This window comes from Antribacter soli, from assembly GCF_021568775.1.
In the GTDB taxonomy this organism is placed as follows: Bacteria; Actinomycetota; Actinomycetes; order Actinomycetales; family Cellulomonadaceae; genus Antribacter; species Antribacter soli.
On record NZ_JAKGSG010000007.1, the window covers coordinates 1 to 56,149 of the forward strand.

Here is a 56,149-nt window from a genome sequence, read left to right on the forward strand (position 1 = left end):
CATCCCCCCCCCCCCCCCCCCCCCCCCCCCCCCCCCCCCCCCCGCCCGGGGGGGGGGGGGGGCGGCGGGCGCCCCCCCCCGCCACAGCGTGCGCAGAACGCGACGGGTCAGTCGCGCGTGAGCTTGCGGTACGTCACGCGGTGCGGACGGGCAGCGTCGGCGCCCAGGCGCTCGACCTTGTTCTCCTCGTAGGACTCGAAGTTGCCCTCGAACCAGTACCAGTTCGCCGGGTTCTCCTCGTTGCCCTCGTAGGCGAGGATGTGCGTCGCGACACGGTCGAGGAACCACCGGTCGTGGGAGACCACGACGGCGCAGCCCGGGAACTCGAGCAGCGCGTTCTCCAGGGAGCCGAGGGTCTCGACGTCGAGGTCGTTGGTGGGCTCGTCGAGCAGGAGCAGGTTGCCGCCCTGCTTGAGGGTCAGCGCCAGGTTGAGGCGGTTGCGCTCACCACCGGACAGCACGCCCGCCGGCTTCTGCTGGTCCGGACCCTTGAAGCCGAACGAGGCGACGTACGCACGCGACGGGATCTCGACGTTGCCGACCTTGATGAAGTCGAGGCCGTCGGACACGACCTCCCACAGCGTCTTCTTCGGGTCGATGCCGCCGCGCGACTGGTCCACGTAGGAGATCGAGACCGTCTCGCCGACCTTCAGCACGCCGCCGTCGAGCGGCTCCATGCCGACGATCGTCTTGAACAGGGTCGTCTTGCCGACGCCGTTCGGGCCGATGACACCCACGATGCCGTTGCGCGGCAGCGTGAACGAGAGCCCGTCGATGAGCTGCCGCTCGCCGAAGCCCTTCTGCAGGTCGTCGGCCTCGAGCACCAGGCTGCCCAGGCGCGGACCGGCCGGGATCTGGATCTCCTCGAAGTCGAGCTTCCTCGTGCGCTCCGCCTCGGCGGCCATCTCCTCGTACCGCGCGAGGCGGGCCTTGGACTTGGTCTGACGGCCCTTGGCGTTGGACCGCACCCACTCCAGCTCGTCCTTGAGGCGCTTGGCGAGCTTGGCGTCCTTCTTGCCCTGGACCTGCAGGCGCTCGCCCTTCTTCTCCAGGTAGGTGGAGTAGTTGCCCTCGTACGGGTAGAGGCGGCCACGGTCGACCTCGCAGATCCACTCGGCGACGTGGTCGAGGAAGTACCGGTCGTGGGTGACGGCCAGGATGGCGCCGGGGTAGCTCGACAGGTGCTGCTCGAGCCACAGCACGGACTCGGCGTCCAGGTGGTTCGTGGGCTCGTCGAGCAGCAGCAGGTCGGGCTTCTCGAGGAGCAGCTTGCAGAGCGCGACGCGGCGGCGCTCACCACCGGACAGGTTCGTGACGTCCGCGTCCGGCGGCGGGCAGCGCAGGGCGTCCATCGCCTGCTCGAGCTGGGAGTCGAGGTCCCACGCGTCCGCCGCGTCGATGGCCTCCTGGAGGGTGCCCATCTCGGCGAGGAGGGTGTCGAAGTCGGCGTCCGGTTCCGCCATCAGCGCGGAGATCTCGTTGAACCGGTCGAGCTTGCCCTTGATCTCGGCGACGGCCTCCTCGACGTTGCCGAGGACCGTCTTCTCCTCGTTCAGCGGCGGCTCCTGCAGCAGGATGCCGACCGAGTAGCCCGGCGACAGGCGTGCCTCGCCGTTGGACGGCTGGTCCAGGCCCGCCATGATCTTCAGGATCGTCGACTTACCGGCGCCGTTGGGACCGACGACGCCGATCTTCGCGCCGGGCAGGAAGTTCAGCGACACGTCGTCGAGGATGACCTTGTCGCCGTGCGCCTTGCGCGCCTTGTACATGGAGTAGATGAACTCAGCCACTGCCTGTGATCCACCGTTCGCTGGGGAGAGATCGGATTCGCCCGCCGCGCCCCGGGAGGGGGCGCTGCCCCCGGCCGGGAACCGGCCCCGGGGTGCGCGCCGCCGCGGCGCGGCGGGCCTGCCCAAGCCTACGCGGTCACCAGAGCCCCTCGCCCGACGCCGGACGGGTCGCCCGCGTCGTCCTGGTCACCCGTGCCGTTCGCCCCGAGGCCGTCGGCGGGCATGCTCCACGGGTCCTCGCCGCCCTCGCTCGGGCCCGGGGCCGCGGCGAGGCCGTCGCCCGGGGCGCCGTCGGGCACCGCGGTCGTGGTGATCACGCGCGTGAAGCGCGCGACGCCGCGCGTGACGTCCGGACCGACCGACACCGCCGACACCACCAGAGACGTGTGCGTCTTGTGGTCGGTGCCTTCCCACTCCTCGACGCCGAGGCGGCCGTGCACCGACACCGGGTCCCCCTTGGCCAGCGACTCGACCACGTTCCGCGCCGCGGTGTTCCACGCCTTGACCGTGAACCACAGCGTGGGCCCGTCGGACCACTCTCCCATGGCGCGGTTCACCACGCGCCGCGTGCTGCCCACGCGGAACGAGGTCCACTCGGCCCCCGTCGCCTCCGACCGGTACAGCAGCGGCTTGGTCCCCACGTAGCCGTTCACGGTCACCATCACGTCGCTCATCGCGCCCCCTCCGGGTCCGGGGCCGGCCCTCGCGGCCGGTCGCCCGGACCCAGCATCAGGCCCGGACGGCGCGGGCGTCCGGCAGCCTGATCATGCCTGGGGACGGAGCCCCGATCTGGGACCCTGTGGTCGGGCTCGGAGCGAGCTCCAGCCGTACGGCGGGGCTGTCGTCGCGCGCGGCCTGTGCGAGCTCGCGCACCTCACGGTGCTCGTCGAGGAGCCGCTGCGTCGGCTCGCCGAGGGTTCTCACGAGCACCCGCTCGAGCGCCCCCCGCCCCGATGCGACGACCGCCTGCTCGCGCCGCCGGGCGAGCGTCCGGCGCACCTGGACCAGCGCCAGGAGCAGGATGATCCCGACGAGGGCCGCCAGCAGGGCGACCACGCCGAGCACCGTCGTCCACACCTGGTCGACCGCCAGCAGGCCGGTCGCCGCGAGGACCGTCGCCACGCCCATCACGACCGCCACGCCTGCTGCCGCGAAGGCCGTGCGCCGCATCGCCTTCGCCGAGGACGGACCGCTCGTGTCGAGCGTGATCCCCCGCAGCGCGGCCACGACGGACGCCCCGATCGTCTCCGCGCTCGCCACGGACTCCGCGAGCGACCGCTGCCAGCCGGGCCGCAGAGCGTCCCCCGCGCCGGTGAGCCAGCGCGCCCGGGACAGCGCGATCGCGTCCGGGTCCGGGGCGGGGAACTCCGGCCTGCCGTAGCCGTTGCGCACAGCCGCGGCCACCTGCCGCGCCACCGCCTCCAAGCCTGCCGCCTGAGCCAGCGCGTCGATCTCGCGGTCGAGCACGGCGTCCGTGTGCCACGGGACCTCGGCGGGCGTCTCGTCGAGCAGCAGGAGGGCCGCCGACTCGATCTCCCCCGCGGCCCGCCCGGCCGCGACCGACCGCCGGGCCACCACCTTCTCCAGCAACCCGCGGAGCTCGTCCAGGCCCGCACCGGTCCGGGCCGACACCGGCGCGACCGGAACCCCGTCGAGCCCGTCCTCGCGCAGCAGCCGCTTCACGTCGTTCACGAGGGTCTCGCGCTGGCCCACCGGCACCGTGTCCATCTGGTTCAGCGCCACCACCATCGACGCCTCCAGGCCCACCGACTCGCGCAGGTAGCCGGAGTGCAGGGCGTCGTCGGCGTACTTCTGCGGGTCCACCACCCAGACCAGGAGGTCGACCAGCGGCAGCACCTTGTTCACGATGTCTCGGTGGCCGGGCTCCACCGAGTCGTGGTCGGGCAGGTCGAGCAGCACCAGACCCGCCAGCCCGTCCTCGTCCGCGGCGTCCAGCTCGCCGGCCCGGGTGATGCGCCGCTCGCGCTCCACCCCGAGCCAGTCCAGCAGCGCGGCGGCGTCGTCGCTCCACGCGCAGGCGGTGACCTTCGCCGTCGTCGGCCGCTTGACGCCCACGTCCGCGAAGGTGAGGCGGGAGATCTTGTTGAACATGCTCGACTTGCCCGAGCCGGTGCCGCCCGCGAGCGCCACCACCGTGTGGTCGACGCCGAGCGCCAGGCGTTCGCGGACGCTCGCCACCGCGGTCGCGATCCTGCCGAAGACGTTGTCGTCGAGCCGGGACCCGGAGACCTCGAGCGCCCGGGCAAGGTCCTCCGTGCGAACGCGCAGGACGGCGTCCTGGCTCGTCATGTCAGCCTCCTGAGCTCAGCGAGCCGAACGCGCAGCGCTGCGGCCGCGTCGTCGGCAAGGGCGGGGACCACAAGGGCACTCTGGACAGAACGGGCTTCTTCCGCAACCGCAGCGGCGGCGCGGTCCGCAAGATCACCCCTGAGCTCGGCGACCGCGTCGGTCGCCACCTCGCCCAGGACCCTGTCGAGCAGGCGTTCGGCGTCGTCGTTGCCGACGGCCGCGGCCAGGACGAGCGCGACCAGGCCGCCGTCGCCGAACGCGCGGCGCGCGCCCTCCGCGCGCACCCTGGCCTCCCGGTCGGAGATCTCGAGATGCCCGGGCTGCCCGACACCGGACGGGTCGCCTCCCTCGTCCGCGTCGCCCGTTCCCGCCGGTGCCGGTTCACCGAGATGCGCGACGACGTCGTCCGCCGCCCGCGCCCAGGCGCCGACCGAACCCTTCGCCCACACCTCGCGCTGTGCGGCGCGGTCCTTGCCGGTAGGCGCGACGGACGTGCCCCCCGGCGGCGCGCCGGGCCCCGCGAGGACGGCCCGCAGCCGCTCCTCCGCCCGCGCGGCCGCGGCCACGAGCGAGCGGACGGCGGCCTCCTCCACCTCGGAGCGCAGGCCCTCCAGCGCCTTCTCCCGGGCGTGCCCGGCGCGCCGCGAGCTGCGCGCCACGCCGTCCCGGACGACGACGCGCTCCAGGCCGGCTGTACTGGCGAGCTCGAACCAGCGGGCCGCGACGGACGCCCCACCCGCGGTGCCGGCCAGGATCGTCCGGCGAGCCGCCGCGGCGGCGTCCGGCACGACGACGCCGACCGTGTGCCGCAGCTCGCGCGCGGCGTCGCCCTGCTCCTCGACCGCGTCCGCCAGGCCCGTGACCCACTCGGGCAGCGCGCCGAGCGCGCCCTTGAGCGTGCGCAGGATGACGGTGCGCGAGCGGTCCGGTCCGGCGAGCAAGGACAGCCAGCGCAGGACGGGCGTGATGACCGTCGCGTCGAGCAGGCCCTCGTGGGGGCCGACGTCCGGCACGACGAACAGCGGCGCGTCCGTCATGCCGTGCTCCCGCAGGCGCGCCAGCAGGTCCGCGCGGATCGTCGGCAGGTTCTCCTTCGGCACCCGGTTGAGGATCATCGCGACGCTCGCGCCGCGCTCCTTCGCGCGGCCCAGGGCCTCCCAGGGCGTGGCGTCGCCGTACCGGGCGGCCGTGGTGACGAAGAGCCACAGGTCCGCCGCCTCGAGGAGCTGGTGGGCCGTGCTGCGATTCTCCGACAGGAACGAGTCGAGGTCCGGGGCGTCCAGCAGCGCCGTGCCGCGCGGCACGCCCTGGTGGTGCACCACGCGCGCCAGGTCCGTGGCAGGCCCGGGCTTGAGCACCTCGACGTCGCGCGGGTGCACGGCCAGGACCGGTTCGCGCGTCGTCGGGCGCAGCACACCCGCCGGCGACAGCTCCTCGCCCAGCAACGAGTTGAACAGCGTGGACTTGCCGGCCCCCGTGGAGCCCGCGAGGACCACCATGGCAGGGCTCGACAGCTCGCCCAGCCGGGGCAGCAGGTGCTCGTCGAGCTGGGCGAGGAGGCGGCTTCGAGAGGCGTCCGCCTCGGTCGCTCCGTCGATCGGCAGGGGCAGGGTCGCGGCGGCGACGTCGCGCCTCAGGTCCCGCACGACGTCGTGGACGGTGAAGCCGAGCTGGTCGGCCACGTCCGGGTCCACGCCTCCGCGGCGGCCGAGGACGGCAGAACGTGTTCCCAGGGTCACGGGAGTCATCCTGATAGGTCGCAGTGCGTATGCCAACTGCGACGCACCAGATGTCGCGGATGTTCCGCGTGTCGAACACCACGCGAAGATGTCCGAACCGGCACGCCCTGTCGTTACGATGGGGGACGCGCCCCGATAGCTCAATGGATAGAGCAACGGCCTTCTAATCCGTAGGTTGCAGGTTCGAGTCCTGCTCGGGGCACCATCACCATGCTCTGACCTGCGCCCGGAGTCTCGTCGTCGGCGCACCTAGCCCAACGCCACGCCGCGCCCGCTCGGCTTCCGGAAGGCGACCTGGTCGTAGAACAGCCACGAACCGTAGACCCGTACGGGATACCCCGAGAGCTCCAGCTTCAGCGTTCCGTTGGTGTCCGACACGCTCCAGACGAGCGCCCCGTCGTGCGGCGCGGTGTCGATGTAGTGGGTGTCGTCGCCAGGCAGCACGATGCGCAGGACCTCAGCACCGTCCTCCACGAACTCGCTCACGTCGACCTCGACAAGCCGCACCGAGTTCCCCACCAGGTAGTGCTTGCTCGCCATCACCACTCCCTCGTCTACCGCTCGCCGGTGCGTGCGGGTGTCCATCGAACGTATCGGCGATCGACGACATCGACCCGTCGAGGAACATCCCCGCGGCGCCCCCTGCCGCCGGCGATGGTCTGGTCCGCTTCGAGAACGCCATCAGGTATCGCTCCGATCGCGGTGGCGATACCTGATGGCGTTCTCGAGGCGGACTCCGGGCGGCCCTGCCGGCGGCCCAGCCGGCGGACTCCGGGCGGCCCTGCAAACCGGCCCTGCAACCCGCCCCGCGAACCCCGCCGGGCGACCACGACGTCGTCGGGCACCTTTCCCCATACCTGTGCGTTGAGCAGCCGTGACGGTGCCGCGGGTGCCTCCTGGAGCGGGTGAAGACCCGGTCCTGAGAGGGGCTCCGCGGCTATACTCGCGGCACGATCGGCCGCATGACCGGAGGATCACCGATGACCGAGGCAGCACCCGCACCGCTCGAGCCGCCCGCACCGCCTCTGGTGCTCACCGCGCCCGAGCCCGCCAAGCCCGTCACGGCGACGCAGGCGCCGGCCATGGCCCCGAAGGTGGACGCGGCGGTCGCCCCGGCACTGGACAAGAAGGTCGCCACCTACCTGGACGGCCTCCTCGGGAGCGACACGCGGTCCCCGGAGTTCGCGGCACGCGCGGACGACGTGCGCACGATGGGCGACCAGGACATCCGCCAGGCGGCAGATTCGTCGAACCGCCTCCTGCAGACGCCGGTCAAGGCCCTCAAGGAGGGCGGCCTCGCGGACGGCTCCAAGGTCGGCAAGACGCTGCTCGAGCTGCGCCGCACCGTGGAGGACCTGGACCCGAGCGAGGCGAACGTCGGCAAGAAGCTGCTCGGCTTCATCCCGTTCGGCGACCAGATCCAGGACTACTTCCGCCGCTACGAGTCTGCCCAGTCGCAGCTCAACGCCATCATCCAGGCCCTCTACAACGGCCAGGACGAGCTGCGCAAGGACAACGCCGCGCTGAACCTGGAGAAGCAGAACCTCTGGGACACGATGGCCCGGCTCAACCAGTACATCTACGTGGCGGAGCGGCTCGACGCCCAGCTCGCCGCGAAGATCGCCGAGCTCCAGATCGCCGACCCGGACCGCGCGAAGGCCCTGTCCGAGGACGTCCTGTTCTACATCCGCCAGAAGCACCAGGACCTGCTCACGCAGCTCGCGGTGTCGATCCAGGGCTACCTCGCGATCGACATCATCATCAAGAACAACCTGGAGCTCGTGAAGGGCGTCGACCGCGCCACCACCACGACGGTCTCCGCGCTGCGCACGGCCGTGATCGTGGCGCAGGCGCTCGCGAACCAGAGGCTCGTGCTCGACCAGATCAGCGCGCTCAACACGACCACGTCGAACATGATCGCGGCGACGTCGAAGATGCTGGCCGACCAGTCGGCGCGCATCCAGGAGCAGGCCGCGAGCTCGACGGTGGGCCTGCCGCAGCTCCAGCAGGCGTTCGCCAACATCTACGCCACGATGGACTCCATCAGCGACTTCAAGACCCGCGCGCTCGACTCGATGGCCGAGACGATCGGGGTGCTGCAGACCGAGACCGCCAAGTCCCAGGAGTACCTGGACCGGGCGCGGCGGTCGAGCACCGACGGCGTCGCGAGCGGCTCGCTCGACCTGAACCAGCTCTGAGGGGGCTCGCTCACGCATGGGGTGGCTGGAAGACTTCTTCGGACGGCTGTCCGGCACCGAGCAGCCGGTTCGCACCACACCGGTCACGGGGGTCCCGCTGCCGCCGACGACGGACGACCTGCTGGCCGCCGTCGACGCCGTCGAGGCGCGCGTGGCTGCCGCGGTCCCGACCGTGATCGCCGCGCGCGTGCACCGCGTGGCAGCGGTGGTGCACGAGATGGCGCCGCGCCTCGACCGGCTCGGTGCCGGTTCGCAGCAGGCGCACACGGTCGTGGCGACGGCGACGAGCTACCTGCCGGAGGCCGTCAACAACTACGCGCGCCTGCCGCGGGAGTTCGCGAACACGCGCCCCGTCAACGGCGCCAAGCCGGCGCTCTACGTGCTGTGCGACCAGCTCGACCTGCTCACCCACGTCCTGGGGCAGATCTCGGACGCGGTCTCCCGGCAGGACGCCGTGGCGCTGGTGGCGCACGGCGTGTTCCTGCAGGAGAAGTTCGGCCAGTCGGGGCTCGCGCTGCCGGAGCTGCCGACGCCGCCACAGCCGGGGGCCGAGCCGGGGCCGGGGCCGGGGACCGGGGCCCTGGAGCCGCCGGAGCCGACGCCGTGAACGGGCCGCGCACCCAGGTTCGGCAGTCCGTCACCAGATCGGTCCCTCAAGGTGCCGCGGAGAGCCGAACGGGGGTGCTCCCATGAGCACGGCCGAGCTCGCCTCCGCGCTCGCCGCCCTCACCTCGACCGGCGGCTCGGCCGGCGTGGGAGCCGAGGCGGCGCGCGCCGAGGGCGAGCGGCTCGCCGCCGCGGTCGCGGAGTCGTCGCCCCGCGCACCGCAGGCGTGGCTCGAGGCGACCGGCCGGCCGTACGGCAACGACGTGGCGGCGACCCTGCAACCGTTCTTCGACGCGGCCCAGCAGGGCCGCCGCTGGCGTTCTTCGCCGACGGCGTTGCTCGCCGGGCTGGTGGCGGCCGGCTCGCCGCACGCCGGGGCGTACGCCGAGGCGCTGGCGCGCGTCGCGGACGCGGCGGCGGAGATCGGCGAGCCGAGCATCAGCGCGGTGGCCGCGGCGGCGGGTGCGGCGGCGGTCTACCGCGGCGCGGTCGCGGGCCGGGGCGCTGCGGCGTCGCGTCCTGCCGGCCCGACGGCGCCCCCGGCCCCCGCCGACCTCGACCTCGGCCGCCTCACCGGCACCCGGCTCCCGCCCGGGGTCCCCTCGGTGTCCGACATCCTCGACCAGCTCCGCACCGGCTCCGCCGGCACGGGCCCCACGACGCCCGGCGCCGCCACGGGCGACGGCGAGGCGACGGCGGGAGGCGCGCGACCGGCGTCGGGCAGCGGAGGCTCTGCCGTGCCCGGGGAAGCGCCGGAGCCGGCGCGGTCGCTCGAGGAGCTGCTCGCCGAGCTGGACGGGCTCGTGGGCCTGACGCGCGTCAAGGACGAGATCCGCCGGCAGACGGAGCTGCTGCGGATCGAGCGCCTGCGCACCGAGGCCGGGCTGACGAGGCCGACCCTGACCCGTCACCTCGTGTTCGTGGGCAACCCGGGCACGGGCAAGACGACGGTCGCGCGGCTCGTCGCGGGCATCTACCGCGCGCTCGGGCTGCTGGAGAAGGGCCACCTGGTCGAGGTGGACCGGTCCGAGCTGGTCGCGGGCTACCTGGGGCAGACGGCGACGAAGACCACGGAGGTGGTCGGCCGGGCGCTCGGCGGCGTGCTCTTCATCGACGAGGCCTACGCGCTCGCCGAGGACCAGTACGGCAAGGAAGCCGTGGACACCCTGGTCAAGGACATGGAGGACCACCGCGACGACCTCGTCGTGGTCGTCGCGGGCTACCCGCTGCCGATGGCGCGGTTCATCACGACGAACCCGGGCCTCGAGTCGCGCTTCGCGAAGACGATCGTGTTCGACGACTACTCGGACGGCGAGCTGCGGCAGATCTTCGAGGACCTGGCGCGCAGGGCGGACTTCGAGCCGCTGCCCGGGACGCTGGAGCGGTTCGAGCACCTCGTCGCCGAGCAGCCGCGCGGCGAGGGCTTCGGCAACGGGCGATGGGCGCGCAACATGCTCGACGCGGCCGTCGCGCGGCACGCGTGGCGCCTGCGCCACGTCGCCGCGCCGACGGTGGACCAGCTGAGGCAGCTGCTGCCCGAGGACCTGACGGACGTCGTGGACATCTCGTCCGACGCCGACCCCGTTCCCGGGCCGGTTCCCGAGCCGGTGCCGGGGCCCGTGTCGGTGGCCCCGGGTAGCGTTCCGGACCTCACGAACGAGCAGAGCACGAGCGTGACCACCAGCGAGAACAAGAGCGAGACGATGAGCGAGCGGAGCCCGAGCCGGCCGGCCGGCAGCCCGATGATCGAGGACGAGGAGTCCGCATGACAATCACGACGTCGTCGCCGGGGCAGGCAGCCCCGGCCTCGCCGTACGGGATCACGTCCGGGGCACGGGGCGTCCGGCGGCGACTGGGCGACTCTCCCGGGCGGCTGGCGCTCGCGTCCGTCGTCGCGGTGGTCGCAAGCCTCGGCCTCGGCACGCTGGGCTTCGTGGCCGGCCTCGGCCAGGCGGGCGCGCTCGACGACGTCCGGGCGGACGCCGCACAGCTCGTGGGCACGCAGGAGCTCCGCAACGATCTCGTCTCGGCGGACGCGACGGCGACGAACGCGTTCCTCGTGGGTGGCCTGGAGCCGGCCGAGGCGCGAGAGCGCTACGAGACGGACCTGACCGCCGCCGCGGGAGCGGTGCCACGGCTCGCGGCGAGCTCCACGGCCGAGACCGACGAGCTGGCGACGGTCTCCGACTCGATCCAGCAGTACGCGGGCCTGGTCGAGTCGGCCCGCGCCAACAACCGGCAGGGCTTCCCTGTCGGCGCGGCCTACCTGGACCAGGCGTCCACGACGCTGCGCTCCGACACGCTGCCCATGCTCGACACTGTCGCCGCCGCGTCGGCGCAGCGCGTGACCGACGGACAGTCCTCGGTGGCGTTCACGCAGGCGCTGCTCGCCCTCGTCTGGCTGGGCGTCATCGTGCTGGTCGGCGTGCAGGTGTGGCTGGCTCGCCGCACGCACCGCGTGCTCAACACCGGGCTCGCACTCGGCACCGTGGCCGCGCTGGTCGGCGCCGTGGTCGTCAGCGCAGCCGTGGTGGGCGGCAACGGCGTCGCCCGTGCCGTCAACGACGGCCCGTACGGCGCCGTCGTGACGTCCTCGCAGGCCCTCGCCCAGGCGACGGACGCCAAGTCCATGGAGAGCTTCACGCTCATCAAGCGCGGCTCCGGGCAGGCGTTCGAGAACCGGTTCGTGGCCTGCACGGACACGTCGGCCCTGACCGCGGAGCAGCTCGCGGACGAGGCGTTCGCGGAAGCGCTGACCGTGTGCCCGCTTCCCGCCGCCCAGATCCTGGGCGAGGCGGTCTCGGCAGGTCAGCTCGGCGATGGCTCGTCCTCGCTGCTCACCCAGTGGGTCGAGGCCCACCGCAGCATCCGCGCGCTCGACGACGCGGGCAGCTGGGAGGAGGCGGTCGCGGCAGCGACGGCCACCGGCGAGGGCACGGCCGCCGCGGCGTTCGACGCGTTCGCCCAGCAGGCCCGCGACGACATCACGGCGGCCGGGCAGGACGTCGACGACCGGCTCGGGTCGGCCTCCGGGACTTCGACCGCGGCGGCGTGGATCGCGCTCGTCACCGGGCTGCTCGCGGCGGTGCTCGCCGCTACCGGCGTCAACGTGCGACTGAAGGAGTACCGATGAGGGGCACCATCGCCACCCGCCGCGCGCTCGGACTGGCGCTCGCGGCGGCACTGCTCGCAGGCACGGCAGCGTGCGCCCCGTCCTCGCAGGTCCCGGCCGGGGTCGCCGCGATCCGGCTGCAGGCCGATACCGCTGCGCAGGCCGAGACGGCGGCCGGCACGGAGGTAGCGGCGGGGGGTAATGCCATCGGCGCGGTGGCCACGGCCACGGCCTGCGACGACGGGAGCGACCCGCTGGCCTCCTATGCGCCCGAGGGCGCGCTGCCGTCACCCGGCGCCCTGCCCGCCGGCAGCACCATGGCGGCGATCCGCGACAGCGGGGCGCTGAGGGTCGGAGTCTCCGCGGACACGCTGCTCATGGGCTCCCGCAACCCGCTCTCGGGCAGCATGGAGGGCTTCGACGTGGACGTCGCGCACGCGGTGTCGGCGGCGATCTTCGGTGACCCGAACCGCATCCAGTACCGCGTGATCACGTCCGGCCAGCGCCTGGACGTGCTGACCAACGGTGAGGTCGACATGGTGGTGCGCACGTTCACCATCAACTGCGACCGGTGGAAGGAGATCGCCTTCTCGGCCGAGTACTTCCACTCGGGCCAGAAGGTGCTCGTCCCGCTCGACTCCACGGCGACGGGCGTGGCGGACCTCGAGGGCAAGCGGGTCTGCGCCCCGGTGGGCACCACCACGTTCGACCGGCTGTCGCAGTGGGAGGGCATCGAGCCCGTCGCCGCGGCGACGCACACCGGCTGCCTCGTGCTGTTCCAGCAGGGCGAGGTCGACGCGATCACGGGCGACGACACCGTGCTGGCCGGCTTCGCCGCACAGGACCCGTACGCCAAGGTGGTCGGCGCGGCGATCAGCGACGAGCCGTACGGCGTCGGCATCCCCGCGGACAAGGTCGACATGGTGCGATTCGTCAACGGCGTCCTCGAGAACATGAAGGCGGACGGCACGTGGACAAGCAGCTACAACACGTGGCTCGGCGTCCTGGGCAGCGCGCCCGCCCCACCCACCCCCGTGTACGGACGCACACCATGACCGAGGCCGCCGCGGCACGGCCGGGCGGGCTGCCGGGAGGGCAGGCGGGCACGCTGGCGGCGCCGCACGCTCCAGGCAGCCTGGGCGTGGCGGCCGAGCCGCGCGCCCTGCTGACCTACCTCACCGACCTGGAGGCGTGGCTCGACGCGCGCCGGGCGGAGCTGGACCGGCTCGACGCGGCCGCACGCCAGGCCGCGGACCCCTCGGTGTTCACCGCCGACGTGGTGCTCGCGCTCACCCTCTGGCAGGCCGTGCGCACGCGCACGGACGACCTGGTGCGGACGTGGGACTCGGGCCGAGCAGGCACGGTCGAGCGGGAGCGGATGTCGCAGCTGATCTGGGGCCGCCTCGGCGGCGACCCGGCGACGTCGCTCCTCTCGCTGGTCGAGGCGGCGCGGCTGTGCGACGCCCTCGCCGGGCAGCTCGCCGCCCGCCTCTCCTACGACCCGCACGCCGCAGACGTCACCGCACGCCTCCGGACGGTCGCCGCAGGGCTCGTCCGGGCGGAGGACGCCGCCCGCGGCGACGACGTCGCGCGGGTCTCACGCCTGCGCGAGCGGTTCGGCCGCGTGCGTACGGACGCGGCGCGCGGCGCCGACGTCGGCGGCCCGCTCGGTGAGCTCGAGACGGAGGTCGCCCGCACGGAGCGCGACCTGATCGTCGCGAGTTCCCGACGACGGTCGCTGGCCCGGGACCGTGAGCGCGCCGTGAAGCTGCGCGAGACGCTGGCGCAGCGCGCCCCCGTGCTCGCCGGCGTGGCCGACCGGTGCCGCCGCGAGATCGCGGACCCGCCGCGCCGCGCCATCCCCGACGTCACACGCCTCGGCGAGGTCCCGGACGACCGCGACGCGCTCGTTGCCTACGTGGAGCGCCTGGGCGCCGTGGAGCGCGCCATGGAGGCCTGCGAGGACGCCTACACCGGCCCGCTGCGCGAGCGCGCCGAGCTGCGCTTCCGGCTCAAGGGCCTGCTCACCAAGGCGGCCGGCAACGGCCGCGACCGCTCCCCCACCGTCACGGCCGGCGAGGCCGAGGCGCGCGAGGCCCTGGAGACCGTCCCGTGCCACCTCGCGCTCGCCCGCCACTTCGTCGACCAGCTCGAGGTCCTCGTCCGCGACCTCCCGTCGAGAGGAACACGATGACCACCCAGGCCTGCGCCGAGCCCGGCTGCACGGGCACGATCGAGGACGGCTACTGCAACGTCTGCGGCACGCCCGCAGCGCCGTCGGGCGGCGGCGCCACGGTGCGTTCCGCAGCCGCCACGCCTGCGGGGGTCGCGGCGGAGGCTGCCGCGCCGGTGCCGACCTCGGTGGAGGGCGGTCCGTGTGCGCAGCCCGGCTGCACCGGCACCATCGAGGACGGCTACTGCAACGTGTGCGGCACGCCCGCAGGGCCGTCGGGCGGTACGACGTCGGGCGCAACCACCCAGAACGGCACCTCGGGTCTGGGCACCTCGGGACTTGGCACCGCGGGCCTGGGCACCGCGGCGCTCTCGCCGATGGGCGAGGCCGCGACGGGCCGCACGAGCTCGGCGCGCCTCGCGACGTCGGCGCTCGGCTCGGCCCGCACGAAGGGATCCGGCACGCGCGCCACCCGCCGCGTCGGCACGGGCTCGACCCGCCTGCGCGGGCACCGCCTGGGCGCCGGTCTGACGACGGTGCCGCCGGCCCCGGTCACCGACCCGTTGCAAGCCGTCATGCCGACCCCGGAGCTCGCGGAGGGCAAGCGGTACTGCCCCACCTGCGGCGAGCCCGTGGGCCGCTCGCGCGACGGCGTCCCGGGGCGGACCGCGGGATTCTGCGCGCACTGCGGCAGCCGGTACGACTTCACGCCGACGCTGAACCCCGGCGACCTGGTCGGCGGGCAGTACGAGGTGGTGGGCTGCCTGGCCCACGGTGGCCTCGGCTGGATCTACCTGGCGCGGGACCGCAACGTCAACGGCCGCTGGGTGGTCCTCAAGGGCCTGCTCAACGCGGGCGACAAGGACGCCTACGAGGCGGCGGTGGCGGAGCGCCAGTTCCTGGCCGAGGTGGAGCACCCGCTCATCGTCGAGATCTACAACTTCGCGCTTCACGAGGGCGCCGGCTACACCGTTATGGAGTACGTCGGCGGCCGGTCGCTGAAGCAGCTGCTGCAGGCGCGGCGCGAGTCCAACAACGGCGTCAACGACCCGTTCCCGGTGGACCAGGCAGTCGCGTACATGCTCGAGGTCCTCCCGGCGTTCTCGTACCTGCACGACCACGACCTGCTGTACTGCGACTTCAAGCCGGACAACATCATCGCTCAGGGCGACGGCGTGAAGCTGATCGACCTGGGCGGCGTGCGCCGTGCGGACGACCTGACGTCGGCGATCTTCGGCACCGCCGGGTACCAGGCGCCGGAGGTCCCGGAGGTCGGTCCGTCGGTCGCCTCCGACATCTACACGCTGGGCCGCACGCTCGCGTCGCTCGTCCTGGACTTCCGCGGCAACACGACGACCTACGTCGCGTCGCTGCCGCCGGTGGCGGAGACCCCCGTCTTCCAGAAGTACGACTCGCTCTACCGGTGGCTCGCCAAGGCGTGCGCCCCCGAGCCGGCGGACCGGTTCGCCACGGTCGACGAGGCGCGCGGCCAGCTCCTGGGCGTGCTGCGCGAGGTGGTCGCCACCGACGCGGGCCCGGACCACTCGGCGACGACGTCGGCGGCGTCCGTGCTGTTCGAGCCGCCGCTCGCCGACGAGGCCGACCACCCCCTCGCCTGGGAGCAGCTCCCGTCGCTCAGGATCGACCCGGCAGACCCGATGGCGAGCTGGCTCGCCGGCGTGAACGTCGCCGACCCTGCCGCCCGGGTCGCGGCGCTCGCCCGGGCACCCGAGCACACCGTCGAGGTGCGTCTGGCGACGGCACGCGCGGCGATCGAGGCGGGGGACGACGCCCGCCTGCAGCTCGAGGTTGCGGCCATCCTGGAGGAGGACCCGTGGGAGTGGCGGGCGGCCTGGATGGAGGGCCTGCACCTGCTCGCCAGTGGTGACGCGACGTCGGCCCGCGCCTCGTTCAACGCCGTGTACGGCCAGGTGCCGGGCGAGCTCGCGCCGAAGCTCGCGCTCGCAACGGCCTGCGAGCTGTCGGGCGAGCCTGGGATCGCCGAGCAGCTCTACGTGATCTGCGCCCGCTCGGACGCCAACTACATCGGCCCGGCCGCGTTCGGCCTGGCCCGCGTCCGCAGCGCGCGCGGCGACCACGACGGCGCACTGACCGCGCTGGACCTGGTCGGGCCCACCCGCAGGTCGTACGGCGACGCGCGTCTGCAGCGCGCCCGCATGCTCGTCGGCTCGGGCCGCGGCCTGGAGGCGCTGGCCGACGCGGTCTCCGGCCTCGACGGCGCGCCGGTCCCCGACCGGCCGCGGACCGAGGTGACGGTCGACGCGCTGTCGGCCGCGCTCGACGTCGTGGTCGAAAAGGGCGCCCGGCCCGGCCTGCGCCTCGCAGGGGCGGAGGCGACCGAGCCCGCCCTGCGGGACGGGCTCGAGGCCGCGCTGCGCGACCTCGCCCGGCTCACCGACGACCGCGGCGAGCGCATCGCGCTCGTGGACCGGGCAAACTCCGTCAGGCGCTGGACCCTGCGATGACAGAAGAGAGCACCGACATGACCACCGAGGCCGCCGCGGTAGTGACGTGCCCCAGCTGCGGCGAGGTTGCCGCACCCCGGGCACGATACTGCGAGGCCTGCGGCACCAGCCTCGCTCCTGCGTCCGACGGCGTCCCGGCCGTCCTGGGCGGCACGGGCGTCCCAGGCGTCCCGGCCGGCCCTGCCGAACCCGTGGGCGCGGTGCTGGACCTCGACCCTGACTCCGGGGAGGTGCCCGCGGCGCGGCCCTGCGCCGCGTGCGGCGGCCGCGTCGCCGAGGACGGCTACTGCGAGGAGTGCGGTACGCCGGCCGCCTTGGAGCGCGACCACTTCGAGGAGCAGCCCGCCCCCTGGGTCGCCGGGGTCTGCGACCGCGGCGTGCGGCACGTGCGCAACGAGGACGCGATGGCGCTGGCCGCACCGGAGGACGCCGGGCGCCGGTTCGCCGTGCTCGTGGTGTGCGACGGCGTGTCGAGCGCGCCGGACTCCGACATCGCGTCGCTCGCCGCGTCCCGCGCGGCCCGGGACGTGCTCGCCGGCTACGGGCCGGCCGGCGATCGTTCCGTCGAGGGCACGGTGACACAGCGCATCGCCGGCTGGACCGACGCGCTCGTGGCCTCGTCACGGGCGGCCGGGCAGGCCGTCGTCGAGGCGGCGGAGCAGATCGCGGCCGAGCAGATCGCGGCCGAGCAGATCGCGGCCGAGGCCGGCGGCGACCCGGTGCGGGAACCGCCGTCGTGCACGTTCGCGACGGCAGTCGTCGACGGGGACCTCGTCGTCGCCGGCTGGATCGGCGACTCCCGCGTCTACTGGCTCGCCGACTCGGGGCACGCGGAGCAGCTCAGCGTCGACGACTCGTGGGCGCAGGAGATGATCGCCGCCGGCGTCCCGCGCACGCAGGCCGAGAACGCCCCGCAAGCGCACGCCATCACGCGCTGGCTCGGCCCCGACGCCCCCGACTCGGACGCGCACTGCGCCGCGACCGTGCCCGCCGGTGCCGGCTGGTTGCTCGTCTGCTCGGACGGCCTGTGGAACTACTGCTCGGCCGCCGACGACATGTTCGACCTGGTGACGCGCTTCGCCGGCGAGTCCGACGGCGACCCGCTCGCCACGTCGGCAGCCCTCGTCCGCTGGGCGAACGACCAGGGCGGTCGCGACAACATCACCGCGGCCCTCGCCCGGCTCGCGCCGCTCGGCTGAACCACTTTCGATAGCCTGCAAGCACACGACCCGAAGGAGCCCCCCGTGGCCGATTTCACCGCCGAGGTCTTCCAGAACGAGTTCCTCTCCGACGGCGCCACCGACGTGCACGCGATCGTGTCCGTGACCTGCACGGGCGCGGGGACCGCGGGCGGGCCCGGGACGGCGAGCGACGGCTCCACGGCGGAGATCATCATCGTCGACACGTCCGGGTCGATGCAGGGCCGCAACATGGAGTCGGCGAAGCACGCCGCCGCCGTCGCCGTCGACCAGATCGCCGACGGCACCTGGTTCGCGATCGTCGGCGGCTCGCACGTCGCGACCCGCGTGTTCCCCTACCCCAACGCGCGCGTCGCCATGGTGATGATGGAGCCGGGCGCCCGCGAGGAGGCAAAGCGCGCGATCTCGCACATGGAGCCGGGTGGCGGCACCGCGATCTCCACGTGGCTGTACCTCGCGGACGAGCTGTTCGCGACCGTTCCCCAGGCGGCCCAGAAGCACGCGATCCTGCTCACCGACGGCAAGAACGAGTCGGAGGCCACGGTCGCCCTCGACCGCGTGATCCAGAAGGTCACGGGCCACTTCCAGTGCGACGCGCGCGGGGTCGGCGACCGCTGGGTCGTCGAGGAGCTGCGCAAGATCTCGACGGCCCTGCTCGGCACCGTCGACCTCATCGCCCGGCCGGAGGACATCGCCGCCGACTTTGCGTCGCTGGTGGAGAAGTCGATGTCGCGGGGCGTGTCCGCCGCCGACCTGCGGGTCTGGGCCCCGCAGGGCTCGCAGGTGCTGTTCGTACGCCAGGTCGCGCCCACCGTGGAGGACCTCACGTCCCGCCGTTCCGAGGTCAACCCGCTCACCGGCGCCTACCCGACCGGCGCGTGGGGCGACGAGTCCCGTGACTACCACGTGGCCGTCCGCGTCCCGTCGAAGCCCGTGGGCTCCGAGCAGCTCGCCGCCCGCGTGCAGCTGGCCCTGGGCACCGAGGTCGTGGCGTCCGCCCTGGTCAAGGCCAAGTGGTCCGACGACCACTCGCTCACCACCCGGATCAGCCCGGAGGTCGCGCACTACACGGGCCAGGCCGAGCTCGCGTCCGTCATCCAGGAGGGCCTCGCAGCCAAGGCGGCCGGGGACGAGGCCACGGCGACGGTCAAGCTCGGGCGCGCCGTCCAGCTCGCCGCCGAGACCGGCAACGAGGAGGCCACGTCGCGCCTGCGCAAGATCGTCGAGGTCGAGAACGAGGAAGAGGGCACCGTGCGGCTCAAGCGCCACACGGCGAAGCTCGACGAGATGGCGCTCGACACGGCGTCGACCAAGACCACCCGCGTGAGGAAGGCATGAGCGTCATCTGCCCCGAGGGGCACACCAGCACCTCGACGGACTACTGCGACGTCTGTGGCGCGCCCATCCCGGCGTCGGCCGTGACGACGACGGGCGGATCGAGCGGTCCGGTCGGCGGTCCGACGCCGGCGGCGTCGACGGGTGGCGGCGCCCCGGGCGGGTCGGGCGGCCCCGTGACGTGCCCGAGCTGCGGCGAGCTCTCGCCCGCCGGCTCCCTGTTCTGCGAGAACTGCGGCTATGACTTCACGACCGGCACCCCGGTCGTGCCGGCCGCCCCGGCGTCCTCGCTCGATCTGGGCGACCTCGGCCGGCCGGGCGGCTCGGGGGGCGGCGTGACCGGTACCGCAGGGGGCGCGATCGGCGGACCCGTCCACGCGCCCGGTGCGCCTGCCGACCCCGCGCAGGCCTCTCCCGTGAGCGGACAGGTCGTCATCAGCCCGCCGCCCGCGCACGGCCCCGCCTCAGCTGCGGCGGCAGGCGGGGGTGAGCAGCCGACGTCGGGCACCACGGCGGAGGCCGGCGGCCTCGCGGCGCCGCCCGTGCCCGGACCAGACGCCTGGGTGGCAGAGATCTGGGTGGACCCCGACTGGTACCTGGCGCAGGAACCCGAGGACCCGATGCCGTCTCCCGGGCTGCCCGGCCTCGTGACGCTGCGGCAGCGCAGCCTGCTCGTGGGGCGGCCGTCACAGTCGCGCGGCATCCACCCGGACATCGACTGCGGTGCGGACTCGGGCGTCTCCCGGCGGCACTGCCAGCTCTCGACCGACGGCCAGCGGTGGTGGGTGGAGGACCTGCAGTCGGCGAACGGGACGTTCGTCGCCACGGCCGGCGACCCCATCCCGACCACGCCGATCACGCCCGGCCAGCGCCGGGAGGTCGGCGACGGCGACCGCGTCTACCTGGGCGGCTGGACCCGCGTGGTGATCCGCAAGGCGCTCCCGGGCGAGGCCTGACCCCGGGGGAAACGAAAAGCCCCCTCGCTGCTGCGAGGGGGCCTTCTTCGTGGGGTGAGTGACGGGACTTGAACCCGCGGCCACCTGGACCACAACCAGGTGCTCTACCAACTGAGCTACACCCACCATCGGCCGGATCGTGAAGACCTCGGCCGTCGAAAAGTGTACATGGTCGCGGGCCTGGTGCGGACCCGATTACGAGTGCGCTGCCCGCTTCGTGACGGAGGTCTCCTTGACCCGCTCCGCCGCGGCCCGCGCCGTCGCCGAGTCCGGGCCGGGCTGCGCGGGGAAGAGCGTCTCGCGGTAGTACCGCAGCTCGTCGATGCTCTCGAGGATGTCGGCCAGGGCGCGGTGCCCGCCGTCCTTCTTCGGTGATGCGAAGTACACACGCGGGTACCAGCGGCGCGCGAGCTCCTTGATGGAGGACACGTCGATCACGCGGTAGTGCAGGTGCTCGGTGAGGGCCGGCATGTTCAGCTCGAGGAACATCTTGTCCGTGCCGACCGAGTTGCCGGCGAGCGGCGCCTTGCGCGGCTCCGGGACCCACTCGCGCACGTACTCCAGGACGCGCTCCTCGGCCTCCTGGAGCGTCAGTCCGGTGGGGAGCTCCTCGAGCAGGCCGGACGTGGTGTGCATCGCGCGCACGAAGTCGTTCATCTGCTCGAGGGCCGCGGCGGGCGGGGCGATCAGGACGTCGACCCCGTCACCGAGGACGTTCAGCTCGGAGTCGGTGACCACGGCGGCGACCTCGACCAGCGCGTCGGCGCGCGTGTCCAGGCCGGTCATCTCGCAGTCGATCCACACGATGCGGTCGTTGGGGTTCGATGGGCTCACGGCGCTCAGCCTAAGCGGTGGGATGGGGCTGTAGGGGGAACGGCCGGGCCCGGGGCCAGCACCTGGGTCTCAGGTGCGGCGGCCCCGGGCTCGTGCGGTTCGCGTCAGGCGCGCCCGTGCGCGGCGGGGCGAACCGCCGGGAACAGGCGGCGGACGACGCGGGCGGCGGCCCGACGGCTCCGGGCGCCCTCCTGCTCGGCCTCGCGGACGTCGAGGAGGTGCTGGGTCCGGGCGATTTCGTACGAGATCTCGGCGTGCATGGTGTGCGCTGCGTCCTTCATGAGGTCGATCGGCTGGGTGTCGCCGACCTGGGGTGGCTCGCGCGGTCGCGCGCGCCTGACGTATGTTTCCGTCGTGTTACACGGTCTCAGATTTCCGGCATGGTGCGCAACGTGACGTCGCGCACGTTTGTCCGGTTTGGCACCGTCTGGGGGGCGACGGCGGGCCGCCCGGCCTCACGCCGCTCCGCGTGTCCGAGTTCCGCGCCCAATGAGTCCCCAGCTCTCATTCCGGACGTAAAACGTCCGGAATCGGTTCTACGGTGGCTCCGATGACAGGTACGTGATCAGCCCCCGCGTGGCCATGAGGCTCAACGCCGACCTGACCACCAGACGAGAGGTACGCGCATGGAATCTCGGACGCAGGGCATGTGGTGGGGCACCGCCATCGAAGCACCCGACCCCGGTGCACTGGCGGCGTTCTACTCCCAGCTGCTCGGCTGGCCCATCGGCCACGAGGAGCCCGGTACGGCCATCCTCGCCGCGCCGGAAGGGTCCATCTACGTCGTGTTCCAGCAGGCGAGCGGATACCGGCCGCCGGTGTGGCCGCCCGTCACGGGCGAGCAGCGCCCGATGATGCACTTCGACTTCCAGGTCGGAGACCTCGACTCGGCGGTCGGCGAGGCTGTCGCGCTCGGGGCGACGGTGTCTGAACACCAACCGCAGGAGCACGTCCGGGTGCTCTTCGACCCTGCTGGGCACCCGTTCTGCCTCTGCCGCGACGACGGCTAGGACTACGTCACGGACTACTTCACGCGGGATCCGGCTCCGCTGCCCGTGGTCCCGAAGCCGAGCCCCAGACCCGTCCGGCGAGCACGACGAAGGGCCTCGGCGCGACGGGCTGCTCCGTGGAGCGGCCCGGGCGCCGAGGCCCTTCTGTGCTCTCGCCCCAGGTCCGGGACGCCTCCGGGCGGCGCCGGAGCAGCGAGCGGTGTCATGCGACGTGCGGGGTCAGGCTCGCAGCCGCCCGCCGGCCGGCTTCCCGGCCCGCAGTGCGCGGCGCGCGCTTTGCCTTGGCACGCTGCTCCTCCCGGAGCCGGGCTCGGCGGTGCTGCTCGGCCTCGCGCAGGCGCTCGCGATGCATGAGCATCGCCAGCTCGTAATCGGTGAAGGTGTGCACGTGAGTGCCTCTCGTGACGTCGGACTCCTGGGTCTGGCCGGACCCTCCACCGCCCGGCAAGGACCGGACGGACGTCACCGCGGTGTGGTCCGACTCTCGCAGGTTTCGCTCGCGTTACGCACGGCATTTTCCGGTCGGCAGATCCGGCGCTGCTGTGGGCAGAAAGAGAGACCCCCGCTGGGGTACGGCGTCACCGACGCCGGCACTGCCCTCGTTGAGTGCTGGGTATTCGTCGTGGCGCGCGCCCCGAGCTCAACAGATACCCAGCACTCAACGAGAGGCCGTCAGTCTCCGGCTCAGGCGATGTTGTTGTTGATCGCCCGAGCCTGCGGCTCCGCTCCGGGCGCGTGCCTCGTTCCTCAGCCCCCACCCTGCGCTGCACCTCCGGCTCAGGCGATGTTGTTGATCGCCCGAGCCTGCGGCTCCGCTCCGGGCGCGTGCCTCGTTCCTCAGCCCCCACCCTGCGCTGCACCTCCGGCTCAGGCCAGGCGCGTCACGATCGCGTCCGCGAGACGGCCTGCGGCGTCGGCGGCGCCCGAGTGCTGCAGCCACAGCGACGGCTCGGTGAGCTCGAGCTCGATCACCATGGGCGTGCCGTCGTCGCGGGTGACGAGGTCGACGCGGGCGTAGAGCAGCGGCTCGGCGGCGCCGAGCTCCTTCGTCGCGGCCTCGAGCGCGCGACGAGCGACGTCGATCTGCGCCGGCTCGGCCTCGAACGGCGTCATCTTCTCCTCCTGGTACAGGCCCTGCGTGGGTCGCGAGGGGCCGGTGAGGAGGGCGTTCTTGCGCACCGCGTGCACGAGCTCGCCGTCGACGAACACGAGGCAGGTCTCCCCCGCGGTGTCGACGCTCGTGACGTAGGGCTGGATCATGGCCCAGCGACCGCTCTCCAGCAGGTCGTTCGCGTGCTTGATCGCGAGCGCTCGCGACTGCGCGGAGACAGGCTGGTAGCGGCCGGTGTCCATGGCCCCGGCGCTGACGACAGGCTTGACGACGAAGTCGCCGAACGCGGGCATGCGGGTGTGGATCGCACGCTTGGACAGGTGCCGCTCGGGGTCGAGCCAGATCGTCGGGATGACCGGCACCCCGGCCTGCTCCAGGACCATGAGGTAGCGCTTGTCGGTGTTCCAGCGGATCACGTCGGCGCTGTTCAGCAGGCGCGGCACGGACTCGGCCCAGGCGACGAACTCGTCCCGGCGCGGCGAGTAGTCCCAGGTGGAGCGCACGATCACCAGGTCGTAGGCCGCCCAGTCGACCCCCGGCGTGTCCCACACGACCGGCTCGGCCGTGATGCCGCGCTGCGCGAGCGCCGCGATGAGAGGGCGGTCGTCCGCGTCGAGGTCGGGCAGGACGGAGCACGTGGCGAGGCCTACGCGGGCGTTGGAGGTCACGGAGGCAGACTATCGGCGCGGCGGGACCGTCCGAGCACGGTGCTGGGTGCGACGGAGGTCACACCGACCAGCCGAGCAGCGGGCGTGCCCGCTCGATCCGCTCGACGAGCGTGGTGCCCCCCGCTGAGCCGCCCAGGATCTCCGACGCCTCGGCGGGCGCCCCGATCTCGACCGCACGTGACACGACGACGGCGAGGACAGCGAGCATCTCGTGGACGACGCCGAGGCCGCTGCGGAGCACGCTCGACATCATGACGCCGTGCGTCCACAGGTCCTCGATGTCGTGCGAGGTCGCGCCACCCGCCGAGAACGGCCGCGGGCTCAGCAGGCCCCGCAGCCTGTGCACGTGCGCGGCGACGAGCTTCGGGACCTGGATGAAGCCGAGGCGTTCGTCGTCCGCAAGGTCGGGGGCGAGCCCTCCCGCCCCATAGCACAGCCACGTGACGGCACGGTCGACCCACGCGCCCACGAGAGACCATGCGTCGAAGAGCGCCGATGTCGCCAGCGCAAGCCGGGGTGCGAGAAACGACGCCTGCTCGACCAGCCGGCCCTCCGCGACAAGGGGATTGTCGGACTGCCGGGAGAGCTCTTCCTCGAGCACCGCCTCGAACTGGTCCTGAGCGTGTCTGAGCGTGTCGAGCACATCCTCGGCCGCCCGGATGGCAACGGGATCCTGTCCGAGCCGGTCGGCCATGGCGCCCTCGGGCATCCCACCCAGGTACCGCGCGGACTGCTTCGCACGCCCGGCCACCAGGGCAGCGCGGACGACCCGTTCAGTCGTCGCGACGCCGGACCGTAGGGCCGGGACGAGCGCCAGTGCCACGCCGAGATGGACGAAGGAGCCGTTGATGAGCGACAGCGCGCCCTTGGGCCCCAGGTCGAGGTGCTCGTGCTGGAGGAGCCCCTTCGCCCACCAGGTGCCGCAGATCACGTCTCCCGACGAATAGGTCACGTCCAGCGGGACGGGGGGCGCGAAATCCGGGTCCAGCGCCGCTGCCACGACGGCGTCGAACGCCTCCGGGGAGCAGCCCGTGCCTCCCCGGCTGAGCTGGTGCACCTTGACGAGCGAGATGCAGCGTGACTGCAACCGGTCGGCCCAGACCAACCCTGGCAGGAGGTGGCTCGCCAGCAGGTCCCCCTGGAACGCGGCGATGTCCACCAGCCGGTCCCGGTCCCGGTGCCCCACACCGGTCGTCACGCCATAGCCGTCGCCCCCGCCCTGCACGAGCGCCACGAGCGCCTCGTGCTCACCCTTGACCACCGAGCGAGCCGCCTGCCAAGTCTCGGGCTCTGGCCCGCCGTCGATCAGGGCGAGCAGCATCTGGACGGTTTCAGCCACGACGGCCTTCTCTCACGACGGCGACCACGCTGGCGATCGCGATGACGAACATCATTGTCGCGACCGCGACCCGGACCGTGCTGGTCACCGGCGAGTCGGGCGCGACGAGGAAGTCGAAGAGCACGAAGCCACCCTGCAACGCCGCGATGACCGTGAACAAGTACAGGAGCTTGTTCCGGCGGACGTCCATCGTCCGCCCGAGCGCGTCGCGTGCGTCTGCGGCTACCGAACGCACCGAGGCTACCTGGTCGCGGAGCCCGTTCCGGGCCTCTTCCAGGCGCCACGCCTGGATCGCAGACTCGCGGGTCGCGGCCGCGGTGTTCGTCAGGTACCGGGCGCGCTCGCCCAGGACGAGCAGGCGGAACTCCAGGTCCGCAGCCATCCGGACGCCCTCGAGGACGAGGGCGTCGAGCTCCTGGGCCATCTCTTGCTTCGAGGCCCGTCGCATCCGGGCCATCTGCCCGAGCATGTCGCGATAGGCGTGGTCCACGAGGATCCACTCCTCGGTGACGGCAAGGAGTCCTTCGGCGGCAGCGTCCAGCTCGTCGTCCGACGGGACGTACGTGTACCCGTCTCCCACGCCGACCGCCTCACCCGTCGGTCGGATGCCGACGCTGGCACACGTCTCCTCGCTCGGCCGCACCATGAGCCGGTGCCACCACATGACCCGCCCTTCGAAGGCAGCCGGAGCCCGATCACCCTGATGGCGCCGCACGACCTCCGCCGTTCGTGCGGCGAGGTGGTCAGCTGCCGTGCGGAGCGCCGCCTCCAGGGTGCGGAGCTCCTCCAGGTCGCGAACCTCGACGTCCACGCGGATGGCGGCGATCCCCAGAGCCGAGATGTACAGCGTCCCGACCCGGTCGAGCAACTTGACCTCGGCACGCGCCCGCCGGGAGAGGAGGGCCGCCCGCGTGCCGGGTGCGTGGTCCTCGATGACGAGGTCCGCCTCGACCGGAGTGTCCATCCAGGCATCCAGCTCGGCGAGCATCTGCCCGATCGTGCTGGAGCCGCCGATCGAGACCTCGTCCTGGTGGCTCCACGCCTCTTCGAGGACTTGCGGAAGCATGAAGGGCGCAAGCAGGCGAACGCGCATGGTGCCCGACAATAGCCGCCGACCAGCGCAGACACGCCCTCCGACGCGCGGCCACGGTCAGAACGGCGGCGCGTCCGCCGGGTGCGGCTCGGTTGTCGCGCTCGGCTCGGTTGCTCGCCCTGTCCCGGGGGACGGGGCCGGCGTGCCGACGCCCGGTGGTCGTGGGCCGGGTCGACGACGGTGGCCGGGCGCGTCACGACCCGACCGACCGGCGTGACCCAGACGGTGTCCCCCGTGTCCGGGTCCCGGACGACGCGCCAGCCGCCGTGCGTCTTGGCCCGATGGTGCCCGCGGCACAGCGCCTGCAGGTTGCTCGCGCGGGTCTGCCCCGGCTCGCTGGCCCGGCCGGGCGCCGCATGGTCGAACGGCTCGACATGGTCCAGGTCGCACCGCTCCGCCACCCGGTCGCACGACGCGAACGTGCACGTCTCGTCCCTGGCCCGCACCGCCGCGCCCAGCACCTTGCCCGGCGCGTAGGCGGTGGTGGAGTAGTCCGTCGCACCCCGGTCACCGGGTCGGTCACCAGCCGTTGCCAGGTCCCATCCACAGCCAGCGTCCGCGCCACCTCCGCGGGCACCGGACCGTACCCGGCCAGCACGCCCGGCGCGTCGTCCAGACCCAGCAGGGTCCCCGCCGAGACCGTGACCCGCACCTGCGCCGGGACCGTCACAGCGCGCACCCGCGTTCCCCCGCACACGCACGCCCCGCACGTGCAGCCCGACGCCGGACCCGTCGTCCGCGAGACGGGATCGCCCGCGACCCGGCCCGGCGCCTCGCCCGCCACGTGGTCCGGCGCCGCGCCCGGCCCGTGCTCAGGCAGCACGACCCGGCCCGTCACGAGCGCGACGAACACGTCCGCCCGCGCCTGACCCAGCGTCCGCGGCTCCCCCGCCGTCCGGTGGATCGCCGTCCCGGCCGCGTCGACCGCGGCCCACACCGCCGCCGCGTCCTGAGCGGGCAGGTACGCGCTCACGTACGCCATCGCGTCCTCGACCGGCTCGACCGTCACGTGCAGCCTCTCGCGCGCCGCCCTGCGGTTCCGCTCAGCACCCTCGCCGCCCGGTGCGGCGGCCTCCGCGTTCATCCGGTTCCGCAGCGCCCGCAGCCCCAGCCGGGGCGCGTGCACCAGGACGCGCACGGTCGCCGCGCGCCGCTCCTCCGCCGTCGGGAACGCCCCCGCGAACGCCAGCACGTCCGCCTTGCGAGCGCACACCACGCCCTGGCCCAGGGCCGTGCGGACCTCCGGCAGCTCCTCGAGCGCCAGCGCCCGGCCGACCAGGGTGCGCCCCACCGTCGGGGCATGGCCGAGCTGGGCCGCGATCTCGTCCCCCAGGTGCTCCAGGTCCGCGGAACCGACCCGCCGCGCCGCGAGCTCCGCCGCCGCGGCAGCCTGCTGAGCTGCAGCCCAGGCGCCGACCGCCTCCCACCCGGTCACGACCTCGCCCAGCACCGCCTCGCTCGCGTCCGCGGCCTCGATCCTGGCCAGCAGACCCACCAGGCCGACCCCCGGCAGCAACCCGGCAACCCGCGCGTCCAGCGCGTCGGCACGGGCCCCGTGCGACACGTCCCATGGCAGGTCCCACACCTCGTCCGTGGCGCCCGCCCACTCGCCGAAGGACAGATCGACCCGCGGCAGCAGGTCGTCGCCGGCGGCCACGCCACCAGCGAGAACATGCGCCGGGAACCCGCCCCGGAGGTCATCGAACATGTGTTCCACCCTACCGGGGCGCCCCGGAACCGCCCGCCGAGACCGGCCCTCGCGGCGAACTCTTTCAGGAGCAGAACCCGCTCAGCGCAGCGGTTCGCGGGGAGCACCCGCTCACGGCCCGCCCCTGCCCTCGCCCGCAGACCGGTCGCCCCGTACGGAGGGCGACCGGTCCGGCGTCGGCTGGTGCTACGCCAGGCCCGCGCGGCGCAGGGCCTCGGCCATCGCCGTGTCGGCGGGAGCCTGGCCGCCCCGCCCGCCCGGGCGCCCGTCGCGGCCGGGGCCGCCGCGTCGCCCGGCGTCACGCCCACCAGACCGGTCGCCGCCGGAGCGCTCGCCACCGGATCGCTCGCCCCCGGACCGCCCCGCACCCGGCCGTCCGCCGGACGGCACGACCGACACCTCGTCGTCGAGCCGCAGCGTCAGCGCGATCCGCTTGCGTGGGAGGTCGACCTCCAGGACCTTGACCTTCACGATGTCGCCCGACTTCACGACCTCGCGCGGGTCCCGCACGAACGACTTCGACAGCGCCGACACGTGGACGAGGCCGTCCTGGTGCACGCCGACGTCGACGAACGCGCCGAACGCGGCGACGTTCGTCACCTGGCCCTCGAGGATCATGCCCGGGACCAGGTCCGACAGCTTCTCGACGCCCTCCGCGAAGGTTGCCGTCGTGAACGCCGGACGCGGGTCGCGGCCGGGCTTCTCCAGCTCGGCGAAGATGTCGGTCACGGTGGGCAGGCCGAACGTCGCGTCGACGAATTCCGTCGGCTTGAGCGTTCGCAGGGCTCCGCCGTTGCCGACGAGGGCCTTGAGGTCCGTGCCGGCCGCGCTGACGATGCGGCGGGCCAGCGGGTACGCCTCAGGGTGCACGGACGACGCGTCGAGCGGCTCGTCGCCGCCGGCGATCCGCAGGAAGCCGGCGCACTGCTCGAACGCCTTCGGGCCGAGCCGGGGCACGTTCTTCAGCGCCGCACGCGACGGAAAGGCGCCGTTCGCGTCGCGGTAGGCGACGATGTTCTCCGCCAGCGTGGTCGTGATGCCAGAGACGCGCGCGAGGAGCGGCACGGACGCCGTGTTGAGGTCGACGCCCACCCCGTTCACACAGTCCTCGACCACCGCGTCGAGCGAGCGCGACAGCTTCGTCTCCGTGATGTCGTGCTGGTACTGGCCCACGCCGATCGACCTGGGGTCGATCTTCACGAGCTCTGCCAGCGGGTCCTGCAGGCGGCGGGCGATCGACACGGCGCCGCGCAGCGACACGTCCATCCCGGGCAGCTCGGCCGACGCGTACGCCGAGGCCGAGTACACCGACGCGCCCGCCTCGGACACCACGACCTTCGTGAGCCCGAGCTGCGGCGCCCTCTTGATGAGGTCGGCCGCGAGGCGATCCGTCTCGCGGGACGCCGTCCCGTTGCCGATCGCGATGAGGTCGACGGTGTGGCGGGCGCACAGCGCACCCAGCTTCGCCAGCGACTCGTCCCAGCGGTTCGCGGGGGCGTGCGGGTAGATCGTGTCCGTCGCGACGACCTTGCCCGTCGCGTCCACGACCGCCACCTTGACGCCCGTGCGCAGGCCCGGGTCGAGGCCCATCGTGGTGCGGGTGCCCGCGGGAGCGGCGAGCAGCAGGTCGCGCAGGTTCGCGGCGAAGACCTGGACCGCCCCGTCCTCCGCCTCGGTCCGCAGCCGCATCCGCACGTCGATGCCGAGGTGCACGAGGATGCGGGTGCGCCACGCCCACCGGACCGTGTCGAGCAGCCAGCGGTCGGCCGGACGCCCCTGTGCGGCGATACCGAACCGGCGGGCGATCTCGCCCTCGAAGCTGGACGGCACACCCGGCTCCGTGGGCTCCTCCGGCTCGACGACCACGTCGAGCACATCCTCCTTCTCGCCGCGGAACAGCGCGAGGATGCGGTGCGACGGGAGGCTCGACAGACCCTCGGAGAAGTCGAAGTAGTCGGCGAACTTGGCGCCCGCCTCCTCCTTGCCCTCGCGGACCTTGGAGACGATGCGCCCGCGCGCCCAGACCTGCTCGCGCAGCGTGCCGATGAGGTCGGCGTCCTCGCCCATCCGCTCGATGAGGATGGCGCGTGCGCCGTCGAGCGCGGCCTGCGCGTCCGCGACGCCCTTCTCGGCGTCGACGTAGGCCTCGGCCGTGGCGGCCGGGTCCAGCGTGGCGTCCGCCAGCAGCGCGAGCGCGAGCGGCTCGAGGCCGGCCTCGCGCGCGATCTGCGCCTTCGTGCGCCGCTTCGGCTTGAACGGCAGGTAGATGTCCTCGAGCCGGGCCTTGGTGTCGGCGGCCAGGATCTGGGCGCGCAGCGCGTCGTCGAGCTTGCCCTGCTCCTCGATCGAGGCGAGGATCGCCGCCCGCCGCTCCTCGAGCTCACGCAGGTAGCGCAGCCGCTCCTCGAGCGTGCGCAGCTGCGTGTCGTCGAGAGTCCCCGTGACCTCCTTGCGGTAGCGCGCGATGAACGGGACGGTCGCCCCGCCGTCCAGCAGGTCGACCGCGGCGGCCACCTGCCCTTCCCGCACGCCCAGCTCGTCCGCGATGCGCCGGTTGATGCTCAGCACTGTCCGTTACCTCACCCTCCTGCTAGTCCGGTCGCATCCTGCCAGGCGCCTCCGACACTTGTCGCATCGACTGCGCACCGGCCAGACCGCCGTCGGGCAGAGAGGGCGTCAGTGCGTGACGGCCTTCTCCGAGCCCGCGCCCGTGAGGGAGCGGACCTCCATCTCGGCGAACTTCTCCGGGTGCGGCGGCTCCTTGCTGAGGAAGGTGCCGACGATGCCCAGCACGAACGCCAGCGGGATCGTGATGATGCCCGGGTTGTCGAGCGGGAACCAGTGGAAGTCGACCGCGGTGTCCTTGATCATCGACAGGCTCGTGCCCGTGACCGGGTCGACCTTCCCCGAGACCACCGGGGAGAAGATGATCAGCACGATCGTCGAGGTCAGGCCGCCGTAGATGCTCCACAGCGCGCCGGACGTGTTGAACCGCTTCCAGAACAGCGAGTAGATGATCGTCGGCAGGTTCGCCGAGGCGGCCACGCAGAACGCGAGCGCCACGAGGAACGCGATGTTCTGGCCGTTGGCGAAGATGCCGCCGACGATCGCGACGAGACCGATCACGACCACGGTGATCCGGGCGACCTTGAGCTCGCCGTCCGGGTTGACCTGGCCCTTGCGGATGACGTTGGCGTAGATGTCGTGCGCGAAGCTCGTCGCCGCCGTGATCGTCAGGCCCGCGACCACCGCGAGGATGGTGGCGAACGCGACGGCCGAGATGACGCCGAGCAGGATCTCTCCGCCGAGCACGTAGGCGAGCAGCGGTGCCGCCGAGTTGCCCTTGCCTGGTGCCGCGGCGATCACATCCGGCCCGACGAGGGCGCCGGCGCCGTAGCCGAGGGCGAGCGTGAGCAGGTAGAAGATGCCGATGAGCCAGATGGCCCACACGACCGAACGGCGCGCCTCGCGGCCGTCGGGCACCGTGTAGAAGCGGGTGAGCACGTGCGGCAGGCCCGCGGTGCCGAGCACGAGCGCGATGGCGAGCGAGATGAAGTCGAGCCTGCTCAGGTCGGACTTTCCGTACTGCTTGCCCGGCTCGAGCAGCGCCTGGCCGCCCTCGCCGGCCCTCGCCACGGCCGCGTCGAGCAGGCTCGAGAAGTTGAAGCCGAACTTCGCGAGCACCCAGAAGGAGATCACGGCGGCGCCGACGATGAGCAGCACGGCCTTGATGATCTGCACCCAGGTGGTGCCCTTCATGCCGCCGACCAGCACGTACAGGATCATCAGCGCGCCGACGACGGCGATCACGATGCCCTGCTGCGTCGGGTCGGTGACGCCGAGCAGCAGCGCGACGAGGCCGCCTGCGCCGGCCATCTGCGCGAGCAGGTAGAAGAACACGACGGCGAGCGTGGCGAACGCCGCTGCCAGGCGCACGGGCCGCTCCTTGAGACGGAACGACAGCACGTCGGCCATCGTGAACTTCCCCGTGTTGCGCAGGAGCTCGGCGACGAGCAGGAGCGCGACGAGCCACGCCACGAGGAACCCGATGGAGTACAGGAAGCCGTCGTAACCGTTGAGGGCGATGGCGCCCGCGATGCCGAGGAAGCTCGCGGCGGACAGGTAGTCGCCCGCGATGGCGACGCCGTTCTGCGGCCCGGTGAAGTTGCGGCCGGCGGCGTAGTAGTCGGCCGCGGACTTGTTGTTCCGCGACGCCCAGAACACCACGACCATCGTGATCGCGACGAAGACGCCGAAGATCGCGATGTTCAGGATGGGGCTGCCGACCTGCTGGCCGGGCTCGGGGACCTCCAGGAGCAGTGTGCGGTTCACCGGTTCTCTCCCTCGATCTCTTCGCGCAGCGCGTCGGCGTGCGGGTCGAACTTCTTGTTGGCCCAGCTCGCGTAGAGCATGGTGATGGCGAAGGTGGACGCGAACTGGCCGAGGCCGAGGACCAGCGCAACGGTGATCGAGCTGTCGCCGATCCGGGTGCTCATGAAGTCATGGGCATAGTTCGCGAGCAGCACGTACGCGAAGTACCAGACCAGGAAGATCGCGACCCACGGGAAGACGAAGTTCCGGAACGTTCGCTTCAGCCCCTGGAACTCCTCGGATCTCTCCACTCTTTGGTATGCGGTCTCGGCGGGCTCTTCCGCCTGCAGGTCGCTCATGACGCCTCCGTTGGCTCGCGCGGTCGCGCCTCACCGCACGACCGGGGGCGGACATCCCACCCGGGTGACAATGTGCCGTAGATCACCCTATGGAGGCAATCGTTTCGCCCAGCGGTTTCCCTTTTTTGCGCAAACGACAGCCTTGCGCCCGGGGCGACCGGCCGACGTCGGCCCCCGGTTTGCCCGACGGGGTCAGGCGCGGACGAACTCCAGGTCCGTGATGCTGCGGCCCGCGAGGCCGCCCTTCTTCTCGAAGCTCGTCAGCACACGGCCCTCGAAGCGAGGCGCGGCTGCGCCGGAGCCGTGGGCGTTGCGGAAGGCGTCGCACTCCTCGGCGACCTCGAGCATCTGCTCCGCGTACGCGGCCCAGTCCGTCGCGAGGCGCCAGTGGCCGCCCGGCCGGAGCACGCGGGCGGCGAGGCGGGCGAACGACGGCGTGACGAGGCGCCGCTTGTGGTGGCGCGACTTGTGCCACGGGTCGGGAAAGAACACCCACAGCTCGTCCACAGCGCCCTCTGGGACGGCGCCCTCGAGCAGCTCCGCCGCGTTGGCCTGCACGAGGCGCAGGTTGGGCAGACCCTCGGTGCCACGCTCGCGGCCGGCCTTCTCGGCGCGCAGGACCGTCTGCGCCAGGCCCGGCTCGTAGACCTCGACGGCGAGGTGGTCGCGGCCCGGGTCGGCCGCGGCCGCCGCGACGACCGCCTCCCCCAACCCCGACCCGATCTCGACGACGAGAGGGGCCTCCCGGCCGAACTCCAGCACTGGATCGAGCACGAACCCGGGGGCCACGGAGGTGCGCGCGACCGCGCGGGGCACGTCGACCAGGTACGCCGCACCCCGGGCATCCCACGCGCGCTGCTGCTTGTCCGTCAGGCGGCCGGAGCGGCGCACGAACGAGACGGGCTGCGTGCGGAACCGCGAGAGGTCAGGGGCCGTGGAGGTCACGCGTCAAGGGTACGGGGGCGCCTCCCAGGGGTGCGGAGCCGGTGGGTGCGGAGCCCGGTGGGTGCGGGCCGGCGCTGTCCGGCCCACCGCGCCGCTCAGCCCTGGGTCACCGTGTAGTTGACGACGGCGGAGCCGTCCTGCTCGCTCGACGAGAGCAGGACCTGGTAGCCCTCCTTCTCGAGGATCGCCATGCCGAGGCCGGCCATCTCCTCGGGCTCCGCGAACCCGGAACCGATCAGCAGGTCCCGCGCCGCGTTCGTCGCGTCCTCGGCCGTGCTGCCCTCGACCGTGATGAGCACGATCCAGGCGGTGCCGGTGCCGGTGTCGGTGGCGACCGAGCTCGCGATCTCGCCGTCGACCAGCGGGATCACGTCCGACGGGAAGCCCTCCGCGAGCTCGCCACCCGTCTCGATGTCGACGTCCTCGCCGGTCTGGCCCTGGACAACCTCCTCGGCGGCGTTCTGGGCGGCGTCCTCGATCATCTCCTGCGGGCTGCAGGCGGCGAGTGCCGAGGCGGTCACGAGAACCGCGAGAAGGGCTGATGCGGAGCGGGCTGCGAGGCGCGCCCCGCCCGGGCGCGCGACAGTACGAGTCATACGGCGAGGTTCCCATGCGGCGCGATCCGAGGTCGGGCGGGAGTGGGTGAAGTTCGGGGGAGCCCGCCGTAACAGGCGGACCGTAACGTGGCGCCATGAGCACAGTCCTGGTGGCCGGCGCGGGTGTCGTCGGCCTCACGTCCGCCATCCGTCTCCTCGAGGCCGGCCACGACGTCCGCGTCGTCGCCCGCGACATCCCGGGGCTCACGTCGCGCGCCGCCGGCGCGTCGTGGGGGCCGTACCTCGTGGGCCCGTGGGCGGCGGTGCGACGCTGGTCGGCGGTGTCGCTGGAGGTGTTGCACAGCCTCGCGGGCGACCCCGCCACCGGCGTGGCGGTCACGTCGGGCGTGGAGCTGACGGAGCACCCGGGCGAGCTGCCTCCGTGGGCCGACCTCGTGCCGAACGTCCGCGAGGCTCGGCCCGACGAGCTGCCGCCGGGCGCCCCGGCCGGGCTGCGGTACACGGTGCCGATCGTCGACATGGCGGTGCACCTCGAGTGGCTCCTGTCCCGCGTGCGGGAGCTGGGCGGTACAGTCGAGCACGGTGAGCTCACCGCGCTGGCGGAGGCGGGCGCCGACGTCGTCGTCAACTGCACGGGGACCGGCTCCGCGGCCCTCGCCGCCGACCCGGCCGTGGTGCCCGTGCGCGGCCAGGTGGTGGTGGCGCAGAACCCGGGGATCACGGAGTTCTTCATCGGCGGCAAGCACAGCGGGTCGGATCTGACGTACTGGTTCCCGCACGGTGACCGCGTCCTGCTGGGCGGCACGTCGCAGGCGGGCGCGGCGTCGTGGGACCCGGACCCGGCGACGGCGGAGGCCATCCTCGCCCGGGTGGCCTCCGTGGAGCCGCGGCTCGCCGGCGTGCGGGTCCTGGAGCACCGGGTGGGCCTGCGCCCCTCCCGGCCCGACGTGCGGCTCGAGCTCGAGCGCCGCCCCGGCGCAACCCCGGTGGTGCACAGCTACGGGCACGGGGGCGGCGGCGTCACCTTGTCGTGGGGCTGCGCCGCGGACGTGGTCACGCTGGTCGGCTCGCTGGCCTGAGCCCGCGCGGTCCGACGTCGGTCACGCCGCGACGGGGCCCGCCGACGCGTCCCAGTCGATCCGGTAGTCGGTCACCCAGTCGCGCGTCGTCCGCGCCGCGACCCGGCCGACGAGCGGCAAGATCACGTGGTCGCGCACCACGCGGCTGAACGGGCTCGGGATCTTCTGGTTCGACGTGCGCTTCGCCTGGGCGATCAGCTTCTCCACGCGCCCCCGGCGCAGCGCCTCGAAGGCCGCGAACGCAGCTTCGGGGTCGCCGTGGTCACGCAGGAACCGCGCGAGCAGCACGCCGTCCTCGATCGCGAGCGAGGCACCCTGGCCGGACGTCGGCGAGATGGCGTGCGCCGCGTCGCCGATCAGCCCGATCGGCCCGCGGTGCCACACGGGCACGGTCGGCAGGTCGAGCGTGTTCCACGGCGGGATGATCTCGGGCGTCGCGGCGATCAGCTCCAGCGCGGGGCCGGCGTCGTCGGCGAAGAGGCTGTTCAGCTCGGCCCGCCACCGGTCCGGGGTGTAGGCCGCGAGCTCGTCGCGGGCCGCCGCGCGAGCGCGTGGCACGTTGGCGAACCACCAGACGTCGCCCGGCCCGCGGTGGGCGTAGGCGAAGAAGGCGCGCCGGCCGAAGATCATCGTGAACAGGCCCACCGGCGTGTCCACGTCCACGCCGGAGGCGTAGCCGCCGGTGTTGAGCAGGCCGGTGTAGCGCGGCGGCGGGCAGCCCGGGCCGAGGATCTCCCGCGTGCGGGAGTAGAGGCCGTCGGCGCCGATGAGCAGGTCACCCTCGGCCGTGGTGCCGTCCGCGAACGAGGCGACCACACCGGCCCCGAGGCCGGCTCCGCCGTCGGGCGGCGTCGCGACGTCGACGAGGCGCTTGCCGTACTCGATCGGGATGCCGCGGCGCAGCGCCTCGTCCCGGAGCGCGGTGTAGAGGTCGGACCGCCGCACCGTCTGGCTGACGGTGCCGAAGGCGTCGTCGCGGCCCATCGGGATGCTGGCCAGGACGCGCCCCGACGACCCGCGCAGCTCCAGCGCGGGCGTGTCGAAGCCCCCGAGCTCGCGGTGGTCGATGCCCAGCACCCGCAGGGCGGCGAGGCCGTTGGGCGCGAGGGTGAGGTAGGCGCCGACGCCGTCAGCGGTGCGCTGGTACGCCTCGTGGACGGTCGCGTCGATGCCGGCCTTCTGCATTGCCATGGCGGTCACGGGTCCGGTGATGCCCGCTCCGATGATGAGTGCTCTCATGCGCCAACCATAAAATGGTTAGCCATAAGATGGCAAGGGTTCTTGCTGCGGGGATCTGGCCGACCCCGCCCTTAGGCTGACGACGTGATCCAGGACTCCCGGCCGCGTTCGCCGCTCGCGATGGTGCTGCTGGCGCTGCTCGCCGAGGAGCCCATGCACGCCTACCGGATGCAGCGGCTGATCAAGACGCGGCGCAAGGACGACGTCGTCAACGTGGCGCGCAGCAACAGCATCTACCAGGCGATCGAGCGGCTGCTCCGCGACGGCCTCATCGAGATCCACGAGAAGCTGGCGGCCGACGCCGCGCCGGCCCGGATCGTCTACGCCCTGACCGACGCCGGCCGCGACGCCCTCCGGCGCTGGATGGACGCGGCCCTCGCCACACCGGCGCGCGAGTTCCCCGAGTTCCGGGCGGTGCTGGCCGTCCTGGCGATCACCGGACCGGACCTCGTGCGCGACCGCCTCGAGGAGCGCACCGCGGCGCTCGAGGCGGTGCTCGAAGAGGCCGAGCGCGATGCGGCGACCGCCCGGGAGTGGAACCTGGCCAGGGTGCTCATGCTGGAGCACGAGCACCTCGTGACCGTCACGCGAGCCGAGCTCGAGTGGGTCCGGCAGGTCGTCGCGGACCTGCGGTCGGGCGCTCTGACGTGGGACACGCAGGAGATGCTGGCGTCCCGCCCGCCGGAGTAGGCCGCGCACCGCCACCGCATCAACAGAGCCGCCGCCTGAGCAGAGGAGTCACCGTGGAGCCCGACGACCCGACCCAGGAGCTTGTCCGCGTCGAGACCACCTGCGACTCCCGCGAGGCCGCGCGGGCCCTCTCCCGCAACGCCGTCGAGGCCCGGCTCGCCGCCTGCGGCCAGGTCGAAGGGCCGATCGCCAGCACCTACTGGTGGAAGGACGAGGTCGAGGTGAGCGAGGAGTGGCGGGTCGTCCTCAAGACGACCCGCGCCCGGTGCGCCGAGCTCGTCGGACACCTCCGCGAGAGCCACACGTACGAGGTCCCGGAGATCGTGGTCCTGGCGATCTCCGGCGGCGACAGCGCCTACCTGGACTGGATCCGCACCGAGACGAGGCGCTGAGTCGCCGGCGATCGTCAGGGTCGGGACCGATGACTCCCGGCCGCTGTCGCCGTCACAACCTCCGAGGCACGCGTGTGCCGGCTCGCCCGCGACCTGGAGGTACCTACGATGACCGAGAAGAAGACCAGCACCCTCGCCGTGCCCGGCGCGGTCCTGACCTACGACGTCCGCACCCCGGCCGCCGTCGGCGACGAGCCGCCGCTGTTCCTGGTCGGCTCGCCGATGTCAGCGGAGGGGTTCACCAGCCTGGCCGGCCACCTCGACGACCGCACGGTCGTCACGTACGACCCGCGCGGGGTGGAGCGCAGCACCGTCGACGCCGGCGCCGCCCCCGCCGGCCCCCACGACCACGCGGACGACCTGCACCGCCTCGCGGCAGAGGTTTCGCCTGGCGTGCCGGTGGACGTGTTCGCGACGAGCGGCGGCGCGGTCAACGCGCTGGCCTGGCTGGAGTCGCACCCGGAGGACGTGCGCACCCTCGTGGCGCACGAGCCGCCCCTCGCCGGCGCCCTCCCGGACGCCGAGCTCATGCGCGCCGCGATGGCAGACGTGCGCGACACCTACCTCGCCAAGGGCTGGGGTCACGCGATGGCGAAGTTCATCGCACTGTCCAGCCACGAAGGCCCACTGCCCGAGGACTACCTGTCGCGCCCCGCCCCCGACCCGGCGATGTTCGGCATGCCGGCCGAGGACGACGGCTCGCGCGACGACCCGCTGCTCGCCGTGGCGATGGCGACCCTCCCGGCCCACGAGCCGGACTACGACACGATCCGCAAGGCGCCCACGCGCGTCGTGCCGGCCGCGGGCGTGGAGTCGGCGGGTCAGATGGCGGCCCGCGCCACGGAGGGCGTGGCCACGATGCTCGGCGCCCCGCTCGAGATGTTCCCGAGCGACCACGCCGGCTTCCTCGGCGGCGAGTACGGCCAGACGGGTGACCCGGAGGCCTTCGCCGCCCGGCTGCGCGAGGTCCTATGACTCAAGGGGGGCGTCCTCCAGTACACCGCCATCACCCTGGTACTCACGCTGACCCGCGCCCGGGGCGCACGGGGGCGTCCGACAGCGGGACAGGGGCCGGCCGGTCGCACGTGCTCTCGACGGTGACCAGCGTGCCGCTGTCGGCCGACGCGAGCAGCGCGGTCATGATGTCGAGCACGTGGTACGCGATATCGCCGTTCGCGCGCGCGGGGACTCCCGGCGGCGTGGTCGCGAGGTCGGCGACGCCGTACCCGCGAGCCGCATCCCGGTATCCGGCGCTGGGCGGCAGTGTCCGCCAGGCTCCACCGAGCTCGTGCAGCTGCACGTCGCCGTCGAACCGGTTGGGATCGGGGACGACGAGCGATCCCGTCAGGCCGTGTACCTCGATCTCGGAGGCCCGGGTGGCGACCGAGTCGAAGCTCATCACGAGGGTCGAGAGCACGCCCGACTCGTGCCGCAGCACACCGGTCACATGCGTGTCGGCGTCGACCGGGATGACCGTCCCCTGGCGAGGCCCGGACCCGATCGTGCGCGTCGACCGGGTGTGGCTCGCGGCGCCGAGGACGGACACGACCGGGCCGAGAAGCGTGACGAGCGTGGTCACGTAGTACGGACCCATGTCCAGCAGCGGGCCCCCGCCCGGCTGGTAGTAGAAGTCGGGGTTCGGGTGCCAGCGCTCGGGGCCGGGATACATCATGGTCGCGGTCGCCGCGACCGGCTCCCCGATCGCGCCGTCGTCGATGGCCTTCCTGGCCGTCTGCACACCCGTCCCGAGCACGGTGTCCGGCGCGCATCCCACCCGGACGCCGGCCGCGCGGCCCGCCTCGAGCACGGTGCGGGCGTCCTCGAGCGTGGCCGCCAGCGGCTTCTCGCCGTACACGGCCTTACCGGCGGCGATGGCCTGCAGAGCGATCTCGGCATGGGCGGCCGGAATCGTGAGGTTCAGGACGAGATCGACCTCGGGGTCCGTCGTCAGCTCGTCGACGGTCAGCGCGCGCACACCCTGCTCCGCGGCGACCGCTGCCGCGCGGGCCTCGTCGAGGTCGGCGACCGCGACGAGCCGCACGGCTTCGAGGCGCGCGAAGGTGGACAGGTACTGGCCCGAGATCGCGCCGACCCCGACGACTCCGACTCTCAGCGGCTGGCCCACAGGATGCCCCTCTCGATGATGGTCCGGACGTTCGGGTCGTCGACGACGGCGAGGTCGTGGCCCGGCGTCGAGACGAAGATCCGGCCCTGGCCCCACAGGCGGGTCCAGACGGCCGGGCACGTGATCGGCCGGTGCCACGGGTCGAAGTCCCGGGCGGGGAGCGTCGTGGTCGCGAGCACGTCGTTGTAGTCGTCGGACAGCACCCAGTACTGCTCTGTCGTCAGCTCGAAGTCGGAGATCCCCGCGACGATCGGGTGGTCGGCCTTCTCTGGCACGATGTCGACCGTGTACCGCACGACGTAGTCGGTCCCGTCGCCCGGCAGCTCGTCGCGCGGAGCCTTCGCCGGATGGGTGGCGAACTGGCCGCCGATCAGCTGGAGGTAGTCCGAGCTGTTCCGGTAGGAGTCGGCGATGCCGCCGTGCCACCCCGCCAGGCCCATGCCGTTGCTGACGGCCGCGATCAGCCCGCGCAGCTCCTCGTCGGCGATCGTGGTCATCGTGTTGGTCTGCACGACGACGTCGACGCCGGCCAGGTAGTCGACGTCGGCGTAGACCGCCGTCGTGTCCTCGACCCGCACGGCGTACCCGTGCTCGGCCAGGAACGGGATGAACGAGTCCGTGGTCTCGACGGGCTGATGCCCGGTCCAGCCCCCGCGCATGATCAGCGCGTGCTTCTTCTTCGAAGGTGTCATCCTGCCCTTTGCTCCAAAAAGTTGCGCAACATCGGGACGCAAATGGTGCCGAAGTCCTTTGATACACGACGTCAGCCCCGAGATCAAGAGCCCCAATGTTGCGCAACTTTTCCGAAGCGGATACCGTCCCCGTATGCAGAACGCTCGCCGGACGACGCTCGCGGACGTGGCGAGGGCGGCCGGGACCACGGTGCCGACCGTCTCGAAGGTGCTGAGCGGCCGCTCCGACGTCTCGGCCGAGACCCGTTCGCGGATCATGGAGATCGTCGCGGAGCTCGGGTATCGCGGGCGGTCCGGCCGGGGTGCCGCGACGCACGGGGGGCAGTCCCCGTTCGTCGACCTCGTGCTCAGCGGGGTCGAGGGAACCTGGGCGAACCGCGCGCTCAGCGGCGTCGCGCACGCTGCCGAGGAGGCCGGCGTCGACGTCGTCGTCTCGGTGGCCCGGCCGCCCGACGATGCCTGGCTCACGAGGCTGGTCGCGCGGAGGCCGCGCGGCGCGGTGCTGGCGCTCGTCGACACCACGAGCGAACAGCTCGCGACGCTGGCCGCGGCGCGGGTGCCGATCGTGCTGCTCGATCCCGTGTCCCAGCCGCCGAGCACGGTCGCCAGCGTGGGCGCCGCCAACTGGGCCGGTGGCCGTGCGGCCGCGGAGCACCTGCTCTCGCTCGGCCACCGGCGCCTCGCCGTACTGGCGGGGCGGCGCACGCATCTCTACAGCCAGGCGCGTATCGACGGGTTCCGCTCGGCCGTCACGCAGGCAGGCCTCGAGCTCCCCGACCATCGGGTCGCGCACACCGACTGGAAGCGCGCGAGCGCCGCCGAGCAGGCCACCGAGCTGCTGCGGGCCGCGCCTGCGCCGACGGCGGTCTTCGCCTGCTCCGACACCATGGCGCTCGGCGTGTACGACGCCTCGGCCGCGCTGGGCCTCCGGATCCCCGACGATGTCAGCGTGGTGGGTTTCGACGACCTGCCCGAGGCGCAATGGGTCAGCCCCGCGCTCACCACCGTGCATCAGCCCATCGCGGAGATGGGCTCCTCGGCGCTCCGGATGCTCCTGCGGATCAGCGCCGATCCGGCGCGCGAGGCGCCGCGCGAAGAGCTCGCCACGTCGCTCGTCGTCCGCGGGTCGACGGCGGCTGTCGCCGGGGACTGAGCCGGGACGCGACCACCGCGTAGGGCCGGTCTTGGGGAGGGACGACGAAGGCCCCCGACCGTCAGGTCGAGGGCCTCGCTGGTGCGCCATCAGGGACTCGAACCCCGAACCCGCTGATTAAGAGTCAGCTGCTCTGCCTATTGAGCTAATGGCGCGTGCGACGGAAAGGTTACCAGGCTCGCGACCCCAAGGCGTCACCTTTCCGCAGACGAGGTCCCCGACCGTGGCCGGGGACCTCGTGCTGGTGCGCCATCAGGGACTCGAACCCCGAACCCGCTGATTAAGAGTCAGCTGCTCTGCCTATTGAGCTAATGGCGCGCAACGGAGAGCAACACTACCAGGACCGCTGGCGCCCGGTGGGACGCACTGCGAGCGGCGAGCCTGTGACCTGCACGACAACCGCTACAGGTACAGCCCCGTCGCCCCCTCCGGGGTCTCGTGCTCCGCCACGCCGTGCACGTCGCGCTCCCGCAGCAGCACGTAGTCGTGGCCGCCGAGCTCGACCTCGGCGCGGTCCTCCGGGTCGAACAGGACACGGTCCCCCACGGCGACCTGGCGCACGTGCTCACCGGCCGCGACGACCTTCGCCCATCCGAGCCGCTTCGGCCCCACCGCGGTGGCGGGGATCACCAGTCCGGCGCCCGACTGACGCTCCGAGCTGTCGACCTCGGGCTCCACGAGCAGGCGGTCGTGCAGCATCCGGATCGGCAGGGTGCCGGCCGCGGCCGGCGTGTTCTTCACAGCGTTGCTCACGCACCCAACGCTACGTGACGGGCGACCTGGCCCTGGCTAGGCTCGGAGCGACCGATCCCAAGGAGCACCGTGAGCACCCGCCTCGACGTCGGGGACAAGGCCCCCGACTTCACCCTCCCCACCCCTGACGGCTCGTCCGTCAGCCTGTCGCACCTGCGCACGACCGCCCCGAAGGGCGTCATCGTGTACTTCTACCCGGCGGCGAGCACGCCGGGCTGCACCAAGGAGGCGTGCGACTTCCGCGACTCCCTCGCGTCGCTGCAGGGCGCGGGCTACGCCGTCGTCGGGGTGTCCCCGGACCCCGTCGCGAAGCTCGCGAAGTTCGCCGACGAGGAAGGTCTCACCTTCCCGCTGGCCTCCGACGCCGACCATGGCGTCCTCGAGGCCTACGGCGCCTGGGGCGAGAAGCAGAACTACGGCCGCACGATCACGGGCGTCATCCGCTCCACCGTGGTGGTCTCGCCGGAGGGGACCGTCGACGTCGCGCAGTACAACGTCAAGGCGACGGGCCACGTGGCGCGCCTGCGCAAGACCCTGGGGCTCGACGGCGACTGAACCAAGCCATGCCATCTGGTCAGGACGGGTCGCCTCCCACCGGGAGGCGACCCGTCCGCCGTCGGGCACGGTGCGCGAGGCGGGACTCGAACCCGCACGTCCGAGGACACTGGAACCTAAATCCAGCGCGGCTGCCAATTACGCCACTCGCGCGCGGAGCCCAGTCTAGGGCGCCCCGACCGTCAGATCAGGCGGCCCACGTGGGCCATCGCCTGCTTGACCAGGGTGCCCTGACCGTTCGCCATCTCCGCCTGGACGGCGTCCGAGCACGCCTCCTCGGGGGTGAGCCACGCGAGGTCGAGCGCGTTCTGCTGCGGACGGCAGTCGCCGGTGACGGGCACGACGTACGCGAGCGAGACGGCGTGCTGGCGCGGGTCGTGGTACGCCGTGATCCCGGGCGTCGGGAAGTACTCGGCCACGGTGAACGGCTGCGGCGACGGCGGGACCTGCGGCAGCGCGACGGGACCGAGGTCCTTCTCGATGTGCCGCAGGAGCGCGTCGCGGATGCGCTCGTGGTACATGACGCGACCGGACACGACGGCCCGCGTGATGACACCCTGCCCGTTGACCCGCAGGAGCAGACCGACGGCGACGACGTCGCCCGACTCGTCCACCCGCACGGGGATCGCGTCCACGTACACGAGGGGTAGCTGCGCGCGGATCACCGCGAGGTCCTCGTCCGTCAGCCAGCCCGTGGCCTGCGTGGTGTCGCGGTAGAAGTCGTCCGCCGGGTAGTCCGCTGTGTCCGTCACGGGGTCCGTTGTACCAGGTCGTCGAGGTCCCGTCGTGCCGCGACCAGACCGGCACCGGACAAGACACCCCGAACAGCCCGGAATAGTCGCCCCGCCGCGGGTGCTGCATGGTAGGACACTACGGAGAGGACACGTCATGGCAACTGTCGAGCTGACCGACGCCACATTCGAGAAGACCGTCACCGAGAACGACATCGTGCTCGTCGACTTCTGGGCGACGTGGTGCCCGCCGTGCCGCATGTTCGGCCCCGTGTTCGAGGCGTCGTCCGAGGCGAACCCGGACATCGTGCACGCCAAGATGGACACCGACGCCCAGCCGGGCGTCCCGACGGCTGCGCAGGTGACGTCGATCCCGACGCTCATGGCCTTCCGCGAGGGCATCCTCGTGTTCCGCCAGGCGGGCGCGCTGCCCGCACCGGCGCTGAAGCAGGTCGTCGAAGCGGTCAAGGGCCTCGACATGGACGAGGTGCGCGCTCAGCGCGACGCCGCCCTGAGCGGCGGCCCTACCTCGGCGTGAGGTCCAGGACCGGCCAGTCGGAGAGGTCGTCGCGCATCCGCCGGTCGTGGGTCGCGACGACCACCGCGGCCGGGGTGACCTGCAAGGCCCGCGTGAGCTCGTCGACGAGGTCGATCGACAGGTGGTTGGTCGGCTCGTCGAGGAGCAGCACGTGCGGAGCGTGCAGCAGCGCGCGCGCCAGCTCGAACCGGCGCCGCTGACCCACCGACAGCTCCCCCAGGGGGCGGTCGAGGTCCTCCTCGGACAGCAGCCCCAGGAACGCCACGGGAACCAGGTGGTCCGGGTCGAGCGCGCCAGCGGCGAGCAGCGCGAGCGCCTCGTCCCCGTAGGTCTCGAAGCCGGTCCGACGGCGGGCCTGGCCCGTCAGCCGCATGCTCTCCTGGCCCACGACGCCGATCCGCACGCCCGACGGGACGCTGCGCGTCCCCCGCGTGAGGGGCAGCGTCCCGGCGAGCGCCGCGAGCAGCGTGGACTTACCGGTCCCGTTGGGTCCCGTGACGAGCAGCCGACCCGACGCCGGGATCGCGACCCGGGTCCCCGGCAGGTCGAGGCGGACGCTTGGCACACTATTCTCGTCGTCGCCGTCCGGCGCGACCGGCGCGACCACCCGCGGGCTGCGCACCTCCACGACCGGCTCCCCCGGGTCCCATCCCGGGGAGAGGGCGGGCAGGTCCGGGAAAGCGAGCTCGACCGGCGGGACGGGAACCTCGATCGCCTCCGCCTCCAGCCTCTGGATCAGGCGGTCGGCCGCCTTCACGTGGATCCGGGCGCGGGTGGCGCGGCGGTGCTTCTGCGACCCCTTCTCGGGGCGCCACTCGTCCGACAGCCCCTCGTAGGACGCGTCCAGCCGCTCCGCGAGCGCCACCGCCCGCTTGCGCTCGGCGCGGTAGCGCTGCCGCCAGCGGTGCAGCGACTGGCTCTTCGCGAACCGGTAGGAGTGGTACCCCGGCTGGCCGTACAGCACGGGCCTGCCGTCCCACGACGGGTCGAGGTCGAGGATGGCCGTGGCGACGTCGTCGAGGAGCTCGCGGTCGTGGGTGACGACGACGACGCCGCCCTGCCAGGCGACGAGCTCGCCGGTGAGGAACTCGATCGCGGAGTCGTCGAGGTGGTTGGTGGGCTCGTCGAGGAGCAGCAGGTCGGACCGCTCGGCGAGCCGGCACGCGAGCCGCGCGCGGTACCGCTGCCCGACGCTGAGCGTGGCGAGGTCGCGTGACAGGTCGCGAGGCGCGCCGAGCCGCGTGAGCGCGACGTCGACCCTCCGGTCGGCGTCCCAGACCGCGAGGTGCTCGGCAGCGGCGAGGGTGCGCTCCAGCTCGCGCAGGTCCCCGGAGTCGTGGTCGAACGCGGTGGCCGCGGCCTCCAGCGCCGCGGCGGCGCGACGCAGCCCGTCGAGCGTGCTCCGGACGAGGTCACCGACCGTCTCGCCCGCCGCGGGGTGCAGCTCCTGCTCGACGAGGGCCACGGTGCCCTGCCGGCGCACCTCGCCGGACCTCGGCGCCAGCTCTCCGGCCAGCAGGTGCAGGAACGTCGACTTGCCCGACCCGTTCTCCCCCACCACGCCGAGCCGGGTCCCGTCCGCCACGCTCACGCTCACCCCGGCGAGGACGGGCCGCCCCGGGTAGGCGAAGGCGAGGTCCTGGGCGACGAGATGCATGCGTCAACCCTACGGAACATGCCGAGGTAGTGGGTCCGTCCGGACGGACCCACTACCTCGGCATCAGCACGGAGGGGTCAGAGACCCGCGGCCGTGCCGTACAGCGTCTGCGCGACCGACCCCAGGTACGGGCCGAACATGTAGTTGCGGAGCTGGCCGCCGGAGTACTTGAACGAGTTCACCGAGTTGAGGGTGCCCACGCCGGTCGTCGTGTTGTAGTTGACGAACCACGGGCCGCCGGACGAGCCGCCGGTGAGGTTGCAGTCGAGGCCCTGGTCCTGGCTGCCGTACGGGTCCTGGATCGGGGTGCCGTGGCACCAGGCGATGTCCGAGCCGTCGTAGGGGTTGGCCTGCGGGTAGCCGAACGAGTACATGTACTGGCCGCGGGCCAGGTTGAAGCCGATGCCCTGGCTGCCCACCACGTCGGTGAGGTGCTGCCCGTTCAAGGTGTTCATGACGGCGAAGCCGATGTCGTAGTCGAAGTCGCCGCTGCCTGCCCACTGGGTCGTGGTGACGAGCTGGCGGGCGGTGAAGGTGCCGTAGGGGCGGGCGCCGTCGTCGTAGGCGGGGACGAACGCGAAGTTCGTGGCGTACGCGCCCGGGCCTTCGTTGAGGCAGTGGCCGGCCGTGAGCACGACGTCCTTGTTGCCCGAGGTCACGGCGCTGCCGGAGCACACGTAGTTCACGCCGGCGAGCGTGAAGAACACCTTGCCGGTGGTCGTGACGACCGCGCCGCCACCCGTGTAGTAGTCACCGACGAAGCCGCTGCCGGTGCCCGGCTTGGCCTGCGGGACGATCGTCGGCTTGCCGGTGGCCACCTTGTCGCCCGCGGACGACTTGTCCTTGCCGGCCACAAGGACGTCGGCCGGGACAGCCGCACGCATCCGCTCGGAGGTCCAGTACTCGACGACCTTGTCCTGGGCTGCCTGCGTCGTCGCGGCCGCCTGGACGGCGACGTCGCTCGCGTTCGCGCTGGGCTGGGCCTGCGACGGGGCGACGACCGCCACCGCCGCCGCACCGCTCAGGGCGAGAGCCGTCAGGCCTCCGAGGAGGGTCCGGGAGAGATTCCTGCGCATGCTGTCTCCTTGGTCAGGTTCTCCGCCGATGGGGCGGAGCAGGAAGAATCCTGGGCGGCCGATGAGTCCGCAAGCGCACACGCCCGTATCAGGTCTGTAAATTTCGGACATCGGCCGCTTGACGGGCGGGCGCAGGCCGCGCGCTACCCTCAGGACGTGACGAAGAACCCCGTGTGGCCCGCGATCGTGGCGGACAGCCTGAGCATCCTGGCGTTCGCGGCCGTCGGCATGACGTCCCACGGCAGCGACCCGGCGAGCTTCCTGCGCGTCGTGTGGCCGTTCGCCCTCGCAGCCGCCGCGGGCTGGGCGTGGACGCGCGCGTGGAGCGCCCCGGACCGCGTGTGGCCCGTCGGCGTGTCCATCTGGTTCACCACCGTGTTCCTGGGCCTGATCCTGCGCGCCGTGACGGGCGGCGGCTTCGCCGTCTCGTTCGGCCTGGTGACGGCCATCTTCCTCGCTGTCACGCTCGTCGGCTGGAGGGCGCTCGTCACGGCCCTGCGCCGGGCGGCGGAGCGCCGCACCGCCTGAGGGCCGGACGTGGCCTGCGTCACGCGTGTCCTGCCTCACCGGTAACGGTTCTGACACGTCGTCACGGCTAGGCTTCGTCGGGTGAACGACGCTCCCATCGGGATCTTCGACTCAGGCGTCGGCGGCCTGACTGTCGCCCGCGCGATCCTGGACCAGCTGCCGAACGAGCAGCTCCTGTACATCGGGGACACCGAGAACAGCCCGTACGGCCCCAAGCCGCTCGCCGCGGTGCGCGCGATGGCCCTGGCCGTGATGGACCGGCTCGTCGACGACGGCGTCAAGATGCTGGTCATCGCCTGCAACTCGGCGTCCTCCGTCGCCCTGCGCGACGCCCGCGAGCGGTACACCGTCCGGCGCGGGATCCCGATCGTCGAGGTCATCCTGCCGGCGGCGCGCGCCGCCGTCGTGACCACCCGGACCGGGCGCATCGGCGTCATCGGCACCAAGGCCACCATCCAGTCCCGCGCGTACGACGACGCGTTCGCAGTGACCCCCGGACTGACCCTCACGACCGCGGCGTGCCCGGAGTTCGTGCGCCTCGTGGAGCAGGGCCAGACCTCGGGCGACGAGGTGCTCAAGTACGCGCACGACTACCTCGACCCGGTGCGCGAGGCGGGCGTCGACACGCTCGTGCTGGGATGCACCCACTACCCGCTCCTCGCGGGCGCCATCTCGTACGTGATGGGCGAGGGCGTCACCCTCGTGTCCAGCGCGGACGAGACCGCCAAGGACGTGTACCGCAACCTCGTGGCGCACGGCCTGGAGCGCTCCCCCGAGTCGGGCGCCCCCGCCCACCGCTTCCTCACCACCGGCAGCCCCGCGCCGTTCGAGCACCTTGCGCGTCGCTTCCTCGGCCCCGAGGTGAGCCTCGTGGAGGCCGCCTGATGCGGCTGATCACCGTGGGGGTCTCCGGCTCGCTGCCGGGCCCCGGCTCCCCCGCCTCGACGTACGTGGTGCAGGTCCCGGCCGACGAGGCCGCGGCCACCGGTGCCGAGGAGCGTGACTGGACCGTCGTCCTGGACCTCGGCAACGGGGGCCTGGGCGGCCTGCAGCGCATCGTCGACCCGTTCGACGTCGATGCCGTGGCCGTCTCGCACCTGCACCCGGACCACTGCGCCGACCTGTCCGGCCTGTACGTCTACCTGCGCTACCACCCGGAGCGCGGCTCCCTGCGGACCGGCAAGGGGCGGCGCCTGCCCGTCTTCGGGCCGACCGGCACGGCATCCCGGGTCGCCCTGTCCTACGGGTTGTCCGACGGCGAGTCGATGGACGCGGACTACGACTTCCGGACGTGGGCACCCGGCGCGGCCGTCCGGATCGGCCCGCTCACGCTCGAGCCGTACCGGGTGTTCCACCCGGTCGAGGCGTACGGCGTCCGGGTGACCGGTCCGTCGTCGGAGCGCCCGGGCGAGACGGCGACCCTGGCCTACACCGGCGACACGGACTCCTGCCCCGGTGTGGTCGAGCTGGCGCGCGACGTCGACCTGCTGCTGTCCGAGGCCGCCTTCGTCGAGGGGCGCGACGACGCGGTCGAGTCCGGCATCCACCTCACCGGCCTGCGGGCCGGCCAGGTCGCGGCCGAGGCCGGGGCGCGCCGCCTGCTGCTCACGCACCTGCCCGTGTGGAACGACCCGGAGGAGTCGGTGCGCGAGGCGCGGTCCGCCTACGCCGGGCCGGTCGAGGTCGCGACTCCGGGCGCGGTCTACAGCCTCTAGGGAACGTCTCCCAGAGCCCCAGCTATTGCTGAGGGGCGTCGATCAGTCCGCCGACGACCTCGCTGACGAAGGCGGTCGCCGCGGGGCCCAGCTCGCGGTGCGCGCTGCGGAACAGGTGGTTCGCCTCCGCACCCAGCCAGCCGTCGGGACGCAGGTCCTTCGGCAGCCAGGGGTCGACGAAGGGGAAGTGCCGGTAGCCGTCGATCAAGGTCGTCCTGGCCACGAGTGCGTCCGCTCCGCGCAGGGTTGCGCTGCTTCTGGCCAGATGCCCGTTGTCGGCGAGGAACTGCGCGTACATCTGGTTGATCCGGTCAAGGTTCCAGCAGCGTGCGACGACGTCACGGTCGGCCTCGAGCTCGCCGATCTGTGCGCGCATCACGGTGAAATGAACGTCTGGGAACTCGGCCGCCAGAGCCCGGGCCTCGCCGCCGCGGTCACGCGGCGTCATCCAGGTGCTCGCCGTCAGCGAGCCGAAACCGAGCCAGGACAGCTGGCGCCGGAGGTGCTCACGGGTCGACCGGTCCGGCTTGGCATTCTGCTGGACGACCGTCGTCCAGTGGTGGTCCCACGGCTCGTCGTAGTCGGCGAAGATGCGCTCCCGCCCGCTCTGGAGGACTCCGAGCATGTGCGCGCTGAGCAGGTAGTTCGCCTCGCGGCCTTCGCGACGAGTGGTGAACCAGTGCTCCCGGCGCAGACGGGTCAGCGTCATGCGGACCGTCGCCGGCTCGACGCCGAACGTACCGAGCAACGTGACCAGGTCGCCGGCCTTCGCCTCACCGCCGGCGTAGCGAAGGTAGTCACCGAACAGGTCGAGGATCAGAGCGCGCGGCTTCAGAGCTGGACCGGAGTCGGCCTCGGCCATGGTCTGGGGCAGGGCGCCGGAGGCCCGGGTGGCTGGTGTGGTCGTCATCTGGCACTCATCTCCCGGACGGCTCCTGCAGGCGGTCGGCGATGTCCTCGCGCAGGATCCGCTTGTCGATCTTCCCGACCTTCGTCATGGGCAGATGATCGACGATCTCCAGGCGGTCGGGGTACTTGAAGGCCGCGACCTCTGCCCGGGCGAACACCTCGCGCACGTCCTCGAGCGTCGGGGCACGATGCCCCTGCTTGACCACCGCGTACACGCACAGCCGCTCGCCCAGGACCGGGTCCGGCATGGAGACGGCGGCGGCGATCTCGACGTCGCCGAGGCGGTACATCAGACCCTCGATCTCCTCGGCGGAGATCTTCTCGCCACCCCGGTTCACCATGTCCTTGTCCCGCCCGTGCACGACCAGGTTGCCGTCGGGTCCGCGCACGACGACGTCCCCGCTGCCGTACCAGCCACCGGGAAGAAAGGCCCGCTGGTTGTGCTCCGGCGCGTTGTAGTACCCGCGCGGGGTGTACGGGCCGCGGGTGTAGATGGACCCGGGCTCGCCGTCGGGGACGTCCTCGCCGAGCGGGTCGAGGATCCGGATCTCGTCCGCCTCGTGGACGGGACGGCCCTGGGTCCTGACGATGACGTCGGTCGGGTCGTCGAGCCGGGTGGTGTTGATCAGCCCCTCGGCCATGCCGAAGACCTGCTGGAGCCTGGCCCCGAGGACCGGCTCGATCCTGGCGGCGTACTCGTCCGGCAGCCGCGAGCCCCCGACCTGGAGGACACGCAGCGTCCTGGTGCTGGCGCCACCGGTCTCCTCCTGGTGCTCGATCCACCGTTGCGCGACGGCCGGGACGGCCGCTGCGATGGTGACGCCCTCACGTTCGATGGTGGCGAAGGCCCGGACCGGCGACGGGCTGGGCAACATCACGACCCGCCCTCCGACCAGCAGGGTTCCGAGCACTCCGGGGCAGGCCAGGGGGAAGTTGTGGCTCGCCGGAAGGGTCCCGAGGTAGACGTCGTGCTCCGTCAGCTCGGCCGTCGCCGACGTGGCCCGCAGGTTGCAGACATAGTCGTTGTGGGTACGGGCGATCAGCTTCGGCAGACCTGTGGTGCCGCCCGAGATGAGGAAGCACGCCGGCGAGTCAGGGTCCGGGCGCATGGCATCGGCGGCTGCCCGCTCGGACTCGCGATCTTCCCCGGGTGCGAGAACCTCGGCCAGGGGCACGGATCGAGGATCCAGCATGCCGGTCTCCCCGAGGGCGAGAACGTGCTCCAGGTCGGGCAGCTCGGCGACCAGCTCATGGGCGAGCCGCTCGTGGTCGAAGTCACGCAGCATCCGCGGCACCGCCACGGCCCGAGCCTCGGACAGGGAAGCGAGGTGGGTCAGCTCGTGGCGCCGGTGCGCGGGCAGCGCCATCACCGGGATCACGCCCGCCCGGAAGCAGCCGAGCGTCAGGACGATGAACTCCCACCCGTTGGGCATCTGCACGAGGAGCCGGTCGTCGGGTTCGAGGCCGAGCTCGCGCAGGCGTCCGGCGGCGGCGTCGGCGCGGCCGACGAGCTCTCTGTAGGTGACGCGGACGTCGCCGTCGACGACGGCGACCTGCGTGGGGCGGGCGTCGGCGACCTCCCACAGCAGCTCGCCCAGAGTGCGGTCTTCCCAGTAGCCGCGGGACCGGTAGTGCGCGGCGACGTCGTCGGGCCAGGGCACGGTGCCCGTCCGGGTGTGGTGGCTCACTGTCGATCTAGTCCTCTCGGGCGATAGGCGTCGGGCGTCCTTGCGTCGACGGCGGTCACAGGGCCTCCCCCAGAGGTCGCGCGACCGCGTCGACGCGCCCCGCGAGCACAGCGGTCTCGATGGCGGCGTCGGACAGGTCGTCGACCACGACCGCGACAAGACCGCGCCGCAGTCGCGCCTCCTCGCTCAGGAGGATGCGCGTCAGAGGGGTGCCTCCGGTGATCACGACCGCTCCACGATCGGGCAGCGAGTGGGCGGCCTTCGCAAGGTCGGACTCGTCGTCCGGCGCATCCACGAGGGTGACGGCGCCGTCCGCAGACGCGGAGACGGACATGACGGGTCCGCCCGCCTCGCACAGCTGTGTCCGCCCGTCCTTGACGGCGAGCTCCAGCGCGCGCCCCGCCGTACGCCCGCCGGCCAGGTCCAGAGGCGTGTGCAGGGCGTCGGTGCCGTGCTGCTCCACCCAGCGCGCCCGCGCCAGCGCGACCAGCGCGGGGTCGCGACGCTCGATCCGGTCCACGGCGATGCTGCGGGAGAAGAAGTGGAACGCGAACGTGAACGGGTCGAGGTCACGCTGGTACTGCCCGAACCGTTCCCACCAGGCGAGGCTGGGGATTGCCGCGTCCTGGATCCGCGCGACCGCAGGCGTGCGCGCGTCCTGATAGGCGCCGAGCGCCGTCGGCAGGTCCTGGTGGAGGCCGAGCTGGCGGGCGAGCTCGATGGCGTCCTCCATCGCCATCTTCGTGCCGGAGCCGACCGAGAAGTGCGCCGTGTGGACGGCATCACCCAGCAGCACGACGTTGTCGCGGAACCACGTCGTCGTGCGGCGGGTCCGAAAGTTCGCCCAGCGGGAGTTGTTCGCCACGAGCGGGGCGCCGTCGATGTCGTCGGCGAACAGCTCGGCGAGGTAGGCCTTGCTCCGCTCGTCCGACCGCCCCGGCGGCTGCGTCACGTCGAACTCGCCGAGCCCCGCCCGCTCCCAGGTCTCGTGGTCGGTCTCGACGATGAACGTGCTGAGCTCGCCGCTGATGGGGTACCCGTGCACCGCGAGGTTCCCGTGCTCGGACCTTCGGTGCAGGAACGTCAGTCCGTCGAAGATGTGCTCGGTGGCGAACCAGATGAACTTCGCCGACGCGGTGGTGACCGACTGCCCGAGATCGGTCTGCTCCTCGAGGTAGGCGCGCACCGTCGAGCTGGTGCCGTCGGCCCCCACGACGAGGTCGTGGGCTGCGGCGAGCTCGACGATCGGTGGCGCCACCGTGCCGTACCGGACGTCGACCCCGGCAGCCTCGGCGTTGTCCTGCAGGAGCCGGAGCAAGGTCTTGCGGTGGATGGCCGCCATGCCGTTGCCCGCGAACCCGTAGGACTCCCCGTCGCTCCGGACCTCGATGCGGTCCCAGTGCGTCCCGTGGCCGGCCAGCGCGTCCCGGAGCACGGGGTCGGCCGCGTCGATCTCGCGCAACGTGGCGTCGGAGAACACGACACCGAAGCCGAACGCATCAGACCTTCGGTTGCGCTCGTAGACCGTGACGGTCGCGGTGGCGTCCTGCCTGGCAAGGAGGGTGGCCAGGAACAGACCGCCAGGTCCGCCGCCGACCACCACGATGGAGTCGCCCATGTCTCATGACGATAGGGGTCGCGCCAGCGTTGTGCAACACCCATCTTCCGGTCGACCTAATTGCGTTATACGATCGCCCACAGGTGCCGACCGCTTCACGGCGCCGGAGCCCCGCACCATCACCAACGAAGGAGTTGGACCATGTCCACGGAGCCCACGTACCACTCGACCACCTCGGCCGACGGCACCGAGATCGCCTACTACGTCCAGGGCAGCGGACCGGCCCTCGTCATCACGCACGGGTCGATCGCCACCTCGGACCAGTGGCTTCCCGCCACGGCCGAGCTCTCCCGCGACTTCACGTGCTACGTCTTCGACCGGCGCGGACGCGCCCGCAGCGGCGACAACGCCGACTACAGCATCCAGAACGAGGTCGAGGACATCCGCGCGGTCATCGAGGCGGCGGGCCCCGGTGCCAGCCTCCTCGCCCACTCCTACGGCGCGCTCTGCGCCCTCGCCTATGCGCTCCAGCACGAGGTCGAGGGCACGCTCATCCTCTTCGAGCCCCCGTTGCCGGTCTTCGGCCCGGTCGCCGGCCCCAAGCTCGAGGACTACCGCGCGGCGATCGCCGCAGGGGACAACGCCCGCGCCCTCGAGATCGCCCTGGTCGAGTTCGTCCGGCTCCCCGCCGAGGCCGTCCCCTACGTCAAGCAGACCCCGCTGTGGGGCGCGATCCTGCCGCTGGCACCCACCTGGACGAGGGAGCTCGAGCAGATCGACGCCCTCGGGCCCGACATCGACCGGTACTCCGTCCTCGGCGGCAAGCCCACCCACGTCATCGGCGGAACGGGCACCACGGACTTCCTCCTCGAGTCCGTGCGCCGCCTCAACCGGACCGTCGAGGGCTCGACGATCACGGAGCTGCCCGACCTCGACCACTTCGGCCACCTCGCCGATCCGGCCGGATTCGCGGGAGCGGTCCGCCAGGGCGTGCGCGCCGGGGCGACGAGCTGACGTTCGGCGACCAGTAGGTACGAGGGCGTACGCAGCTCCTCGAGTGCGGGACATCTGTTGGGTCGAGACGCCCGGACCCAGCAGATATCCCGCACCCGACGGGAAGTTAGGGTTGTCGCGTGACCTCACCTGCCACCCCGCCTGCCACCGTGACCCGCGCCGACGGGCGCACCCCCGACCAGCTCCGCCCCGTGACGATCACACGCGGCTGGCTCGACGAGGCCGAGGGCTCCGTGCTCGTCGAGTTCGGCCGCACCCGCGTGCTGTGCGCGGCGTCGTTCACCGCCGGCGTGCCGCGCTGGCGCAAGGGGTCGGGCGAGGGCTGGGTCACCGCCGAGTACGCGATGCTGCCGCGCGCCACCTCCACCCGCTCCGACCGGGAGAGCGTCAAGGGCCGCATCGGCGGCCGGACGCACGAGATCTCCCGCCTCATCGGGCGGTCGCTGCGCGCCGTCATCGACGTGGCGGCCCTCGGCGAGAACACGATCGTGCTCGACTGCGACGTTCTGCAGGCCGACGGCGGCACCCGCACCGCGGCGATCACCGGCGCCTACGTCGCGCTCGCCGACGCCGTCGCGTGGGGTCAGCGGCACGGCCACATCGCATCGCGGGGCAAGCCCGTGCTGACCGACTCGGTGGCCGCGGTGAGCGTCGGGATCATCGACGGCACCCCGATGGTCGACCTGCCGTACGTCGAGGACGTGCGCGCCGAGACGGACATGAACGTGGTGGTCACCGGCTCGGGCACGTTCGTGGAGGTGCAGGGCACCGCGGAGCACGCGCCCTTCGACCGGGCCGAGCTCGACGTGCTGCTCGACCTCGCGCTGGCCGGCACCGCCCAGCTCACGGCGATCCAGCAGACGGCGCTCGCGCAGGAGCTGCGATGACGCCGGCGCCCGACGGCGTGCGCCTCGTCCTGGCGACCCACAACCGCAAGAAGCTCGTCGAGCTGACCGCGATCCTCGCCGAGCAAGGGTTCGACATGGGCGAGGGCGCGGTGCGCACGGCGGGCGACCTCGGCGCGCCGGAGCCCGTCGAGGACGGCGTGACCTTCGCCGAGAACGCCCTGCTCAAGGCCCGCGCGCTGGCCGCCGCGACCGGGCTGCCGGCGGTGGCCGACGACTCGGGCCTCGCCGTCGACGTGCTCGGCGGGGCGCCCGGGATCTTCTCGGCCCGCTGGTCCGGGCGGCACGGCGACGACGCGGCGAACCTGGAGCTGCTGCTCGCGCAGCTCGGGGACGTGCGACCGGAGCACCGCGGGGCGGGGTTCGTCTGCGCCGCGGCGCTCGTCACGCCCGACGGCCGCGAGGAGGTCCGCACCGGCGAGATGCGCGGCGTGCTGCTCACCGCGCCGCGGGGCACGAACGGCTTCGGCTACGACCCGATCCTGGCGCCCGAGGAGGCCGACGGCCGGGCGGCCGCCGAGCTGGAGCCCGCTGAGAAGAACGCCATCAGCCACCGCGGCAAGGCGTTCCGGGCGCTGGCGCCGGTGATCGCGGAGGTCCTGCGCTCAACCGTCAACACCGGCTGATCTGCGCCGACCAGGATCCTGGTTGCCGAATCGTGGCCCATTCCGCAACCAGTGTCCTGGTCGGTGGACTTCCGCGGGCTCAGCCGTCGCTCTCGGCGTCGTCGGACGGCTGACCGGTCCGCTGCCCCGACCGCAGGTCGGCCAGCATGACCTCCACGAGCGACTCCTGCGCGTAGCCCGCGGCGACGAACACCCCGGCCCAGAACCGCGTCGCGGCCCGGTCGTCGTCGACCGCCGGGATGTCACGCCCGGCCTCGTTGTCCCACATCACCTCGTCGGTGAGCCGCTCCACGTCCTCGTCGGTGGCGAGGCGCAGGCGCTCGGCGATGACGAGGCGCACGTCGGTGAGCGCCCCCGCGACCGCCGCGGCGTCCTCGCGGGGCACGCGCACGGGCGGCGGCGCGCCGTGCCGTCCGGCCTGCTGGACGGCCCGCTCGGGCGCGTCCCGCGGGTCGAGCAGCTCGGCGAGGTTCTCCAGCCGCGTCACCTTGGAGCGCGCCAGGTCGGCTTGCGTCAGGTGCCGGAACTCGGCAGCGACGTCCGGGTCGTCCTTGCTAGCGTCGGGCAGCAGGCGGAGCGCGGCCGGGTCCGACGGCACCCGGGCCACACCGGTCATGCCGGTCAGGCTCGCGAGCTCGCCGTCGGTCGGGATGCCGAGGGCGCTGAGGTCGTCGGGAGCACGCAGGC

At 72.7% G+C, this 56,149-nt stretch carries 52 protein-coding genes and 5 tRNA genes (1 of these 57 cut by a window edge); 25 read left to right on the forward strand and 32 right to left on the reverse strand.

Going from position 1 to position 56,149, the window contains the following annotated elements:
• Positions 1-107: 107 nt before the first annotated feature.
• From ettA to L1785_RS01920, 4 genes are all read right to left on the reverse strand, one after another.
• Positions 108-1,790 carry an energy-dependent translational throttle protein EttA gene (gene ettA / locus L1785_RS01905; RefSeq protein WP_236087442.1) on the reverse strand — a complete coding sequence of 561 codons (1,683 nt, stop codon included), beginning with the start codon at positions 1,788-1,790 and terminating at the stop codon, positions 108-110.
• 128 nt (positions 1,791-1,918) lie between these two features.
• Positions 1,919-2,464: a single-stranded DNA-binding protein gene (locus L1785_RS01910; RefSeq protein WP_236087443.1), complete on the reverse strand. Its 546-nt coding sequence runs from the start codon at positions 2,462-2,464 to the stop codon at positions 1,919-1,921.
• Positions 2,465-2,519: 55 nt separating this feature from the next.
• Positions 2,520-4,100, reverse strand: a complete 1,581-nt coding sequence (locus tag L1785_RS01915) for a GTP-binding protein (RefSeq protein WP_236087444.1) — start codon at positions 4,098-4,100, stop codon at positions 2,520-2,522.
• Complete coding sequence (locus L1785_RS01920) at positions 4,097-5,839, reverse strand: GTPase (protein WP_236087445.1); 1,743 nt, start codon at positions 5,837-5,839, stop codon at positions 4,097-4,099. The genes L1785_RS01915 and L1785_RS01920 overlap by 4 nt, the downstream gene beginning before the upstream one ends.
• A gap of 129 nt (positions 5,840-5,968) precedes the next feature.
• Between L1785_RS01920 and L1785_RS01925 the strand changes: the two genes are divergently transcribed.
• Positions 5,969-6,044, forward strand: a tRNA-Arg gene (locus L1785_RS01925).
• Between the two features lie 44 nt (positions 6,045-6,088).
• On the opposite strand, the gene L1785_RS01930 is transcribed toward L1785_RS01925, so the two are convergent.
• Complete coding sequence (locus tag L1785_RS01930) at positions 6,089-6,379, reverse strand: hypothetical protein (protein ID WP_236087446.1); 291 nt, start codon at positions 6,377-6,379, stop codon at positions 6,089-6,091.
• A 440-nt stretch (positions 6,380-6,819) separates the two neighbouring features.
• On the opposite strand from L1785_RS01930, the gene L1785_RS01935 reads away from it, so the two are divergent.
• The 10 genes from L1785_RS01935 to L1785_RS01980 all read left to right on the forward strand — a co-directional run bounded on the left by L1785_RS01935 (position 6,820) and on the right by L1785_RS01980 (position 19,904).
• Entirely contained in the window at positions 6,820-8,037 is a 1,218-nt protein-coding gene (locus L1785_RS01935; protein ID WP_236087447.1) for a toxic anion resistance protein, read from the forward strand.
• A gap of 16 nt (positions 8,038-8,053) precedes the next feature.
• Positions 8,054-8,644: a hypothetical protein gene (locus tag L1785_RS01940; protein WP_236087448.1), complete on the forward strand. Its 591-nt coding sequence runs from the start codon at positions 8,054-8,056 to the stop codon at positions 8,642-8,644.
• A gap of 82 nt (positions 8,645-8,726) precedes the next feature.
• Complete coding sequence (locus L1785_RS01945) at positions 8,727-10,412, forward strand: AAA family ATPase (RefSeq protein ID WP_236087449.1); 1,686 nt, start codon at positions 8,727-8,729, stop codon at positions 10,410-10,412.
• Positions 10,409-11,776 (forward strand): GlnX family signal transduction membrane protein, encoded by a 1,368-nt coding sequence (locus L1785_RS01950; protein WP_236087450.1) that lies wholly within the window; start codon positions 10,409-10,411, stop codon positions 11,774-11,776. Before L1785_RS01945 ends, L1785_RS01950 begins: the two co-directional genes overlap by 4 nt.
• Positions 11,773-12,810: a glutamate ABC transporter substrate-binding protein gene (locus tag L1785_RS01955; RefSeq protein ID WP_236087451.1), complete on the forward strand. Its 1,038-nt coding sequence runs from the start codon at positions 11,773-11,775 to the stop codon at positions 12,808-12,810. The genes L1785_RS01950 and L1785_RS01955 overlap by 4 nt, the downstream gene beginning before the upstream one ends.
• Positions 12,807-13,949, forward strand: a complete 1,143-nt coding sequence (locus tag L1785_RS01960) for a coiled-coil domain-containing protein (RefSeq protein ID WP_236087452.1) — start codon at positions 12,807-12,809, stop codon at positions 13,947-13,949. Before L1785_RS01955 ends, L1785_RS01960 begins: the two co-directional genes overlap by 4 nt.
• Positions 13,946-16,414: a serine/threonine-protein kinase gene (locus L1785_RS01965; protein WP_236087453.1), complete on the forward strand. Its 2,469-nt coding sequence runs from the start codon at positions 13,946-13,948 to the stop codon at positions 16,412-16,414. The genes L1785_RS01960 and L1785_RS01965 overlap by 4 nt, the downstream gene beginning before the upstream one ends.
• Complete coding sequence (locus L1785_RS01970) at positions 16,411-17,613, forward strand: PP2C family protein-serine/threonine phosphatase (RefSeq protein WP_236087454.1); 1,203 nt, start codon at positions 16,411-16,413, stop codon at positions 17,611-17,613. Before L1785_RS01965 ends, L1785_RS01970 begins: the two co-directional genes overlap by 4 nt.
• Positions 17,614-17,658: 45 nt before the next feature.
• Positions 17,659-18,951 (forward strand): VWA domain-containing protein, encoded by a 1,293-nt coding sequence (locus L1785_RS01975; protein ID WP_236087455.1) that lies wholly within the window; start codon positions 17,659-17,661, stop codon positions 18,949-18,951.
• On the forward strand, positions 18,948-19,904 hold the full coding sequence (locus L1785_RS01980; protein WP_236087456.1) for an FHA domain-containing protein: 957 nt from the start codon (positions 18,948-18,950) through the stop codon (positions 19,902-19,904). The genes L1785_RS01975 and L1785_RS01980 overlap by 4 nt, the downstream gene beginning before the upstream one ends.
• 50 nt (positions 19,905-19,954) lie before the next feature.
• Here L1785_RS01980 and L1785_RS01985 read toward each other — a convergent pair.
• The 3 genes from L1785_RS01985 to L1785_RS01995 all read right to left on the reverse strand — a co-directional run bounded on the left by L1785_RS01985 (position 19,955) and on the right by L1785_RS01995 (position 21,019).
• A tRNA-His gene (locus tag L1785_RS01985) sits at positions 19,955-20,030 on the reverse strand.
• A 69-nt stretch (positions 20,031-20,099) separates the two neighbouring features.
• A complete protein-coding gene (gene orn / locus L1785_RS01990; protein WP_236087457.1) occupies positions 20,100-20,738 on the reverse strand; it encodes an oligoribonuclease in 639 nt (212 codons plus the stop codon).
• Between the two features lie 104 nt (positions 20,739-20,842).
• Positions 20,843-21,019, reverse strand: a complete 177-nt coding sequence (locus L1785_RS01995; RefSeq protein WP_236087458.1) for a hypothetical protein — start codon at positions 21,017-21,019, stop codon at positions 20,843-20,845.
• Between the two features lie 345 nt (positions 21,020-21,364).
• On the opposite strand from L1785_RS01995, the gene L1785_RS02000 reads away from it, so the two are divergent.
• On the forward strand, positions 21,365-21,748 hold the full coding sequence (locus L1785_RS02000; RefSeq protein ID WP_236087459.1) for a VOC family protein: 384 nt from the start codon (positions 21,365-21,367) through the stop codon (positions 21,746-21,748).
• 202 nt (positions 21,749-21,950) lie between these two features.
• Here L1785_RS02000 and L1785_RS02005 read toward each other — a convergent pair whose 3' ends face one another.
• From L1785_RS02005 to L1785_RS02050, 10 genes are all read right to left on the reverse strand, one after another.
• Complete coding sequence (locus L1785_RS02005) at positions 21,951-22,136, reverse strand: hypothetical protein (RefSeq protein ID WP_236087460.1); 186 nt, start codon at positions 22,134-22,136, stop codon at positions 21,951-21,953.
• Between the two features lie 479 nt (positions 22,137-22,615).
• A complete protein-coding gene (locus tag L1785_RS02010; RefSeq protein WP_236087461.1) occupies positions 22,616-23,527 on the reverse strand; it encodes an ATP-grasp domain-containing protein in 912 nt (303 codons plus the stop codon).
• A gap of 58 nt (positions 23,528-23,585) precedes the next feature.
• A complete protein-coding gene (locus L1785_RS02015) occupies positions 23,586-24,866 on the reverse strand; it encodes an aromatic amino acid lyase (protein ID WP_236087462.1) in 1,281 nt (426 codons plus the stop codon).
• Positions 24,859-25,959: a hypothetical protein gene (locus tag L1785_RS02020; RefSeq protein ID WP_236087463.1), complete on the reverse strand. Its 1,101-nt coding sequence runs from the start codon at positions 25,957-25,959 to the stop codon at positions 24,859-24,861. Before L1785_RS02020 ends, L1785_RS02015 begins: the two co-directional genes overlap by 8 nt.
• A gap of 193 nt (positions 25,960-26,152) precedes the next feature.
• On the reverse strand, positions 26,153-27,667 hold the full coding sequence (locus tag L1785_RS02025) for a hypothetical protein (RefSeq protein WP_236087464.1): 1,515 nt from the start codon (positions 27,665-27,667) through the stop codon (positions 26,153-26,155).
• 186 nt (positions 27,668-27,853) lie between these two features.
• A complete protein-coding gene (locus tag L1785_RS02030) occupies positions 27,854-30,235 on the reverse strand; it encodes a Tex family protein (RefSeq protein ID WP_236087465.1) in 2,382 nt (793 codons plus the stop codon).
• Between the two features lie 108 nt (positions 30,236-30,343).
• Entirely contained in the window at positions 30,344-31,999 is a 1,656-nt protein-coding gene (locus L1785_RS02035; protein ID WP_504861696.1) for a monocarboxylic acid transporter, read from the reverse strand.
• Entirely contained in the window at positions 31,996-32,337 is a 342-nt protein-coding gene (locus tag L1785_RS02040; protein WP_236087466.1) for a DUF485 domain-containing protein, read from the reverse strand. Before L1785_RS02040 ends, L1785_RS02035 begins: the two co-directional genes overlap by 4 nt.
• A gap of 192 nt (positions 32,338-32,529) precedes the next feature.
• A complete protein-coding gene (gene trmB / locus L1785_RS02045) occupies positions 32,530-33,282 on the reverse strand; it encodes a tRNA (guanosine(46)-N7)-methyltransferase TrmB (protein WP_236087467.1) in 753 nt (250 codons plus the stop codon).
• A 95-nt stretch (positions 33,283-33,377) separates the two neighbouring features.
• Positions 33,378-33,878 carry a hypothetical protein gene (locus L1785_RS02050; protein WP_236087468.1) on the reverse strand — a complete coding sequence of 167 codons (501 nt, stop codon included), beginning with the start codon at positions 33,876-33,878 and terminating at the stop codon, positions 33,378-33,380.
• A 95-nt stretch (positions 33,879-33,973) separates the two neighbouring features.
• Between L1785_RS02050 and L1785_RS02055 the strand changes: the two genes are divergently transcribed.
• A complete protein-coding gene (locus L1785_RS02055) occupies positions 33,974-34,918 on the forward strand; it encodes an FAD-dependent oxidoreductase (protein ID WP_236087469.1) in 945 nt (314 codons plus the stop codon).
• A 21-nt stretch (positions 34,919-34,939) separates the two neighbouring features.
• On the opposite strand, the gene L1785_RS02060 is transcribed toward L1785_RS02055, so the two are convergent.
• On the reverse strand, positions 34,940-36,157 hold the full coding sequence (locus L1785_RS02060; protein ID WP_236087470.1) for an FAD-dependent oxidoreductase: 1,218 nt from the start codon (positions 36,155-36,157) through the stop codon (positions 34,940-34,942).
• Between the two features lie 84 nt (positions 36,158-36,241).
• Here L1785_RS02060 and L1785_RS02065 point away from each other — a divergent pair, with 84 nt between their 5' ends.
• From L1785_RS02065 to L1785_RS02075, 3 genes are all read left to right on the forward strand, one after another.
• Positions 36,242-36,847 (forward strand): PadR family transcriptional regulator, encoded by a 606-nt coding sequence (locus L1785_RS02065; RefSeq protein WP_236087471.1) that lies wholly within the window; start codon positions 36,242-36,244, stop codon positions 36,845-36,847.
• 53 nt (positions 36,848-36,900) lie between these two features.
• Positions 36,901-37,239, forward strand: coding sequence for a divalent-cation tolerance protein CutA (gene cutA / locus L1785_RS02070; protein WP_236087472.1), 339 nt, complete (start codon positions 36,901-36,903; stop codon positions 37,237-37,239).
• A gap of 108 nt (positions 37,240-37,347) precedes the next feature.
• Positions 37,348-38,214, forward strand: coding sequence for an alpha/beta fold hydrolase (locus L1785_RS02075; protein WP_236087473.1), 867 nt, complete (start codon positions 37,348-37,350; stop codon positions 38,212-38,214).
• A 43-nt stretch (positions 38,215-38,257) separates the two neighbouring features.
• Here L1785_RS02075 and L1785_RS02080 read toward each other — a convergent pair whose 3' ends face one another.
• Both L1785_RS02080 and L1785_RS02085 read right to left on the reverse strand, forming a co-directional pair.
• A complete protein-coding gene (locus L1785_RS02080) occupies positions 38,258-39,364 on the reverse strand; it encodes a Gfo/Idh/MocA family protein (RefSeq protein ID WP_236087474.1) in 1,107 nt (368 codons plus the stop codon).
• Positions 39,349-40,056, reverse strand: a complete 708-nt coding sequence (locus L1785_RS02085; RefSeq protein WP_236087475.1) for a ThuA domain-containing protein — start codon at positions 40,054-40,056, stop codon at positions 39,349-39,351. The genes L1785_RS02080 and L1785_RS02085 overlap by 16 nt, the downstream gene beginning before the upstream one ends.
• Before the next feature lie 133 nt (positions 40,057-40,189).
• Here L1785_RS02085 and L1785_RS02090 point away from each other — a divergent pair, with 133 nt between their 5' ends.
• A complete protein-coding gene (locus L1785_RS02090; RefSeq protein WP_236087476.1) occupies positions 40,190-41,209 on the forward strand; it encodes a LacI family DNA-binding transcriptional regulator in 1,020 nt (339 codons plus the stop codon).
• Between the two features lie 79 nt (positions 41,210-41,288).
• On the opposite strand, the gene L1785_RS02095 is transcribed toward L1785_RS02090, so the two are convergent.
• From L1785_RS02095 to L1785_RS02105, 3 genes are all read right to left on the reverse strand, one after another.
• Positions 41,289-41,364: transfer RNA gene (locus L1785_RS02095), tRNA-Lys, on the reverse strand.
• Between the two features lie 87 nt (positions 41,365-41,451).
• Positions 41,452-41,527 (reverse strand) — tRNA-Lys (locus L1785_RS02100).
• A gap of 84 nt (positions 41,528-41,611) precedes the next feature.
• Entirely contained in the window at positions 41,612-41,908 is a 297-nt protein-coding gene (locus L1785_RS02105; RefSeq protein WP_236087518.1) for a GroES family chaperonin, read from the reverse strand.
• Between the two features lie 123 nt (positions 41,909-42,031).
• Here L1785_RS02105 and L1785_RS02110 point away from each other — a divergent pair, with 123 nt between their 5' ends.
• The gene (locus L1785_RS02110; RefSeq protein ID WP_236087477.1) at positions 42,032-42,517 is read left to right on the forward strand and encodes a peroxiredoxin; all 486 of its coding nucleotides are present in this window, start codon (positions 42,032-42,034) and stop codon (positions 42,515-42,517) included.
• Positions 42,518-42,588: 71 nt separating this feature from the next.
• On the opposite strand, the gene L1785_RS02115 is transcribed toward L1785_RS02110, so the two are convergent.
• Both L1785_RS02115 and L1785_RS02120 read right to left on the reverse strand, forming a co-directional pair.
• Positions 42,589-42,670: transfer RNA gene (locus tag L1785_RS02115), tRNA-Leu, on the reverse strand.
• A 29-nt stretch (positions 42,671-42,699) separates the two neighbouring features.
• Entirely contained in the window at positions 42,700-43,269 is a 570-nt protein-coding gene (locus L1785_RS02120) for an NUDIX hydrolase family protein (protein WP_236087478.1), read from the reverse strand.
• Positions 43,270-43,405: 136 nt separating this feature from the next.
• Between L1785_RS02120 and trxA the strand changes: the two genes are divergently transcribed.
• The gene (trxA, locus tag L1785_RS02125) at positions 43,406-43,786 is read left to right on the forward strand and encodes a thioredoxin (RefSeq protein WP_236087479.1); all 381 of its coding nucleotides are present in this window, start codon (positions 43,406-43,408) and stop codon (positions 43,784-43,786) included.
• On the opposite strand, the gene L1785_RS02130 is transcribed toward trxA, so the two are convergent.
• Positions 43,773-45,443: an ABC-F family ATP-binding cassette domain-containing protein gene (locus L1785_RS02130; RefSeq protein ID WP_236087480.1), complete on the reverse strand. Its 1,671-nt coding sequence runs from the start codon at positions 45,441-45,443 to the stop codon at positions 43,773-43,775. The two genes, trxA and L1785_RS02130, sit on opposite strands and share 14 nt — an antisense overlap.
• A 77-nt stretch (positions 45,444-45,520) precedes the next feature.
• The gene (locus tag L1785_RS02135) at positions 45,521-46,519 is read right to left on the reverse strand and encodes a trypsin-like serine peptidase (protein ID WP_236087481.1); all 999 of its coding nucleotides are present in this window, start codon (positions 46,517-46,519) and stop codon (positions 45,521-45,523) included.
• 156 nt (positions 46,520-46,675) lie between these two features.
• On the opposite strand from L1785_RS02135, the gene L1785_RS02140 reads away from it, so the two are divergent.
• From L1785_RS02140 to L1785_RS02150, 3 genes are all read left to right on the forward strand, one after another.
• Positions 46,676-47,047, forward strand: coding sequence for a DUF3054 domain-containing protein (locus tag L1785_RS02140; protein ID WP_236087482.1), 372 nt, complete (start codon positions 46,676-46,678; stop codon positions 47,045-47,047).
• An 81-nt stretch (positions 47,048-47,128) separates the two neighbouring features.
• Positions 47,129-47,932, forward strand: coding sequence for a glutamate racemase (murI, locus tag L1785_RS02145; protein ID WP_236087483.1), 804 nt, complete (start codon positions 47,129-47,131; stop codon positions 47,930-47,932).
• Positions 47,932-48,762 (forward strand): MBL fold metallo-hydrolase, encoded by an 831-nt coding sequence (locus tag L1785_RS02150; protein ID WP_236087484.1) that lies wholly within the window; start codon positions 47,932-47,934, stop codon positions 48,760-48,762. Before murI ends, L1785_RS02150 begins: the two co-directional genes overlap by 1 nt.
• A 22-nt stretch (positions 48,763-48,784) precedes the next feature.
• Here the strand turns inward: L1785_RS02150 and L1785_RS02155 are convergent, their stop codons facing one another.
• The 3 genes from L1785_RS02155 to L1785_RS02165 are packed head-to-tail and all read right to left on the reverse strand — an operon-like array spanning position 48,785 to position 52,977.
• On the reverse strand, positions 48,785-49,672 hold the full coding sequence (locus tag L1785_RS02155) for a PaaX family transcriptional regulator (protein ID WP_236087485.1): 888 nt from the start codon (positions 49,670-49,672) through the stop codon (positions 48,785-48,787).
• 7 nt (positions 49,673-49,679) lie between these two features.
• A complete protein-coding gene (locus L1785_RS02160) occupies positions 49,680-51,359 on the reverse strand; it encodes a (2,3-dihydroxybenzoyl)adenylate synthase (protein ID WP_236087486.1) in 1,680 nt (559 codons plus the stop codon).
• A 55-nt stretch (positions 51,360-51,414) separates the two neighbouring features.
• Positions 51,415-52,977: an FAD-dependent monooxygenase gene (locus tag L1785_RS02165; protein WP_236087487.1), complete on the reverse strand. Its 1,563-nt coding sequence runs from the start codon at positions 52,975-52,977 to the stop codon at positions 51,415-51,417.
• A gap of 141 nt (positions 52,978-53,118) precedes the next feature.
• On the opposite strand from L1785_RS02165, the gene L1785_RS02170 reads away from it, so the two are divergent.
• The 3 genes from L1785_RS02170 (at position 53,119) to rdgB (ending at position 55,462) form a co-directional block, all read left to right on the forward strand.
• Positions 53,119-53,931 carry an alpha/beta fold hydrolase gene (locus L1785_RS02170; RefSeq protein WP_236087488.1) on the forward strand — a complete coding sequence of 271 codons (813 nt, stop codon included), beginning with the start codon at positions 53,119-53,121 and terminating at the stop codon, positions 53,929-53,931.
• Positions 53,932-54,050: 119 nt separating this feature from the next.
• A complete protein-coding gene (gene rph / locus L1785_RS02175; protein ID WP_236087489.1) occupies positions 54,051-54,818 on the forward strand; it encodes a ribonuclease PH in 768 nt (255 codons plus the stop codon).
• Positions 54,815-55,462 carry an RdgB/HAM1 family non-canonical purine NTP pyrophosphatase gene (gene rdgB, locus L1785_RS02180; protein ID WP_236087490.1) on the forward strand — a complete coding sequence of 216 codons (648 nt, stop codon included), beginning with the start codon at positions 54,815-54,817 and terminating at the stop codon, positions 55,460-55,462. Before rph ends, rdgB begins: the two co-directional genes overlap by 4 nt.
• A 79-nt stretch (positions 55,463-55,541) precedes the next feature.
• Here the strand turns inward: rdgB and L1785_RS02185 are convergent, their stop codons facing one another.
• A protein-coding gene (locus L1785_RS02185) for a DUF2017 family protein (protein ID WP_236087491.1) crosses the window boundary here: on the reverse strand, positions 55,542-56,149 show its 3' portion. It continues 208 nt past the right edge of the window; only the last 608 of its 816 coding nucleotides appear in the window; its start codon lies off the right edge, out of view; it ends in the stop codon at positions 55,542-55,544.

What these genes read in the sequence shown, in the direction of transcription:
- L1785_RS01950 (WP_236087450.1), top strand. Translation starts at nt 10,409, where the DNA reads ATGACAATCACGACGTCGTCGCCGGGGCAGGCAGCCCCGGCCTCGCCG.
- trxA (WP_236087479.1), top strand. Translation starts at nt 43,406, where the DNA reads ATGGCAACTGTCGAGCTGACCGACGCCACATTCGAGAAGACCGTCACC.
- L1785_RS02090 (WP_236087476.1), top strand. Translation starts at nt 40,190, where the DNA reads ATGCAGAACGCTCGCCGGACGACGCTCGCGGACGTGGCGAGGGCGGCC.
- L1785_RS02000 (WP_236087459.1), top strand. Translation starts at nt 21,365, where the DNA reads ATGGAATCTCGGACGCAGGGCATGTGGTGGGGCACCGCCATCGAAGCA.
- L1785_RS02105 (WP_236087518.1), bottom strand. Translation starts at nt 41,908, where the DNA reads ATGCTGCACGACCGCCTGCTCGTGGAGCCCGAGGTCGACAGCTCGGAG.
- L1785_RS02135 (WP_236087481.1), bottom strand. Translation starts at nt 46,519, where the DNA reads ATGCGCAGGAATCTCTCCCGGACCCTCCTCGGAGGCCTGACGGCTCTC.
- L1785_RS01995 (WP_236087458.1), bottom strand. Translation starts at nt 21,019, where the DNA reads ATGAAGGACGCAGCGCACACCATGCACGCCGAGATCTCGTACGAAATC.
- L1785_RS01960 (WP_236087452.1), top strand. Translation starts at nt 12,807, where the DNA reads ATGACCGAGGCCGCCGCGGCACGGCCGGGCGGGCTGCCGGGAGGGCAG.
- L1785_RS01930 (WP_236087446.1), bottom strand. Translation starts at nt 6,379, where the DNA reads ATGGCGAGCAAGCACTACCTGGTGGGGAACTCGGTGCGGCTTGTCGAG.
- rdgB (WP_236087490.1), top strand. Translation starts at nt 54,815, where the DNA reads ATGACGCCGGCGCCCGACGGCGTGCGCCTCGTCCTGGCGACCCACAAC.
- L1785_RS01915 (WP_236087444.1), bottom strand. Translation starts at nt 4,100, where the DNA reads ATGACGAGCCAGGACGCCGTCCTGCGCGTTCGCACGGAGGACCTTGCC.
- L1785_RS02170 (WP_236087488.1), top strand. Translation starts at nt 53,119, where the DNA reads ATGTCCACGGAGCCCACGTACCACTCGACCACCTCGGCCGACGGCACC.
- L1785_RS01980 (WP_236087456.1), top strand. Translation starts at nt 18,948, where the DNA reads ATGAGCGTCATCTGCCCCGAGGGGCACACCAGCACCTCGACGGACTAC.
- L1785_RS01970 (WP_236087454.1), top strand. Translation starts at nt 16,411, where the DNA reads ATGACAGAAGAGAGCACCGACATGACCACCGAGGCCGCCGCGGTAGTG.
- L1785_RS02150 (WP_236087484.1), top strand. Translation starts at nt 47,932, where the DNA reads ATGCGGCTGATCACCGTGGGGGTCTCCGGCTCGCTGCCGGGCCCCGGC.
- L1785_RS02155 (WP_236087485.1), bottom strand. Translation starts at nt 49,672, where the DNA reads ATGACGACCACACCAGCCACCCGGGCCTCCGGCGCCCTGCCCCAGACC.
- L1785_RS02130 (WP_236087480.1), bottom strand. Translation starts at nt 45,443, where the DNA reads ATGCATCTCGTCGCCCAGGACCTCGCCTTCGCCTACCCGGGGCGGCCC.
- L1785_RS02025 (WP_236087464.1), bottom strand. Translation starts at nt 27,667, where the DNA reads ATGTTCGATGACCTCCGGGGCGGGTTCCCGGCGCATGTTCTCGCTGGT.
- L1785_RS01965 (WP_236087453.1), top strand. Translation starts at nt 13,946, where the DNA reads ATGACCACCCAGGCCTGCGCCGAGCCCGGCTGCACGGGCACGATCGAG.
- L1785_RS02075 (WP_236087473.1), top strand. Translation starts at nt 37,348, where the DNA reads ATGACCGAGAAGAAGACCAGCACCCTCGCCGTGCCCGGCGCGGTCCTG.
- L1785_RS02055 (WP_236087469.1), top strand. Translation starts at nt 33,974, where the DNA reads ATGAGCACAGTCCTGGTGGCCGGCGCGGGTGTCGTCGGCCTCACGTCC.
- L1785_RS02050 (WP_236087468.1), bottom strand. Translation starts at nt 33,878, where the DNA reads ATGACTCGTACTGTCGCGCGCCCGGGCGGGGCGCGCCTCGCAGCCCGC.
- L1785_RS02040 (WP_236087466.1), bottom strand. Translation starts at nt 32,337, where the DNA reads ATGAGCGACCTGCAGGCGGAAGAGCCCGCCGAGACCGCATACCAAAGA.
- L1785_RS01940 (WP_236087448.1), top strand. Translation starts at nt 8,054, where the DNA reads ATGGGGTGGCTGGAAGACTTCTTCGGACGGCTGTCCGGCACCGAGCAG.
- L1785_RS02020 (WP_236087463.1), bottom strand. Translation starts at nt 25,959, where the DNA reads ATGCGCGTTCGCCTGCTTGCGCCCTTCATGCTTCCGCAAGTCCTCGAA.
- L1785_RS02060 (WP_236087470.1), bottom strand. Translation starts at nt 36,157, where the DNA reads ATGAGAGCACTCATCATCGGAGCGGGCATCACCGGACCCGTGACCGCC.
- L1785_RS01910 (WP_236087443.1), bottom strand. Translation starts at nt 2,464, where the DNA reads ATGAGCGACGTGATGGTGACCGTGAACGGCTACGTGGGGACCAAGCCG.
- L1785_RS02165 (WP_236087487.1), bottom strand. Translation starts at nt 52,977, where the DNA reads ATGGGCGACTCCATCGTGGTGGTCGGCGGCGGACCTGGCGGTCTGTTC.
- L1785_RS01955 (WP_236087451.1), top strand. Translation starts at nt 11,773, where the DNA reads ATGAGGGGCACCATCGCCACCCGCCGCGCGCTCGGACTGGCGCTCGCG.
- L1785_RS02085 (WP_236087475.1), bottom strand. Translation starts at nt 40,056, where the DNA reads ATGACACCTTCGAAGAAGAAGCACGCGCTGATCATGCGCGGGGGCTGG.
- L1785_RS01945 (WP_236087449.1), top strand. Translation starts at nt 8,727, where the DNA reads ATGAGCACGGCCGAGCTCGCCTCCGCGCTCGCCGCCCTCACCTCGACC.
- L1785_RS01935 (WP_236087447.1), top strand. Translation starts at nt 6,820, where the DNA reads ATGACCGAGGCAGCACCCGCACCGCTCGAGCCGCCCGCACCGCCTCTG.